This is a genomic window from Intrasporangium calvum DSM 43043 (genome assembly GCF_000184685.1).
Taxonomy (GTDB): domain Bacteria; phylum Actinomycetota; class Actinomycetes; order Actinomycetales; family Dermatophilaceae; genus Intrasporangium; species Intrasporangium calvum.
In genome coordinates, this window is the sequence record NC_014830.1 from 395,140 (window position 1) to 450,769 (window position 55,630).

Consider the following 55,630-nt stretch of genomic DNA (forward strand, 5'->3'; position numbering starts at 1 on the left):
TCCGACCTCGGCCACCACCCGATCACCGTCGCGGACGGATGGGGGCAGGTCGAGCTCGGCGGGATCTGCCACCTCAGCCGACCCCTGGACCCGGACCTGCTGCCGTCGGTCGCCCCTGAGATCATCGACGACACCGGCCGGCCGGTCCCGGAGGGCGAGGCCGGCGAGCTCGTGCTCACCGAGGCCTGGGCCGGCGCGATGCTCCCCGGCGCCGGGGACGTGGCAGCCGCGACCGACCACCACTGGACGACCCGCCCCGGGCTCTACACCACGGGCGACCGGGTCCGCAGGACGCCCGAGGGCAGCCTCGAGTTCCTCGGCCGCACCGACGAGGTGGTCTCGCTGTCCGGGCAGCTCGTCTCGATCAGTGAGGTGCGCCAGACGCTCCTAGACCATCCTTTCGTCCAGCGCGCCGACGTCATCGAGCGGCGTGACACGCAGGGCGGCCGATACCTCGCCGCCGCGGTGGTGCTCGACCCCGCCACGGCCGCCGCCCAGGACCTCTCGGCCGTCGCCCGGGACCTCAACGAGACGGTCCGCGACAACCTCGGTGGGGTGGCCCGGCCCCGGATGCTCGTCTTCGTCGACCGGTTCGGCGACGAGCTGCGCGGCGACGAGCGTCGGCGCGCGCTCGCCGGCCTGCCGCTGGGCGACACCCCGGAGCTCAAGCGCATCACCTGGGCCCAGGTCCTCGCCGCGGCCGACCTCAGCACCCCCTGAATCGAAAGAGCGGTTCGGCCCATGCGGATCGAAAGAGCGATTCGTGCGCCCGTCCGAGCATTCAATACGGGACGATCGCTCTTTCGATGCCGCGGGCTTGACCAGATCTTCAGCGAATCTTCCGCTGAAGCCATACGCTCGTTGCGTCCACTGGAGGCATACATCGAACGTCCCCTGAGGGATGCGTGGCTGGGGGACCGACACGAAGGAGTCGGGACATGGGAGCCAAGGACGGTGCACGGCCGGGTGTGAACAGACGCCTGCTCCTGCAGGGCGCAGTCGGCGCGGGGGGCCTGATCGCCCTCGGCGGGCTCGGCGCCGCGCGGTCGATGGTGTCCGCGGCTGCCCCGCCGGTCAAGGGTTCACTGAACAAGCTCTTCATCCCACTGCCCGCCCACGCGACCACTGAGCTCACAGCGGCGCCGGGCCTCACCGACCTCGGTGGGGGGTCGATGGGCATGGCTCTGCTCTACAACGGTCACCTGCCCGGGCCGACCTTCGTCGTGCCCAAGGGCCAGTTGGTCTCCGTTCCCTTCACCAACGGCCTCGACGCCCCGACCACGGTGCACTGGCACGGGCTCATCGTCCCGACCGCCGCGGACGGACAGCCGCACGACGCGATTGTGCCCAAGAGCTCCTACTTGTACCAGTTCACCGTCAACCAACGCGCGGGCATGAGCTGGTACCACCCACACCCCCACCTGGCCACGGCGAGCCAGGTCGCCTACGGACTGGCCGGCGGCTTCATCATCCGCGACGACGTCGAGGATGCGCTCAACCTGCCCTCCGATCCCTACGAGGTGCCGCTCGTCATCCGCGACGCCAACGTCGACAAGGCCGGCAACCTCAGCTACAACGGCAAGGCGTCCGGCTTCACCGGCAGCATCGCCCTCGTCAACGGGACCCGGGACGCCCAGCTCGAGGTCGACCGGACCTGGTACCGGTTCCGCATCCTCATCGGCTCGAACTCGAGACTCTTCAACCTGACGCTCTCCTCAGGAGCATCCTTCCGCCTCATCGGCAACGACGGCGGTCTGCTGCCGACGGCCGTGGACGTGCTCGCCATGGAGCTCAGCCCGGGCGAACGGGTCGACGTCCTCGTGGACTGCACCGGGATCGGCGCCGGGGAGACGGTGAACCTCGTCGACACCAACAGCGGCTGGACCCTGCTGCGGCTCACCGGGACGGGTGCCCTCAATGCACCCACCTCCGTCGGCCGGATTCCAGCGGATGGCGATGCGCTTTGCGTCGATATTCCGACGTTGGTCGCGCCGGCCGATGTCACGAGGCGCACGTTCTCCTTCGACGGGATGACGCGGATCAACGGCCTCGTCTACGACATGGACCGCATCTCCTTCGAGGTGCCAGAGAACACTGTGGAGGAGTGGGTCTTCCGCACGAACGGCAACGCGCCCCACCCGGTTCACATCCACGGCGCGTCGTTCCAGGTGGTCTCGCGGACGGGGGGCCGGCGCAAGCTCTTCGAGTGGGAGGCCGGGTGGAAGGACACGGTGCTCCTCCACGACCGCGAGACGGTCACCGTCCGCATCCGCTTCGACGGCGGTCATCGGGGTCGGTACCTCATGCACTGCCACAAGCTGGAGCACGAGGACGCCGGGATGATGCTCAACTTCATGGTCGTGGACCCGAACGCGCAGCTGGGAGCGAGCCCAGCGGCATACGACACGGCGGTGCCCGGGCCTCACGGAATGGCGGCACAGGGACACGTCAGCCACAAATAGACTGGCGGGCATGGTCTCCCCGCTCGTCGCGCTCACCCCGAAGGTCCAGTCCGCGATCGCCGCCGCCCTCGGTGACGACTTCCGCGAGGCGGACCCGGTGCTGCGCCCGTCGCAGTTCGCCGACGTGCAGGTCAACGCCGCCCTTGCCCTCGGCAAGAAGGTCGGCGCGGCACCCCGCGACGTGGCCGCGAGGATCGTCGCCGCCCTCGACCTCGACGGTGTCGCCGAGAAGGTCGAGGTGAGCGGGCCGGGCTTCGTCAACATCACGTTCAGCGACGCCTGGCTCGCGTCCCTCCTCGCCGACGTCGACCAGGACGACCGGCTCGGCGTGCCCGTCGAGGAGCCGCAGAACATCCCCATCGACTACTCCGCGCCCAACGTCGCCAAGGAGATGCACGTCGGCCACCTCCGCACGACCATCGTGGGCGACTCGCTCGCCCGGACCCTCGAGCACCTCGGCCACCACGTCATCCGGCAGAACCACATCGGCGACTGGGGCACGCCCTTCGGCATGCTCATCGAGCACCTCCTCGAGGTGGGGGAGGACTCACCCGAGGCGGAGCTGCTCGTCACCGACCCCAACGCCTTCTACCAGGCGGCCCGGGCCAAGTTCGACGCCGCCGAGCAGGCCGACCCCGACGGCAGCGCAGGCGACTTCGACATCCGGGCCCGCGCGCGGGTCGTCAAGCTCCAGGCCGGCGACCCCGAGACGCTCGAGCACTGGCACCGGCTCGTCGGGATGTCGAAGGTCTACTTCAACAAGGTCTACCAGGCGCTCGGGGTCACCCTCGGCGACGAGAACCTCGCCGGCGAGTCGACCTACAACCACCTGCTCGCCGACGTCTGCGGCGAGCTCGAGGCCAAGGGCCTGGCGACCGTCTCGGATGGTGCGCTGTGCGTCTTCCTCGACGGCTACACCGGGCGCGAGGGCAAGCCGGTGCCGCTCATCATTCGCAAGTCCGATGGCGGATATGGTTACCCCACAACGGATCTCGCGACGATCAAGTACCGGGTCGGCGACCTCGGAGCACACCGGGTGCTGTATGTCATCGGCGCCCCGCAGGCCCTGCACCTCAACATGGTGTGGGACACCGCACGGCTCGCCGGCTGGCTGCCCGACGACGTGACCCCGGTGCACATCCAGATCGGCAACGTCCTCGGCGAGGACCGCAAGATCCTCAAGACCCGTTCCGGCTCGTCGCTGCGGCTCATGGCGCTGCTCGACGAGGCCGTCGCCAAGGCGCGGGGACTCATCGACGAGACGCGGCCCGACCTGTCCGAGGAGGAGCGGGCGACGATCGCGCGGCAGGTCGGCATCGGCGCCGTGAAGTACGCCGACCTCTCGGTCGCCCACAACAGCGAGTACGTCTTCGACCTCGACCGGATGGTGTCGCTCACCGGCAACACCGGCCCGTACCTCCAGTACGTCGTCGCGCGGGTGCGGTCGATCTTCCGCCAGGCGGGTCTCGACCCGCTCACCCAGCACGCGCCGATCACCCTGGGGACGCCGCACGAGCGGGCCCTGGGTCAACAGCTGCTCGGCTTCGGGGACGTCGTCACCGAGGTGGGGGCGGAGTACGAGCCGCACCGGCTCTGCGGCTACCTCTTCGAGCTGGCCCAGGCGTTCTCGGCCTTCTACGAGAACTGCCCCGTCCTCAAGGCCGAGACGCCCGAGCTCCGCGAGTCGCGGCTGACGCTCAGTGCGCTCGTGCTGCGGACCATGGTGACCGGTCTCGACCTCCTCGGCTTGGAGTCGCCCGAGCAGATGTGAGCGTGGAAGCTGGCCCGTCCCCTGAGGCGGGCAAGCTTCCACAGTTCTCACGCTCATGCCGTATGCCGCTGGGCCGGCTTCCCAGCCGAAGCCGTCCCCTGCGTGGGGCCCGGTGGGATGATCGGCAGATGCGGTTCACGTTCGGGGACGTGGTTCTCGACACCGACCGGTTCCTCCTGGAGCGCGGCGGCGAGCCGGTGCACGTGCAGCCGCAGGTCTTCGACGTCCTCTCCCACCTGGTCCGCCACCGGGAGCGGGTCGTGCCGAAGACCGAGCTGCTCGATGCGGTGTGGGGCAACCGGTTCGTGACCGAGTCGACCCTGACGAGCCGGATCAAGACGGCCCGGCGCGTCGTCGGGGACGACGGAGCGCTCCAGCGAGTGATCCAGACCGTCCACGGCCGGGGGTACCGCTGGATCGCCGAGGTCGAGACGGAGGGGATCGGGCCGGGTGACGGACCGGACATCCCTCCCGACCCGCCGCTCCGCAGGGAGCAGCACATCCGCTTCTGTGAGGCGAGCGACGGTGTCCGGATCGCCTACGCAACGGTCGGGGAGGGTCCGCCGCTGGTTCGCGCAGCGCACTGGATCACCCACCTCGACTACGAGTGGCACAGCCCTGTGTGGCGCCACTGGATGGAGGGCCTCTCGCGCGGGCGGACGTTCATCCGGTACGACGAGCGCGGCTGCGGACTGTCTGACCACGACCCGGAGGACATCTCCTTCGAGTCGTTCGTCCGCGACCTCGAGACCGTCGTCGACGAGCTCGGGCTCGAGCGGTTCCCGCTCATGGGGCTCTCGCAGGGGGGACCCGTCGCGATCGAGTACGCCGTCCGCCACCCGGAGCGGGTCAGCCGTCTCATCCTCATCGGTGCGTTCGCCACCGGCCGCCTCGTCCGGGCCGGCACCGCGGCGGAGCTGCGCGAGGCCCAGATGCAGGGCGAGCTCATGCAGCTGGGCTGGGGGCGCGACGACCCGTCGTTCCGGCTCTACTTCTCGTCCACCTTCATGCCGGACGCCCCGCCGCAGATGTGGAGCGACTTCGCCGCCCTGATGCGGCGCACGACCTCAGCCGAGAACGCCCTGCGGCTCAACAACGTCTCCATCGCCATGGACGTCCGCGAGTCGGCGACGAAGGTCTCGGTCCCCACCCTGATCCTGCACGGCCGCCACGAGGTGCGGATCCCGTTCAGCCAGGGCCGGGAGCTCGCGGCCCGGATCCGGGGGAGTCGGCTCGTGCCGCTCGACACCCGCAACCACCTGCTCCAGGCGGACGAGCCCGCGTGGCGGCACCTCTTGCGGGAGATCGACGCCTTCCTCGCCGAGGACGAGTCCACGAGCCGTCCAGCAGAAGTCCACCGCTAGTCCGAGACCTTCGGGCCCATCCGGCGGATGGTTTCCCTCGAGCCGATCGAGAGGAACCACCGTGAACATCAGACGAGCAGGTGCGGAGGCCGGGAAGGAGCCCCGGACGGTCACCGCCGACGTCGTCGTCGTGGGGGCCCGCGTGGCCGGTGCCGCGACGGCCACGCACCTCGCCCGGGCCGGCCACGACGTCCTCATGCTCGACCGGGGGGCGTTCCCGAGCGACACGGTCTCGACCCACGTCATCGCGCGGTCCGGGATGGTCCTGCTCTCGCGGCTCGGCGTTCTCCAGCAGCTCGTGGAGGAGGGAGCGCCGCCGCTGCGCCGGGTGGAGTTCGCCAGCCGACTTGGCAGCGTGCAGCGCGACATCAAGGACCGCTACGGGACCGACTTCGTGCTGGCCCCGCGCCGCTACGCCCTCGACGACGTCCTGCAGCGAACGGCACTCGCGGCCGGGGCCCGGCTGCACGAGGGGTTCTCGGTCGACGTGGTGCTCACCGACGCGACCGGCAGGGCCATCGGGGTCCACGGGCACGATGAACGTGGGCCCGTCGAGGTGCGGGCGGCGCACGTCGTCGGGGCCGACGGGTTGAGCTCCCGGGTGGCCCGGTGTCTGGGGGCGCAGCCCACGGTCGTGCGACCGGCCTTCGGAGCGTGTCAGTACGCCTACTTCGCGGGCGCCTGGGACGCCGTCGAGTACCACCTCGGTGACGGCGTGTTCGCGGGTGTCTTCCCGACCCACGGCGGCGAGGCGTGTGTGTGGGCCATCACGCCGGAGGCCGTCGCACGGCGCTACCGGAATGGTCGCCGCGGAGGCCACGGCCATCCGACCCGTGGCGGCGCGGACGCCGCCTTGGCTCACCTGCTTCGGGACCGGCTCCCCGACCTCGCCGACCGCCTCGGGCCAGGTTCGCAGCAGGGTCCGGTGCGCGGAATGCTCCGGATGCCGAACCACTTCCGTCGGGCGCACGGACCGGGCTGGTCGCTCGTCGGCGACGCCGGCTACCACCGCGACGCCATCACCGGTCACGGGATCAGCGACGCCCTGTGCCAGGCGGAACTGGCAGCGGCAGCGATCGAGGCGAGTCTCCGCTGTCCTTCGCAGGAGGCCGAGGCCCTCGCCGACTACGAGGGCCACCGTGACCGGATGTCCCTGCCGATCTTCGAGACCACCGTCGCGCTGGCCGCCTTCCCCGACCAGTCGACGTTCATCGAGCTCCAACGTCGCCTAGCCGTCGAGATCGACGAGCTCGCCGAGGAGCTGTACGACCGCCCGCTCCCGGTCGGAGCACCAAACCACCCATCACCCGAGATGAAGGAAGCAGCTACCCATGTCCACTGAGACCGCACACCGCAACGGCGTCGACACGCCGACGCTCTTCGCCACCCTCGACGCCGTCAGGGAGACGCCTGCCGCGGCGCATTTCCAGTTCCGGGCACACAACGAGTGGATCGACGGGACGCACAGCCTGTCCCGGATCCACGACTTCTTCGGCGTCGGGGAGGAACGAACGCACGAGCGGGTGTTCACCTTCGATGCCGACCACCCGGCCGTCCTCGTCGGGAGGGACCGCGGGCCGACACCCGTCGAGCTCCTGCTTCACGCGATCGCCGCCTGCATCACCGCCGGGATCGCCAACATCGCGTCAGCGCGGAAGGTCACCCTGACCGAGGTCCGGTCGACGGTGCGCGGAGACATCGACCTCAACGGCATCCTCGGCCTGCAGGACGTCCGCAACGGCTTCCAGCACGTGACAGTGACGTTCCAGGTCAAGGGTGATGCCCCCGAGGCGGTGCTCCGCGAGATCGTGGAGCAGTCCCGACAGCGGTCCGCCGTCTACGACGTCATGGCGAACGGCGTCCCCGTCGACCTGCGAGTCGAGGTGGGCTGAGCGCAAAGGGGGGCCGAGCGCGTCAGGGGGGTACGCGCTCGGCCCCTCGGGCCTCACGTCCGGCTGGGACAGCGGGACGTGAGAGGCGGGGTCGGCGAGGGTCAGCCTCGGCCGAAGAGCCGGCCGAAGACGCCACCGGAGGAACCGGACGACTCCTTCGCGTGGCCCCCACACCGCTGTGCCTGGGGCACGTGGCGCATCACCTGGTCGACGTGCTGGCCGCAACCGGCCCAGGTGGTCTTGCCGCAGGTCCTGCAGTTGGCGGGTCGGCACATGTCATGTCCTCCTCGAGGTCTGTGTGACTCATCAGTCTATGTGAACGGAAATAGATACCCCAGGGGGTATGTTGGAAGCACTGTAGACCACGCCAACCGGGGCGCGCCAGTTGGCGCTGCCACACACCCTGAAGGAACCCATCCATGAGCACCCGAAACCTGACCTACGCCGACTTCGAGTCCGTCGTCTCCGCAGAGGGCATCGTCCTCGTCGACTTCTGGGCCTCGTGGTGCGGGCCGTGCCGCATGTTCGCGCCCGTCTATGAGGCCGCATCGGAGACCCATGCCGACATCACCTTCGGCAAGGTCGACACCGAAGCCGAGCAGCAGCTCGCCGCCGCGGCGCGGATCACCTCCATCCCGACCCTGATGGCCTTCCGCGACGGCATCCTCGTCTTCAGCCAGCCCGGGGCGCTGCCCGCCGCTGCCCTCGAACAGGTCGTCCAGGCCGTCCGTGACCTCGACATGGAGGACGTCCGGCGCCAGGTCGAAGCGCAGAGCGCAAAGGCTGACGCCTGACCCGACCGCGGACCAGACTGGGGTCGATGCCACCATCTGTGGCGCACCCCAACCAACCGAGCACGAGGAGCACAGCGATGGACCACGCGATCACCGTCACGACAGGCCTCCCCTTCGAGGCGGCCCTCCAGGCCACGCGCGAGCGGCTCTCCGAGGAGGGCTTCGGCATCCTCTCGGAGATCGACCTCGCCGGGACCCTCAAGGCCAAGATCGGCGCAGACCTTCCGCCGCAGGTCATCCTCGGAGCCTGCCGCCCGCCGCTGGCGCACGCGGCCATCCAGGCCGAGCCGTCGATCGGGGTCTTCCTGCCGTGCAACGTCGTCGTCCGCGTCGATGAAGCGGGCCGCACCGTCGTCCAGGCGATGAACCCCGACTTCATGACCCAGATCGCTTCCGGTGCGGCGCTGGCGGACGTCGCGGCGGACGCGAAGGCACGGATCACCAGGGCCCTGGACGCCGTCGCGGCAGCCCCGGTCAGCTGACCTGACGCACTACGTCACTGACCTGCCAGCTGAGTCAGTGGGTACCACTGACCCGCCAGCTGAGTCAGTGGGTACCACTGACCCGCGGGGCGGGTCAGTGACGTAGTCGCGCTGCCGGCACCCTCCGCTGCTCACGCCGGTCACCTTCCTCCACGGACGGCTCGCCCTGTGCCGTATGCCGCTCAGCGCGCTCCCGAGGTCAGGTGACCCTGGGAGCGCGCTCAGCGGCATACGGAAGGGCTTGTCGTCCCTCAGAGAAAGGCGCTGATTCCCGTCTCGGCTCGCCCGATGAGCAGCTTCTGAATCTGGCTGGTGCCTTCGTAGAGCGTCATGACCCGGGCGTCGCGCATGTACTTCTGGATGGGGTACTCGTCGACGTAGCCGTAGCCACCGAAGGCCTGCAGGGCGCCGTTGGCCGCCCGCACGGCAGCCTCTGACGCGAAGTACTTCGCCTTGGAGGCTTCGACGCCGAAGGGTTCGCCCCGTTCGATGAGGTCGGCTGCGCGCCAGGTGAGCAGGCGGGCGGCGTCCACGTCGACCGAGATCTCGGCGATGATCTCCTGGATCAGCTGGAAGGACGCGATGGGGCGGCCGAACTGCTTGCGCTCGGTCGTGTACTTCACGACTTCCTCGAGGCAGCCCTGGATGATGCCGGTGCAGCCCGCGCCGACGGACACGCGCCCCTTGTCGAGCGAGTGCATCGCGATCTTGAAGCCCTCACCCTCAGCACCCAAGCGGGCGGACTCGGGCACGCGGACGTCGGTGAGGAAGATCTCGGCGGTCGCCTGGCCGCGGAGGCCGAGCTTCCCGTGGATCTCCCGCGCCTCGAAGCCGGGCGAGTCGGTCGGCACGAGGAACGCCGAGACGCCCTTGGGGCCGTCGCCGCCGGTGCGGGCGAAGACGAGGCAGACGTCCGCCCAGGTGCCGTTGGTGATGAAGATCTTCTGCCCGTTGATGACGTAGTCCGAGCCGTCGCGCCGCGCTCGGGTCTTGAGGTTGCCCGGGTCCGAGCCGTTGTCCGGCTCGGTGAGTCCGAAGCAGCCGAGGAGCGTGCCGTTGGCGATGCCGGGAAGGTACTGGTGCTTCTGCTCCTCGGTGCCGTGCGACAGGATCACCTTGCCCACCAGGCCCATGGAGACGGAGACGATCCCGCGGACCGAGGAGTCGGCACGGCCGAGCTCCTCCATGCCGATGCAGTAGGTGATGTAGTCGCCGCCGAGCCCGCCGTACTCCTCGGGGATCGTCAGGCCGAAGAAGCCGATCTCGCCGAGCCTGGGGATGATCGCCGTGTCGACGGACTCGCGGCGGTCCCACTCGGCCCGGTGGGGGACGACCTCCTTGTCCAGGAACTCGCGCGCCAGCGCCTTGAAGCCGAGCTGGTCCTCGTTGAGGGACAGGTCCATGAGGGGGTCTCCTGATGACTGCGAAGGGATCGGGTCTGGCCGTGGTCAGCGGCCGTGGAAGGCGGCAGGGCGCTTGGACAGGAACGCGTCCGTGCCCTCGCGCTTGTCGTCGCTCTCGTAGAGGACCGCCTGGGCGAGCCGTTCGACGACCTGCCCGGTGCGTTGGTCGGCGTCCATGCCGGCCCGGATGACGAGCTTGGCCAGACGGGTGGCGAGCGGTCCACGGGCCGCGATGGTGGCGGCGACTGCCCGAGCGGCGTCCAGTAGCTGCTCTCCGGGTGCGACCTGCGTGACGAGCCCGATCCGCAGGGCCTCGTCGGCGTCGACCATGCGCCCGGTGAGGATGAGCTCGATGGCGCGGCCGGTGCCGACGAGTCTCGCGAGCCGCTGGGTGCCGCCAGCGCCCGGAAGCACTGAGAGCGCCGTCTCGGGGAGCCCGAAACGCGCTGTCTGCGAAGCGATTCGGATGTCGCAGGCCATGGCGACCTCGCACCCGCCCCCCAGTGCGTATCCGTTTACCGCAGCGATCGTGGGCTTCGGGAAGTCCTCGACGAGGTCGAAGAGGCGCTGGAGGTCGGAGTCGAGGGCTGTGGCCTTCGTGTAGCCGGCGACCTGGGAGATGTCGGCGCCGGCGATGAAGGCCTTCTCACCGGCGCCGGTGAGGACGACGCTGTGGACGTCGTCGTCACCCCTGGCCTGGTCGAGTACGGTCCGAAGGTCGTGCTGGACCTGGCGGTTGATCGCATTCCGCACGTCGGGGCGGTTGAAGGTGACGAGCAGGACGCCGTCGGTCACCTCCGTGAGGAGCGTCTCGAGGCTGGCGTATGCCGACCCAGGGGTTGCTCCGCCCCCCGTGCTCCCGACTACCCGCGTGGCTGGGTTCTGTGACTCCATGCTCACACCGCCTCCAGCAGGAGGGCGCCGCCCTGGCCGACCCCGACACACATGGTGGCGAGGGCCCGACGTACGCCCCGGTCGGCGAGCTCCACAGCCGCCGTGAGCGCCAGCCGGGCACCACTCATTCCGAGGGGGTGTCCGAGGGCGATGGCGCCACCGTTGGGGTTGACGTGCTCCGCGTCGTCCGGGAGGCCGAGCGCGCGGAGCACGGCGAGCGACTGCGAGGCGAATGCCTCGTTGAGCTCGAAGAGGTCGATGTCCCCGACCTCCAGCCCGGTCCGAGCCAGCAGGGCCTTGACCGCGGGGTCGGGTCCCATTCCCATCACGCGCGGCTCGACCCCGACCGAGAGCGAGGTGGTGATCCGGGCCAGCGGCGTGAGTCCGTAGCGCGACACCGCCGCCTCGGACGCGACGAGGAGCGCTGCTGCTCCGTCATTGACCCCCGACGCGTTGCCTGCGGTGACGCTGCCGCCGGGGAAGATCGGCCGCAGGTTGGCGAGGGCCTCGAGCGACGTGGTCCGGGGGTGCTCGTCGGTGTCCACGACGCTGACGGCACCCTTGCGGCCCTGGATCTCGACGGGAACGATCTCGCGCGCCAGCCGACCGGAGGCGATCGCTTTCGCCGCCCTCTCCTGGGACCGCAGCGCAAACGCGTCCTGGTCCTCGCGGGAGATGTCGTACTCGTCGGCGACGATCTGTGCGGTGCCCGGCATGGAGTCGGTGCCGTAGCGCTCATCCATGCGCGGGTTGACGAACCGCCAGCCGATCGTCGTGTCGTGTACCTCGGCCCGGCGCGACCATGCCGAGTCGGGCTTCGGCATGACCAGTGGGGCCCTCGTCATGCTCTCGACCCCGCCGGCGATGACGAGGTCGGCGTCACCGGCCCGAATCGCTCGTGCGGCGGCTCCGACGGCGTCCAGACCAGAAGCGCAGAGTCGGTTGACGGTCAGGCCAGGCACCTGGACGGGAAGTCCTGCGAGCAGCCCGGCCATGCGAGCGACGTTGCGGTTGTCCTCCCCCGCCTGGTTCGCGCAGCCGAGGATGACGTCGTCGACGCGGCCCCAGTCGATGGCCGGGAAGCGGTCGACGAGCGAAGAGACGGCGTGGGCAGCGAGGTCATCGGTGCGCACGGGAGCCAGCCCACCGGCATACCTGCCAATGGGGGTGCGGACACCCGCGACGAGATAGGCGGTGCTCACGACGTCTCCCCGAAGCGGTCACGGAGCTGGAACTTCTGGATCTTGCCGCTCGCGGTGCGGGGCAGGGCATCGATGACCTCCAGCCGCTCGGGCCAGTACTGCTTGGCGATCCCCTTCTCCTTGAGGAGGACCTGCATCTCCTCGAAGCTCAGCGTCGAGCCCGGGGTGAGCGTGACCACCGCAGCCGCGCGCTCCTGGAGCCGCGGGTCGGGCAGGCCGACGATGGCGACGGACTCGATCCGCGGGTCCTCGTACAGGGCGTTCTCCACGTAGGCGACCGGGATGTTCTCACCACCGCGGATGATGACGTCCTTGGTGCGGCCGGACAGCTTGACGTAGCCGTCCTCGTCGATGATCGCGAGGTCGCCGGTGTCGAACCAGTCCCCCTCGAAGCTGTCCTGCGTCATCTTCATCCGGTTCGCGTAGCCGACGAAGAGGAACGGTCCCTGGACCTGGAGGCGGCCCTCCGTGCCCGCGGGTACCGGCACGCCGTCGAAGTCGACGGTCCGGATCTGCATGCCGGGCCAGGGGTAGCCGTCGGTCTCGACGACCTTCTCCTCGGGGTCGCCCGGGATGCCGAGGGTGACGAGGGCGTTCTCGGTCTGGCCCCAGCCGCCGAGCACCGCCATGCTCGGGAGGAGCTCCTTGGCCCGCCTCACCAGGGCGCGGGGGATCGGGGCGCCCATGCAGCAGAACCGCGACAGCGTGCTCATCGGGTGCTGGTTGACGTCCGGCACGGACAGGACGTCGTGCAGGAACGGCGTCGCGGCCGACGTGTAGGTGATGCCGTGTCGCTCGACGAGGCCGATGAACTCCTTGGGGTCCCAGATGTCCTGGAGAATGCCCGTGGCGCCGTTCTGCACGGGCAGCCTTGCGCCGTAAAGGAATCCGGTCAGGTGGGCCAGCGTCGAAGCCATGTGGATGACGCTCTCGGTGGAGATGCCGAGGCGCTCTGGAAGGGGGTTGTTGGCAGCGACGACGGTGTTGTGCGAGTGCATGACGCCCTTGGGCTCACCGGTGGTCCCGGAGGTGAAGATGAGCAGCGTCACGTCGTTGGGGTCGGGCCGCAGCGCGGCCAACTCGGCGGGGTCGCGCCGCTCCTCCCATGGCGTCGACATGAACACCTCCCAGGAGGCGGGCGCCTCGGGGCCGCCGACGACCAGGATGTGGTCGAGGGCCGGCCAGTCGGGCTTGAGCGACTCCACCAGCGAGACGTGGTCGAAGCCCCTGAACTCGCGCGGGACGACGATGAGCTTCGAGCCGGCCAGCCCGACCATGAACGCGACCTCTCGCTCCCGGTAGATCGGGATGAGGGGGTTGCTGATCGCGCCGATCCGCGTGCAGGCGTAGTGCAGGACCACCCAATCGATCCAGTTGGGCAGCTGGAACGACACGACGTCACCCGGCTCGATGCCCAGCTCGAGAAGCCCGAGCGCGCAGCGGTCGACCTCGGCGCGGAGCTCCGCGTAGGTGACTTGACGACGGGAGTCGATGAAGGCCACCTTGTCCGGTGTGCGCTCGGCCCACTCGTCGAGGTAGTCGGTGATGAGGCGGTTCACCCAGAACCCGCCATCGGTGTACTTCGCGATCAGCTCGTCGTTGAGGCGTGTCTCGAAGGTCATGGTGGTCCGTTCAGCTCATGGTCAGGCCGCCGCTGATGCTCAGCGTCTGGCCCGTCACGTATACGGAGTCATCGGAGGCGAAGTAGGCGACTGCGCCCGCGACGTCGGAGGGCTGGCCGAGGCGGCGCAGCGGGATGGCCTTGGTCAGGGCGTCGCGCAGGCCCTGGTTGTCGCCGGCGAACTCGGCGAAGAGCTGCGTGTCGGACGGGCCGGGACAGATGACGTTGACGCGCACCTGCTTGCGGGCCATCTCCCGCGCCGTCGACTTCGTGAAGGCGATGACACCGCCCTTGGCCGCCGAGTAGACCGCCTCGCCGGACGAGCCGACCCGGCCGGCGTCGCTGCTGATGTTGACGACCGACCCGGAGCCCTGCTCCGCCATGATCGGCAGGACGGCCTTCATCGTGTTGAGCACGCCGTAGAGGTTGATCCCGATGATCTTCGGCCAGAGGTCCTGGTCGAGGTCGAGGAACGGCGCGGCCTTGTCCCAGCCGGCGTTGTTGACGAGCACGTCGACGCGGCCGAACCGGTCCTTCACGTCGGCGACCATCGCGGCGACGGAACCGTAGTCGGACACGTCGCAGCCGAGCCCCAGGGCGGAGCCGCCGAGCTCGGTGGCGGTCTGCTGGGCGCCGTCGGCGTTGACGTCGGTGACGACGACGACGGCGCCTTCGGCGGCGAGCCGCTCGGCGATGCCGCGGCCGAGTCCGCGGGCGGCGCCCGTGACGATGGCGATCTTGCCTTCGAGCCTGTTCATGGTGGTTCCTTCGTGACGTGGATGGGGTATGCCGCTGGGCTGGCTTCGCGTCAGGGCGCGTACTTCCGGCCCAGCAGGTTTCGTGAGATGACGAGCTTGGAGACCTGTGCCGTGCCGTCGCCGATCTCGAGGCCGATGACGTCGCGGAGCCGCTGGCCGACCTTGTGCTCCGAGGAGTAGCCGATGTGCCCGATGGTGAGCAGGCACTGGTGGATCACGTCGGCGGCGAGCTTGGGGGCCCAGAACTTCGCCATGGCCGCCTCGGCGCTGTGCTCCTGGTCGGTGTCCTTGCGCCAGAGCGCCTCGAAGCACACGTGGCGGGCGCCCTTGAGGTAGGTGGCCGCCTCGGCGAGCGGGAACGACACTCCCTGGAAGGTGCCGATCGGGGCGCCGAAGGCCTCGCGGTCCCGGGCCCACTGGATCGCCTCGTCGAGGCTGGCCTGCGCGGCCCCGATGCAGAGCAGCCCGATGATGGCCCGGGAGTAGTCGAAGCCCTGCATCACCGAGACGAAGCCGGCACCCTCCTCGCCGATGAGGTCCGCGCGGCTGACCGGGGTGCCGTCGAAGTGGAGGCTGGCCCGGCCGATGGCCCGGCTGCCGAGGTCGTCGAAGGCGCTGCGGCTCACCGAGGGGTGGTGCAGGTCGACCCAGAACGCGCTGACCCCGCGGGCGCCGGGTCCGCCGGTGCGGGCGAGGACGACCGCGCGGTCCGAGGCCATGCCCAGGGTGATGGACGTCTTCTCGCCGTGCAGCGTCCAGCCGGTCGCGTCGGCGCTCGGGGTGGCCTTGAGCTCGAGACTCGCGGCGTCGGTGCCGTGCCCGGGCTCGGTGATGCAGATGCACGGGATGGTCTCCCCGGAGGCGATGCCGGGCAGCCAGGCCGCCTTCTGCTCGTCCGTCGCGTTGCGCACGATGATGTCGCTGATCAGCGCGGTGTTGATGATGAGGTAGCCGGCGTTGAAGTCCTCGCGCCCCACCTCCTCCGCCGCGATGCCCGCGATGACCGCGGTCGCCTCCTGGCCGCCGTACTCCTCTGGAATGCGCAGCCCGGTCAGCCCCATGGCCGCCATGTCGAGGGCGAGCTGGCGCCGGAACTCCGCCGCCTTGTCGTCGGACTGGTAGTGCGGGGCGAGCGTCTTGACCGCGAACTTGCGCACCTCGTGGGCGTACGTGTCCTGGTCCTCGTCGAACGCGTAGTGCATATCGATCCTTCGTGACGGAGCGGCGGTGGGGGAGAGGAGGGGTCTCGGCACTCAGTGCCAGTTGACCTTGCTGCCGAAGTCGGGCTTGCGCTTCTCGGCGAAGGCCGCGGCGCCCTCCATGCCCTCCTCGGAGGCGACGAAGATGTCGAGCGCGGTCATCGCCATGTTGGAGAAGCCGGCCTGGTGGTCGGTGTCGGCGTTGAAGGACTGCTTGAGGAACTTGATCGCCGTCGGGCTCTTGTCGGAGATCTCTGCCGCCCAGGACTTGGCCTCGGCGAGCAGCTCGGCGGCGGGGACGACCTTGTTGACGAGGTTCATCGCCAGTGCCTCCTGGGCGTCGTAGATCCGGCACCAGTACCAGATCTCGCGCGCCTTCTTCTCCCCGACGACGCGGGCGAGGTAGGCCGAGCCGAAGCCGGCATCGAAGGAGCCGACCTTGGGGCCGGCCTGCCCGAAGCGGGCCGTGTCAGCGGCGATGGAGACGTCACAGAGGACGTGGAGGACGTGGCCGCCGCCGACGGCGACACCGTTGACGGCAGCGATGACCGGCTTGGGGATGTCGCGAATCAGCTTGTGGAGGTAGCCGATCTCGAACATGCCGGACTCGCTGGGGCCGTAGTCGCCGGTCTCGGCGCGCTGCTTGACGTCACCACCGGTGCAGAAGGCCTTCTCGCCGGCGCCGGTGAGGATGACCGAGCGCACCTGGTGGTCGGCCCAGGCGCTGCGGAAGGCCTTGATGAGCTCGTCGACCGTCTTGGCTCGGAAGGCGTTGTAGCGGTCGGGGCGGTTGATCGTGACGATCGCGGCACTGTCCTCGACGACGTAGGTGATGTCCTCGTAGTTGCTCATTCGCCTGCTCCGTTGCTTGTTGAATGGACGTTCATTCATTAATGTAGGAGGAGAGCGCTTCTTCGTCAATGGTCTGACGGGGTTCGGCGAAGGTGCCGGGCGGCTCCGTTCCCCAAGGAGGAGCAACGAGGTGGCAACCGCGGTCACGCGCCAGGAGCGCATGCAGCGCCGCCGGGTGGAGATCATCCAGGCCGCGGTCGAGCTCTTCCAGGAGCTCGGGTTCCACGCGGCCACCACTCATCAGGTGGCCGAGCGAGCCGGCCTGAGTGTCGGCCTGATCTACCAGTACTTCGGCAACAAGGAAGACCTGCTGCGCTCCGTCATCGTCGACATCCTCGGGCAGTTCCGGGACCGGATCCCGTCGGCCATAGCGGCGGCCGGTCCCGACCCCGTGGCTCGTCTCCGGGCGGGCTACCGGGCCTACGTCGACGTCATCGACGAGAACCGGGAGGGCGCGCTGCTCACCTACCGCGAGGGCCTCACCCTGTCGCCGGACGGCCGCGACGAGATCAAGAAGCTCGAGATCGAGACCGCCGCGCCGCTCCGGGACGTCATCCTCGAGGGGATCGCGTCAGGCGCCTTCACCGACGTGGACGCCGAGCTCGTGGTCCACAACCTCGTGCTCACTGCCCATGGCTGGGCACTGAAGCACTGGCGCCTCGCGAAGACCTACGACGTCGACGGCTACGCCGACCGTCAGCTCGATCTGCTGCTCCGCGCCATCCGCCCCTGACCAACTCGAGTGTGCAGTTCCTGCCGAAGTCGACGGCAGGAACTGCACACTCGAGCTGGGGTGGGCAGGGGGCCGCTACTGCACGCGTTCCCATCCGCGCTTCGGCGCCCGGGTGCCCACCGCGGTTCCCTCGCGCTCGTCCTTGCTGCGGTAGACGATGTAGGGCCGGGTGACGTAGCCGAGCGGGGCCGAGAAGACATGGACCAGGCGGGTGAACGGCCACAGCGCGAAGAGGAAGAACGCGACGAGCGCATGCAGCTGGAACCCGAGCGGGGCGTTGGCCATGAGCCCGGGATCGGGCTGGCCGTAGAAGATCTGCCGGAACCACAACGAGACGCTCTCGCGGTAGTTGAACGCGTGCCCCTCGCTGCCGCCGAGCCCGAAGATGCTCGAGGCGATGGTGTTCCACATGCCGAGGACGATGACGAGGGCGAGGAAGAAGTACATCGTCTTGTCCATGGGCGTCGTGGCGGAGAAGACCGGACCCACGGTGCGCCGGCGGTAGATGAGGATGACGAGTCCCGCAAGCACCATGAGGCCGGAGATCATCCCGCCGATGACGGCGACCCAGTGGTAGAGGGTCTCGCTCATCCCCACGGCCTCGGTCCACGACTGCGGGATGACCAGCCCGATGACATGGCCGCCGACGACGCCGAGCAGCCCGAAGTGGAAGAGCGGCGAACCCCACCGCAGCATGCGTGACTCGTAGAGCTGCGAGCTGCGGGTCGTCCAGCCGAACTTGTCGTAGCGGTAACGCCACCAGTGGCCGACGACGAAGACCGCCAGGCAGATGTACGGGAAGATCACCCAGAGAAAGGTGCTCATGACGGGGCTCCTACGCGGATCGTGCTGCCGAGGGAGACGGACTCGGTAACGCGGGTCGTCGGGGGGGACACCGGGGCCAGCGCCCCGGATGGGTTCGGATGCCGCTCGGCCGGGTTCTCGGTGAGGCGTGGGTCGAGCGCGTAACCGTCCAGACCGACCTCCTCCTGTGGTGGGCCTGCCTCGATGAGGCGGGCGACCGCAGTGAGGCCGTCGCCGTCGAGCTCGGGCAGCGTGGCGCGGAGGGCCTCGATGACCGCTGACCACGGTGAGGTCCGGTCGTCCAGGGCGACCTGGAGCATCTCGATGCCGGCCCGGTAGTCGCCGAGCAGCTTCCACGCCGCCTCACGGTCGGCGGTCGCGCCGAACTCCAGGACCACCCCGAGGTGGTCGGGCAGCTCGTCCGCGGACAGCTCGACCCCCGACTTCTGGAACGCCTGCTTGAACTGCACGAGCGCCACGCCACGACGTCGGGTGTCACCGAACGTGAAGTACGTGAGGTAGAGGCAGCACTTGCGGGTGTGGTCGAACGTCTCGACGTACTCGCGTTGGACAGCCTGGAGGGGCTGGGAGGCCACGTGGTCGAGGAAGGAGGTGAGCGGCATACGGACGGCGTCGGGAAGCGGAGCGATGGCGCGGCGGATGAGCGGGTGCCGGCCGACGGACTCCTCGCTCGGGTAGTCGAGCAGCAGGGAGACCGCCTGCCACGCGGCCTGCAGGTGGTCGTCGCGCAGCCGGGACGACTGGGACTTCGCGAGGCGCCGGAACGGGTTCATCGGTCCTGCTTCTTCCGGTGCGGGAACAGGCCCCGCGGGGCCCCCTTGCCATCCCAGTTGAGCAGGTTGACGCGGCCTCGCTTCGAGCCGCCGGCCACCAGCTCGTCGGACTTCTGGCGCTCCTCGAGCATCCGGAAGTTCTCGACCGCGACGGGCGTCAGGTCGCCAGATCCCTCCCCGAAGATCCCCGTCGTCGGCTCGTAGTCGAAGTCCACGGGACACTCGGTCGCGAGCTCCTCGAGGCCGTGGGCCTGCTCGACGTGGGCCGTCGGGATGACGTAGCGGTCGTCGTACTTCGCGATCGCGAGGAGGCGGAACATCTCGTACATCGACTCGGCGTCCATGCCGACCGCCTCGGCGATCGAGGCGTCCGGGTCCCCGCCGAGGTTGATGTCGCGCATGAAGGAGCGCATCGCGGCGAGCTTGCGCAGCACGTCGTTGACCGGCTCGACGTCGCCGGCCGTGAAGAGGTTGGCGAGGTACTCCACCGGGATGCGCAGCGCCTCGATGGCCGCGAAGAGGTTGCCCTTGTCCTCGGCGTCGAAGCCGGTGTCACGCACGACGTCCACGACGGGTGACAGCGGCGGGATGTACCAGACCATGGGCATGGTGCGGTACTCCGGGTGCAGCGGCAGGGCCACCTTGTAGTCCTGGATGAGTCGCCGCACCGGGGACTTCTTCGCCGCCTCGATCCAGTCGAGCGGGATGCCGGCCTGCTCGGCCGCGTGCGCCACCGCTGGATCGTTGGGATCGAGGAAGACGTCACGCTGGGCCTCGTAGAGGTCGTGGTCGTTCTCGACCGAGGCCGCCTCGAGCACCTTGTCGGCGTCGTAGAGCATGAGGCCGATGTAGCGCAGCCGGCCGACGCACGTCTCCGCGCAGACCGTCGGGATGCCGACCTCGATGCGCGGGTAGCAGAAGGTGCACTTCTCGGCCTTGCCGGTCTTGTGGTTGAAGTAGACCTTCTTGTAGGGGCAGCCGGACACGCACATCCGCCACCCGCGGCACTTGTCCTGGTCGACGAGGACGATGCCGTCCTCACTGCGCTTGTAGATGGCCCCGCTCGGGCAGCTCGCCGCACAGCTCGGGTTGAGGCAGTGCTCGCAGATCCGCGGCAGGTAGAACATGAAGGTCTGCTCGAACTCGAACTTCACCTTGTCCTCGATGCCCTTGAGCATCGGGTCCTTGGCGGCGTGCTCGAGGCTCCCGCCGAGGTCGTCGTCCCAGTTCGCCGACCACTGGATGTTCATCTGCTTGCCGCTGATGAGCGACTGCGGCCTCGCGACCGGGAACGTGCTCGACGCGGGCGAGCTGAGCAGGGTCGCGTAGTCGTAGGTCCACGGCTCGTAGTAGTCCTCGATCGAGGGCAGCTTGGGGTTGGAGAAGATCGTCGCGAGCTTCTTCCACCGTCCGCCGGCCCTGAGCGTCAGGCGCCCGTTGGCCTTGCGGACCCAGCCGCCCTCCCAGGTCTCCTGGTCCTCGTAGGTACGGGGGTAGCCGAGACCGGGACGCGTCTCGACGTTGTTGAACCAGACGTACTCGGTGCCGGCGCGGTTGGTCCACGCCTGTTTGCACGTGACGGAGCACGTGTGGCAGCCGATGCACTTGTCGAGGTTCATCACCATCGCCATCTGGGCCATGATCTTCATTGCTTGCGTCCTCCGGTGGAGATGGGTCAGTACTCGACGGGCGCCGTGCGGCGACGGATCATGGTGACTTCGTCCCGGTTGTTGCCGATGGGGCCGATGTAGTTGAAGAAGTAGGCCAGCTGGGCATATCCGCCGACGATGTGGTTGGGCTTCAACAGGATTCGCGTCAGGCTGTTGTGGATGCCACCGCGCTTGTGGTCCCGCTCGGTCAGCGGCACGTCGATGAGCCGGTCCTGCGCGTGGTGCATGTAGACCGTGCCCTCCGGCATCCGGTGGCTGACGATGGCCCGCGCCGCGACGACGCCGTTGCGGTTGACCATCTCGATCCAGTCGTTGTCCTTCACCCCGATCTTCGCCGCGTCGCGGTCGCTCATCCACACGGACTGGCCGCCGCGGGACAGCGAGAGCATGAAGAGGTTGTCCTGGTACTCCGAGTGGATCGACCACTTGTTGTGCGGCGTCAGGTAGCGCACCGACACCCCGAGCTCGTTCTGCTCGCCGATCGGGCTCTCCCCGAAGAGCGTCGTCATGTTCAGCGGCGGCCGGTAGACCGGGAGCATCTCGCCCATGCCGAGGAACCAGTCGTGGTCGACGTAGAACTGCTGCCGGCCGGTGAGCGTGTGGAACGGCTTGCTCCGCTCGATGTTGATCGTGAACGGGCTGTAGCGCCGACCACCGGACTCCGACCCGGACCACTCCGGCGACGTGATGACCGGGACGGGGGCGACCTGCGTGTCGGCGAAGGTGATCTGCTTGCCCTCGTGCTCGGCGGCGAGGTCGGCCAGCTGGGTGCCGGTCCGCTTCTCGAGGAACCGGAACCCCTGGGTCGCCAGGTGGCCGTTGGACACGCCGGCCAGGTGGAGCATCGCGTCGGCCATCTGGACGTCGGTCTCGACCTTCGGCTGGCCGTTCCCGACCCCGCCGTGCTGGACGCCGTTGCGGCCGCGCAGGATCTCGACCTCCCGTTTGACGTCGTAGGCGACGCCCTTGGTCAGCATGCCGACCTTCTCCAGCAGCGGGCCGATCGTGATCATCTTGTCGTAGATGGCCGTGTAGTCGCGCTCCGCGACGGCGAGGACCGGCATGGTCTTGCCGGGGACCGGCTCGCACTCGCCCGCCCGCCAGTCCTTGACCACACCGTGCACCGTCGCCATGGCCTCCGGGGTGTCGTGCCAGAGGGGCTTGGCGACGACGTCCTTCCGGGTGCCCAGGTGGTCGACCGCCAGCTCGCTGAACTTCTTCGCCACGGCCTTCCACGCGTCCCAGTCCGACTTCGTCTGCCACGGCGGGTTGATCGCCGGGTTGAACGAGTGGATGAAGGGGTGCATGTCGGTCGTGCTGAGGTCGTGCTTCTCGTACCACGTGGCCGCGGGCAGCACGACGTCGCTGAAGATCGTCGAGCTCGTCATGCGGAAGTCGATGGTCATGAGCAGGTCGAGCTTGCCCTCGCCCGCCTCGTCGGCCCACCGGATCGTGGCCGGGCGCTGGTCCGGCCCGGCCTCCTCGGCCGTTGCGGCGCTGTCGGTTCCGAGCAGGTGCCGGAGGAAGTACTCGTTGCCCTTCGCCGAGCTGCCGAGCAGGTTGGAGCGCCACAGCGAGAGAATGCGAGGGTAGTTGTTCTCGGCCTCGGGGTCCTCGACGGCGAAGTGCAGCTTGCCCTCCTTGAGCTGCTGCACGACGTAGGCCGGCGGCTCCATGCCGGCGGCCTCGGCGTCGTCGGCGAGGTCGAGCGAGCTGCGGTCGAACGTCGGGTAGCTGGGCGTCCAGCCGAGGCGCACCGACTGCGCGAGCAGGTCCATGACGCTCTTGCCGGCGAACACGCCGGTGCCGGAGTCGAGGTCGTCGGCGCTGAACGTGTCGTAGCGGTACTGGGACGTGTGGACATACCAGTAGGCCGTCTGGTTCATGTGCCGCGGCGGACGCTGCCAGTCGAGGGCGAAGGCCATGTGCTGGAAGCCCATGATGGGCCGGATCTTCTCCTGGCCGACGTAGTGCGCCCAACCGCCGCCGTTGCGGCCCTGGGTCCCGGTGATCGTCGTCAGCAACAGGATCGCGCGGTAGATCTGGTCGCTGTGGAACCAGTGGTTGGTCCCCGCCCCGAGCAGGATCATTCCGCGGCCGGTGGTGTCGATCGCGTTCTGCGCCCACTCCCGGGCCAGTCGCGTGACCTGCTCGGCCGGCACGGAGGTGTGCTGCTGCTGCCAGGCGGGCGTCGCCGGGACCGACGGGTCGTCGTAGCCGGTCGGCCACGCTCCGGGAAGGCCCTCCCGGGCCACGCCGTACTGGGCGAGCAGCAGGTCGAACACCGTGGTCACGACGTGGTCGCCGACGCGGCGCACGGGCACTCCGCGGCTCTCGTGGGCGACCCTGCCGTCCGCGGCGTCGAAGCGCGGGAGCGAGACCTCGACGGCCTCATCGTGGTGGCCGTACAGGCTCAGTGCGGGGTCGAGGTCACCGAGCTCGAGGTTCCAGCGGCCGAGCCCCTCGTCGCCGAAGCGGTCGCCGATCGAGCCGTTGGGGATCGCGACCTCTCCCGTGGCCGCGTCGAGGACGGCGGGCTTCCACATGGCGTTCTCGGAGTCGGACTTGGGGCCACCCTCGATGTCGCCGGCGACCAGGTACTTGCCGGGTCGGTACGTGCCGTCGTCGCCGCGGACGAGGCTGATCAGGTAGGGCAGGTCGGTGAACCGCTTGTTGTAGTCGGCGAAGAAGGGGACCTGCTGGTCGACGAAGTACTCCTTGAGGATGACGTGTCCCATCCCCATGGCGAGGGCGCCGTCGGTGCCCGGAGCCGTGGTGACCCACTCGTCGGCGAACTTGACGTTCTCGGCGTAGTCGGGCGCGACGGCGAGGACCTTCTGGCCCCGGTAACGCGCCTCGGTCATCCAGTGGGCGTCGGGCGTGCGGGTGAGCGGCACGTTGGAGCCCCACATGATGAGGTAGCCGGCGTCCCACCAGTCGCCCGACTCGGGCACGTCGGTCTGGTCACCGAACATCTGGGGCGACGCGTTGGGCAGGTCGGCATACCAGTCGTAGAAGGAGAGCATCGGCGCGCCGACGAGCTCGAGGAAGCGGGCGCCGGACGCATAGGACACGGGCGACATCGCCGGGATGGGGGAGAAGCCGGCGATCCGGTCGGGGCCGAACCGCTTGACGGTGTACACGTGCGCGGCGGCGACGAGCTCGGTCACCTCCTCCCAGGTGGCCCGCACGAGACCGCCCTTGCCGCGCGCCTTCTTGTAGCGCCGCGACTTGTCGGGGTCCTCGACGATGGACCCCCACGCCAGCACGGGGTCACCGCCGTGGGCCGACTTGGCGGCCCGGTACATCTCCAGCAGGACACCGCGCACGTACGGGTACCGGACCCGGGTGGGCGAGTAGGTGTACCAGCTGAAGGCAGCGCCGCGCGGGCAGCCGCGCGGCTCGTAGTCCGGTCGGTCCGCACCGGGGCTCGGGTAGTCGGTCTGCTGCGCCTCCCACGTGATGATGCCGTCCTTGACGTACACCTTCCACGAGCAGGAACCGGTGCAGTTGACGCCGTGCGTGGAGCGCACCACCTTGTCGTGGCTCCAGCGGTCACGGTAGAAGGCGTCGCCGGTGCGCCCGCCCTTGGCCTCCATGCTCCGCTTGTCCTCGGACACCTTCGCCTTGGTGAAGAACCGGCGAGTTCCGACGAGAGCCTCGCTCAAGGGGCCGTCGAGGCCCGTCTCGGTGAGGCCGGTCGGGGAGGCGTTCATGGGTGATCTCCTTGTCGAGGCGGGTGGTTGAGCGTGGTGGGGTGCTCGAAGCTCGAGTGGGTGGTCAGGGCGGCGATGCAGAGGCTGGGGGCGACGAAGGGGGTGAGGCCGACCTCGGTCGAGTCCTCGCCCAGGGCCTCCAGGACTCCCCGGATCAACCCGCGGTGGATCCCGCAGACGACGGCCGTGTTGTCCTTGGCGAGGGGCAGGAAGGGGCAGTCGTGGAGGGCGACCCGGGCGGTGCGACCGTCATTTGTCGTCGACACCTCGGGGCTGTACCCCCACTCCCGGAGCAGGTCGACCATCTGGCCGATCTTGCCGAGCCACCGGCCGGGGGACCGGGCCGCCTGCTGGCCGATGAGCCCGACGTGGCCGTCGAGGACGTGCCGACGACCCCAGCGGGCGCCGGCTTCCTCAGGCGTGTTGGGCATCGCATCGCTGCCCGAGCTGAGCGTCTCGACGAGCAGCTCGGTCAGCATCCGGTAGGACTGGTCGGAGGTGACGTGGCCGAGCGACCCCTGCTCGATCGCATAGAGCTTGCGCGGGCGTCCCGCCTCCTTCCGACGCTGGAAGGAGGTCCGCAGCAGCCCGGCGGCGACGAGCTGGTCGAGGTGGAACCGGACCGTCGTCACGTGAAGGCCGAGCCGGTTGGCCAGGTCCTGCGCCCGCAGCCCCGGGTGGGGGATGACGGCGCCGCTCTCGGGGTCGACGCCCGTCGGGAGGTTGGCGAGAGTGTCGACGATCGTCCTGCGAACGGGCGATCCCAGCAGGTCAGTGCCGGGACCGGCGCTCACACTCGCGGTTTGTGCCACAGCCTTGCCCTTCAATTAGCGAACATCTTCATGACGTAATTTAGAGGAACGCCGTTCCTCCATCTAAGCACGTTTGTCCCGCCAGGTCCCGTGACCATTGGGCGGACCGCGCTCCGGCGTTCCAACTCCGCACAATCCGCCACCGAATGGAGGATTTCCTCGTACTGTGAGGCGGATCCCACGGGCTCAACTTGCATGGCCGGCAACCTACTACGTACTGTAGTTGACCGTCGACCCCGGGTGCTGAATGATGGACCGAGGGATTGAGCGGGTCGACTGCCCCTCACCGGCTGCCCAAGTTAAACGGAATCGTTCCGCCAATTTAGACGGAGACAAGATGAGCGGCTCATCGGCAGGATCAACGGGTCGGACCCGCGTCCTCGTGATGTCCACGACGGCCTTCACCGTGATGTTCGCGGTGTGGATGATGTTCGGCATCCTCGGCATCCCGATCCAGAAGGAGCTCGGCCTCAGCAACGTCGAGCTTGCCTGGGTCTCGGCGGTCGCGATCCTCAACGGGTCCATGTGGCGCCTGCCCGCGGGGATGCTCACCGACCGGATCGGCGGCCGCAAGGTCACCGTGGCGATGCTCCTGGCCACCGCGGTCCCCGCGTACTTCGTGTCCCAGGCGACGAGCTACCTGATGCTCCTCGTGCTGGCCTTCCTCGTGGGCTTCGCGGGCAACCTCTTCTCGGTCGGCATCGCCTGGAACGCCGCCTGGTACCCCCGGGAGCGTCAGGGGTTCGCCCTCGGCGTCTTCGGCGCCGGCAACGTCGGAGCCTCGGTGACCAAGTTCATCGGACCGGCGATCATCACGGGGACGGCAGGCGCCACCTACCTCTTCGGAGTCGACGGCGGCTGGCGGCTCGTGCCGGCCATCTACGCCGTCCTCCTCGTCGCCATCGCCGTCCTGACCTGGGTCGTCACGCCCCACCACGACAGGATGCCGGGCCGGAGCCAGCCGGTCGCCACCATGCTGACGCCGCTCAAGGACGTTCGGGTGTGGCGGTTCGGCCTCTACTACGTCGCCGTCTTCGGCGCCTACGTCGCCCTCTCGGTGTCGCTGCCCAAGTACTACGTCGACAATTTCGGCGTCGACCTCTGGACCGCGGCGCTGCTCACGGCGACGTTCATCTTTCCTGCCTCGCTGCTCCGGCCCGTCGGTGGGTGGTTCAGCGACACGTTCGGTGCCCGGCGGGGGATGTACTTCACCTTCACGGCGATGCTCGTGACGAGCGGGATCCTCATGATGCCGAACGGCCACGTCGTCATCCAGCAGGCCGACGGGACCCTGACCGAGCACTGGAACTACAGCATCGGGCTCGTGCCCTTCGCGATCCTCGTCTTCCTCCTCGGCTGCGCGATGGGCATCGGCAAGGCCGCGGTGTACAAGCACATCCCGGAGTACTTCCCGAGGAGCGTCGGCCCGGTCGGCGGCCTCGTGGGGATGCTCGGTGGACTGGGCGGCTTCGCCCTCCCCCCGCTGTTCGCCTACTCCAACAGCTGGCTCGGGTTCGCCTCGAGCACCTTCCTGGTCATCTTCCTGCTGACGCTCGCGTGCGCCGTGTGGATGCACTGGACGGTGGTGCACATGCTGCACGAGGGCTCGCCGCACCTGTCCGACTGGTTCGAGCCGCCGCCGGCCCACAACCCGCTCATCGAGGCGGCCCACGCCGAGCCGCTCGACGCGAGCGAGCCGACCGGATCGCCTAGCCTGCACGTCGGCACCACCACCACGAGCGCCCCGACCACCACGACCGCCCCGACCACCACCCCAGAGACCGCCCACGCTCCTGCGACGGGCACCGAGAAGCAAACGACGGAGGCTCGCGCATGACGACCAAGACCGCACCCGCCACGGGGGAGTGGCTCGAGGCCTGGGATCCCGAGAACGAACAGACCTGGGACAAGTCCCTGGCCTGGCGCACCCTCTGGGTCACGACGTTCGTCCTGACCCTGGCGTTCATCGCCTGGTTCCTGCCGAGCGCCATCATCCCCAAGCTCAACCTGCTCGGCTACTCGTTCAGCAAGGGCCAGCTCTACTGGATGGCGGCCATGCCCGGCCTCGCTGCCGGTCTGCTGCGACTGGTCTGGATGGTGCTGCCGCCCATCATGGGCACCCGGAAGATGGTCTCGCTGACCTCGCTCCTGCTCATCGCCTCCACCCTCGGTTGGGGCGTCCGGGTCCAGAGCCCGACGGCACCGTACTGGGAACTCATGGTCCTCGCCTTCCTCGCCGGCATCGGTGGGGGTGCCTTCTCCGGTTTCATGCCGAGCACCTCCTACTTCTTCCCGCGGCGCATGCAGGGCACGGCGCTCGGGCTGCAGGCCGGCATCGGAAACTTCGGCGTCTCGATCGTCCAGCTCCTCACGCCATACCTCATCGCCATCGGCGCGCTCGGCATCTTCGGGGGCAGCCAGATGCTCGAGATGCCGGGCAAGCCGACCCAGCAGGTCTGGTACCAGAACGCCGCCTTCGTGTGGATCCCGCTCATGGTGGTCGGCGCGATCCTCGCGTGGACGATGCTCAAGTCGGTCCCGATCAAGGCGAACGTCCGACAGCAGTTCGACATCTTCAGCAACCAGGACACCTGGTGGATGACGCTGCTCTACATCATGACCTTCGGTACCTTCTCCGGCCTGTCGGCCCAGTTCGGTCTGCTCATGGCCAACCTGTACGGCATCGGCAACAGCGAGATCGTCAAGGGCGCGGGGGCCTCGGCCACCCTGCTCATCGACGGCTACGCCGTGCCCGACGTGGTCAAGTTCGTCTTCCTCGGCCCCCTCGTCGGTGCCGGCGCCCGCGTCCTGTTCTCGCCGCTCACCGACCGGATGGGCGGCGCCAAGTGGACGCTCGTCTCGGCGCTCGGCCTGATCGCCTCGATCGCCTACACGATCCCGGCGCTGACCCCCGACACGTCGTCGGCCGCTGCGCTGGACAGTGGCTTCACCAGGTTCCTCTGGGGGATGCTCGCGATCTTCCTCTTCGCCGGCATCGGCAACGCGTCGACGTTCAAGCAGATGCCGATGATCTTCGAGCGGCGCCAGGCCGGCGGTGTCATCGGGTGGACGGCGGCCATCGCCGCGTTCGGTCCGTTCCTCTTCGGTGTGGGCCTGACCATCATGTCGCCGACGATGTTCTACATCCTCGGCATCGCCTGGGCGGTCATGTGCACCGGGATCATCTGGTGGCGCTACGCCCGTCCGGGTGCCCCGAAGCCGGGCTGACCGAGCCCACCCACCCGGCCGTATGCCGCTGGGCTCGTCCCCCACGAGCCCAGCGGTGCCGCCCCTCCCGCCCCGAGCCATCGAAAGAGCAGTTCGCAACCCGTGCCCTTCCACGCCATGACCCCCCAGCCCGACGACGGAGTGTCGCGAGCTGGTCTGTCGCACCGGGCGTCAGCGCTTGTGCCGCGGGCCGAAGTGGGCCGTCTCGGTGCCGAGGGCCGCCCGTTGGGCGTGTCGGGTGTTGGGCGTCCGCAGCAGGAGGCGCAGCTGCTCGGCCCGCTCCCGGGCGAAGGTTCGTCGCGGGCCGGCGGACCAGGTGCCGTCGAAGAGGCGCTTGGCCGCCGCGACGGCATCGGGCGACCGGGTCATGATCTGAGCGACGAGCTCGTCCGCGGCGGCCCGAGGGTCGTCGGCGACGCCGGTGGCCAGCCCGATGGCGGCCGCCTCCTCCCCGGAGATCACCGCACCGGTCATGGTGAGGCGTTTCGCGACGTCGAGCCCGACCACCTCGGTGAGACTCTGGATCCCCGACATGTCCGGGATGAGTCCCCACTTGGCCTCGAGCACCGACCACTTGGCGTCCGGTGTGGTGAACCTGAAGTCGGCGCCCAGCGCGATCTGCACGCCGCCGCCGAAACAGTGGCCGTGCACGGCCGCGACGACAGGCACCGGCAGCCGGCGCCAAGCCCAGGAGGCCTCCTGGAAGGTGTTGGTCCCCAACCACGGCCTCGGCACGAAGGCGGTCGCGATCGCCCTCGGGTTCTTGAGGACGGTGGCGAAGTCCAGGCCGGCACAGAACGAGTCGCCGGCGCCGGAGAGGATGACGGCGCGCAGCGCCCGGTCGTCCCGAAGCCGCCTCGCGGTGGTCGCCAGGGCCTCGAGCATGTCCAGCGTGAGCCCGTTGAGCTTGTCGGGGCGGTTCAGCTCTACCCTTGCGATGCCGGCCTCGACGGTGCAGGAAAGATGGGCTGCGGACGCGTCGCTCGACATGTTACGCAGCGTAAGCCAACCCTGCGTCGCACCCGCCTGGGTGCCGCGCTCCTGGGGTTGTGATTTGAGTGGCACTGCCTGCTGGCCCGTGGACCCTGTGCCATAGGTTGCTTCAGGCAGTATCGCTCTTGGATAGAAGGAGCAGTTGTGCAAATCGGCGTTCCCCGTGAGACGCGGCCGCGTGAGACCCGCGTCGCCGCCACCCCCAAGACGGTCGGCCAGCTGATAGCGCTGGGGTACGACGTCGTCGTCGAGCGCGGAGCCGGTATCGGTGCGAGCTTCGACGACGCGGCGTACGTCGCGGCCGGCGCCCGTGTCGTCGACGGATCGGAGGCGTGGGCCTCCGACATCGTCCACAAGGTCAACGCGCCCTCTGACGCGGAGATCACGATGTTGCGGCCGGGTGCGGTCCTCGTCAGCCTGATGGCTCCGGCCCTGAGCCCCGACCTCGTCGAGAAGCTCCGTGCCGCGAACGTCACGGCGATGGCGATGGACGCGGTGCCCAGGATCAGTCGCGCCCAGTCCCTCGACGTGCTGTCCTCGATGGCCAACATCGCCGGCTATCGGGCCGTCGTCGAGGCGGCCCACCAGTTCGGCTCGTTCTTCACCGGGCAGGTGACTGCAGCCGGCAAGGTACCCCCCGCGAAGGTGCTGGTCGTCGGCGCCGGGGTCGCTGGACTTGCCGCAATCGGCACGGCTGGCAGCCTCGGCGCCATTGTTCGTGCCACCGATGCCAGGCCCGAGGTGGCCGAGCAGGTCGAGTCCATGGGCGGCGAGTTCCTCCGCGTCCAGGTCGGCGAGCTGCAGGCCAGCAGCGACGGGTATGCCCGCGAGATGGGCGAGGACTACAACCGCAAGGCCGCAGAGCTCTACGCCGAGCAGTGCAAGGACGTCGACATCATCATCACGACGGCCCTCATCCCCGGCAGGCCGGCACCGCTGCTGATCACTGATGAGATGGTCGCGACGATGCGCGCCGGCTCCGTCATCGTCGACATGGCAGCCGCCAACGGTGGCAACGTCGCGGGGTCGGTGGCCGACGAGCTGGTCGTCACCGACAACGGCGTGAAGATCATCGGCTACACCGACCTTGCGGGCCGGCTGCCGACGCAGGCCAGCCAGCTCTACGGGACCAACCTGGTCAACCTGATGAAGCTGGTCACGCCGGGCAAGGACGGTCAGCTCGTCGCCGACCTCGAGGACACTGTCGTGCGCGGGATGACGGTGGCCCGGGACGGTGAGCTGCTCTGGCCGCCCCCGCCGATCCAGGTCTCCGCGGTCCCTGCCCCGGTTGCTGCGGCACCGGTGGCCAAGGCGCCACCACCGCCACCGAACCCGAACCGGAAGTTCGTGATGATGGGAGTCGGCGCGGCCGCGTTCGCCCTCATCGCGGCGTTCTCACCGGCCAGCTTCCTCTCGCACTTCACGGTCTTCGCCCTGGCCGTGGTCGTCGGCTTCTACGTCATCGGCAACGTGCACCACGCCCTGCACACTCCGCTCATGTCCGTCACCAACGCGATCAGCGGCATCATCGTCGTCGGTGCGCTGATCCAGCTCGGGGTGTCCGAGTCCGCGGACGTCGCGATCCTCGCCCTGGCGTTCGTCGCGACCCTCGTCGCCAGCATCAACATCTTCGGCGGGTTCCTCGTGACCCGGCGCATGCTCACGATGTTCCGGAAGGGCTGACCCGTGGAACTCTCTCTCATCACCGCCGCCTACATCATCGCGGCGATCCTCTTCATCCTCAGTCTTGCCGGGCTGTCCAAGCACGAGACGGCGAAGGACGGCAACGTCCTCGGCATGGTGGGCATGGGCCTCGCCCTCCTCGCCACCCTGTGGCTGGCCGGTCGATCGGCCGAATGGCTCAACTGGGGTCTCATCGCCGTCGCGGTGGCCATCGGGGCCACGATCGGGGTCACCAAGGCACGCAAGGTCGAGATGACCGGCATGCCCGAGCTGATCGCGATGCTGCACAGCTTCGTCGGTCTCGCTGCGGTGCTCGTCGGCTACAACTCGTTCCTCACCGGGTCAACGGACTCGGTCCACAGCGTCGAGGTCTTCCTTGGCGTCTTCATCGGAGCAGTGACGTTCACCGGCTCGATCGTGGCGTACCTCAAGCTGTCGGCGAAGATCTCCGGCGCTCCGCTGATGCTTCCCGGCCGGCACTGGCTCAACCTCTTGGCAGGCGTCGTCTCCGTCGGACTCATGATTTGGTTCGTCGCGGCGCACTCGATCGTGCCGCTGCTGGTCATGACCGCGATCGCGCTCGCGTTCGGCTGGCATCTCGTGGCCTCGATCGGTGGCGGTGACATGCCGGTCGTCGTCTCGATGCTCAACTCGTACTCCGGGTGGGCCGCGGCCGCCGCGGGCTTCATGCTCGGCAACGACCTGCTCATCGTCACCGGCGCCCTCGTGGGCTCCTCCGGTGCGTACCTCTCGTACATCATGAGCAAGGCGATGAACCGCAAGTTCCTCAGCGTCATCGCCGGCGGCTTCGGCCAGGATGGCGGCAAGCCCGCAGGGGACGTCGACTACGGTGACCACCGCGAGACCAACCCGAGCGAGGTCGCGGACCTGCTCGTACACGCGAGGTCGGTCGTCATCACCCCCGGCTACGGCATGGCTGTCGCCCAGGCGCAGTACCCCGTTGCCGAGCTGACGTCTCGGCTGCGCGAGAAGGGCGTCAACGTCCGGTTCGGCATCCATCCGGTCGCCGGTCGCCTGCCCGGGCACATGAACGTCCTGCTCGCCGAGGCGAAGGTCCCCTACGACATCGTCCTCGAGATGGACGAGATCAACGGGGACCTCCCCGAGACGGACGTCGTGCTCGTCATCGGCGCCAACGACACGGTCAACCCGTCCGCCGAGGAGGACCCGAACAGCCCCATCGCGGGGATGCCGGTCCTGGAGGTGTGGAAGGCCAAGGACGTCGTCGTGTTCAAGCGGTCGATGGCCGCGGGTTACGCGGGAGTCCAGAACCCCCTCTTCTTCCGGGACAACAGCGCCATGCTCTTCGGTGACGCCAAGGACCGCGTCGAGGACATCATCAAGGCACTCTGACCGACCACCGCACCTGAGGCCCGACCCCACGGGGGTCGGGCCTCTGGTCGTGTCCCGGGTCGCCGTCCCCGGCCACGACCAGTCCCCCCGACTACCCCACTGACCCCCTCCGCGAGTCAGTGGGTACCACTGACCCAGCCCGCGAGTCAGTGGGTACCACTGACCCAGCCATCGAGTCAGTGGGTACCACTGACTCGTCGGGCGGGTCAGTGACGTAGTGGCCCGAGGCGCACTGTCGGTGCCGTGCGTCAGGCTGCTCCCGGGGCGGGAGGAGAGGACATGTCACATGAACCCAGCCTTTGACGCATCGGCGCACGTGACGCGGGCCCGACGTCGGGCAGACCTGAGCCAGCGCGAGCTGGCCGCTCGACTGGGGGTTTCGCAGTCAGTGGTGAACCGCTGGGAAGGGGGCTCTCCGATGAGCGTCAACCGTCTGGTGACGATCCTCGCCCTCGCGGGACTGCGGCTCTGCGTCGTCGACGGGTCCGGGCGGCAGGTTGACCCGACGCCCTCCGACGTGGTGCGAGACAACGCGGGCCGTCGGTTTCCCAGTCACCTCGATGTGGACCCGCCAGAGCGCGTGCCGGCGGAGCGAGTGTTGATGCCCCGACGCGACCGGCCGGACCCGCGAGGCTGGTACCGACTTCGCGACAAGCGGGATGCGCGGCGGCTGAGCGAGGGCGCTCCCACGGACCACCCCACTGTCAGCGGTGAGCTGTCTCGAAGGCTCGACGAGGTGCGTCGTCAACGCCTCCGCGCCCGTGCTCGCGCCAGGGAGGAAGCCCTGCCCGAGTGCGAGTGCCTCGATGGCTGCTTCGAGCTCGCCTGCCTCCCAGGATGTTCCTGCCAGTGCGAGCCGGACCGGTCGAGCGGAAGAGTCTCGTGAGCGAGGCGCAGGGACCAGCTCAGTCGCTCCGCGGCTCGTGCCGCGGACGGCGGTCCTGCTGACGGATGGGGACGGGTCCGGTGTCGGCCGACCTCCGTCTGCGGCGGATGTCATCACTCTCGTAGAGCGGCTCACCGCCGCGGACGCGCCGGATGGGTATCGCCCGCGAGTACTGGTCGAGCCGGTCCTGGATCGGGTTGTGGATCGGTGGCACGTCGGGGTAGGACGGCGTTCCGTACGCGCGCGTTCCCGGGTTCCCCTCAGCTCCTTGACCGCCCGGGTCAGTCGGGCCTCCTCGACCGCCCGTGCCTCCAGGGCCGCCGGAACCGCCTTCGGGCCCGGCTCCCTCGGGCGGAGTCTGCTCCGGGCCGTCATCGACCTCGACGACGGTCGCGGTCCCGGGCGGCGGTCCGATGTTGAAGATGACGGCGCAGATGGCCCGGTAGGTCTCATCCGGCCGGGGGACCCACTCGACGGTCCGCAGGGCCTGGTCCTGCCCGGCGCTCTCCATGATGAACCGGCCGTAACCGAACAGGAGGCCCGATATCGACCTGACATAGCTCATGTCGGTCACCTTGATCAGGGGCATCATGGCGACCTTGTGAGTGATGATCCCGTAGCGCAGCAGGAGGCGCTTGTCGGTCGCGACGAACCAGTCGTTACGCCATTCGAGGATCCGCCAGAGCAACCACACCACGGTGATGAAGAAGAGCAGCCAGAGCGCGTTGCCCACCGGCTGGGTGGCCGGGGTGAGGTTGGCGTCGACGACGATCGCGATCGTCAGGGCGAGGGCGCTGATCGAGACCGGTTTGACCAGTCGGGCCCAGTGCGAGTGCACTGCTGTGACGAGCTGCTCTCCGGGCAGGAGGATCGGTGAGAGACCTGAGGGGATCTCGTCGCTGCGCCGCAGGATCGCCATCAGGCCGCCGCCATCGGCCCGTCAGTTGCTGTTCAGCAGGGTGTCGAAGAAGCGGAGGATGGCATTGAAACCGTCGACGAGAACGCCCCAGGCGTTCGTGACGATGCCGGCTGCCTTGTCGGGGGACGTGAAGATCGCATAGATGAAGAACGCGCCAACAAGGATGAGGATGATCTTCTTGGCCTTGGGGCCCATGGCGTTCGCTCCTCAGCGTGACAGACGGCCGCGGCGACCCACGGCACACGTGTGCGACCAGTGTGCCCGATGTGACGCGTGGGGACGTGGAGGTGGGGGGTGTGTCGGCACCCACAGTAGTCTCCTGCCGTGCATCAGTCTCTGCGGGCTCCGGGGGGCGGCGCGTGAAGCCGCCTGAAGGGGAGCTGCGCCACGCTCTCGCTGATGCCCTGAGGGGGTTCTCCCAGCCTGAGCTCGCCGCGGCCACCGCCGAGCTCGTCGCCCGGTACCGACAGCCACGCGCCGCGGCCCGCGCGATCCTCTCGACTCCGGAACGCGTCGCGGCCTATGCGGCCTACCGCATGCCGGCCACGCATGCGGCGATGCAGCGCATCCTCGAGGAGCTCGCCGAAGGCGGCTTCGGGCCCCGGACCATGATCGACCTGGGCGGTGGCACCGGAGCTGCCGCCTGGGCGGCAGCGGGAGCCTTCGACACCCTCGAGTCGATCCTGGTCCTCGACCAGGTGCCTGAGGCCCTGGCACTCGGGAAGGACCTCGTTGCGCGGGCCAGCACCCCCGCGCTGCGGTCAGCGCGGTTCGAGCGGGCCCTCGTGGGCGGCGGACCGGCCGGCACCGCCGACCTCGTCACCGCGTCCTACGTCCTGAGCGAGCTCTCAGGGGCCCAGACGACCATGCTCCTCGACGAGATGATGGCTCGCGGGCGGGTCGCCGTCCTCGCCGAACCGGGCACTCCGGACGGCTACGCGCGAATCATCGAGGCGAGACGTCGGTTCCTGGCCGACGGGTGGCGCCTCCTCGGCCCGTGTCCACACGAGGTCGACTGCCCGCTCGGCGTGGGGGACTGGTGCCATTTCGCAGCCCGCGTCAACCGTTCGGCGGAGCATCGCCGCATCAAGGGCGCTGACCTGTCCTACGAGGACGAGAAGTTCTCGTGGGTGGCCGCAGCCGCCCCGGGCGTGATGGAGCCCCGGGCTCGGGACAGCAGGATCCTGCGGCACCCGTCGAAGCGAAAGGGGCTCGTCGAGTTCCGGGTCTGCCGGCCCGACGGCTCGGCCGGTCCTGCGGTGGTGAGCAAGCGCGAGGGCGAGCGCTATCGGGCGGCCCGGGACCGCGACTGGGGTGACACTCTGCCGGGTTGACCGACGTGACGCCCCCTGGTGCGCAGACGAACCCGACCCGGCGCCGCGCACGCCGCGCCCGGGAGCGGCGGCGAGCCCAGCGGCATACGGAATCAACGCCGGTCGAGATCACCGGGTGTTGCTCAGTCCACGGTCCCGTAGAGCCGGTCGCCCGCGTCGCCGAGGCCCGGCACGATGTAGCCCTTCTCGTTGAGGCGCTCGTCAACGGCGCCGGTGACGACCCTGACCGGCACGTTGGTCGACGCGAGCGACTCCTCGAGGTGCGCGATGCCCTCGGGGGCCGCGAGCAGGCAGACCGCGGTGATGTCGTCGGCGCCCCGGTCGATGAGGAAGTGGATCGCGTCGGACATCGAACCGCCCGTCGCGAGCATCGGGTCGAGCACGAAGACCTGACGTCCGGTGAGGTCGTCGGGCAGCCGGTTGGCGTAGGTGACCGCCTCGAGCGTCACCTCGTTGCGCTGCATGCCGAGGAACCCGACCTCTGCACTCGGGAGCAGGCGCACCATGCCCTCGAGCATGCCGAGGCCGGCCCGGAGGATCGGGACGACCAACGGCTTGGGGTTGGAGAGCTTGATCCCCGTGGTCGCGGTGACGGGCGTCTCGATCTGGAACGGCTCGACGCGGACCTCACGCGTCGCCTCGTAGGCGAGCAGCGTCATCAGCTCCTCGGCCAGACGCCGGAAGGTCGGGCTGTCCGTCCGCTTGTCGCGCAGGTAGGTGAGTTTGTGGGCGATGAGGGGGTGGTCTGCGACGTGGACGTCCATGGGTGGAAACTTAGCGCGTGGGCAGGGAATCGGAGAGACCTGGGACCGATGCCGCGGCGACCGGCGAGACGTATGCCGCTTGGCTCGGTGAGGCGCTCGAGCTCGCCGCTGCGACGGCGGGGTCGGACGACGTGCCAGTCGGGGCCGTCGTCATCGGCTCGGACGGACTGGTCATCGGGCGGGGGCGCAACGTGCGCGAGGAGCTCGGCGACCCCACCGGGCACGCCGAGGTCATCGCCCTGCGCTCCGCCGCGGCGGCCGTGGGGACCTGGCGGCTGGACGGGGCGACGCTCGCAGTGACCCTGGAACCGTGCGTCATGTGCGCCGGAGCCGCGATCGCTGCCCGGGTGGAGCGGATCGTCTTCGGCGCCTGGGACCCGAAGGCCGGCGCGTGCGGCTCCGTCTGGGACCTGACCCGCGACCCGCTCGCGACGCATCGGGCCGACGTCGTCGGAGGCGTGCGGGCGGAGGAGGCGGCCACCCTGCTCGTCGACTTCTTCGAGCGGAGGCGACTGCCCGGGGCCGACGAACCTGACTGGACGGGCACCGTGAACGGTGTGCGGCGTCAAGAAGGAGGAGACGGACCATGACGAGGATCGGCGTGCTCGGACCGGGGGGCGTGGGAGGTGTCATGGCGGCGCGGCTGGCGCGAGCCGGTGGGGACGTCGTGGTCGTGGCCGGGGAGCGGACCGCTGCCGCGATCGCGGCCGGCGGCCTGCACTACACGGGTCCGGAGGGGACCTGGGACGGGTTCGTCGAGGCGAGAAGCCTGCTCGTCGCCCCTGTCGACGTCCTCATCGTCGCGACCAAGGCAATGGACCTCGCCGCAGCGCTCCAACGCGTCCCGGCCAGCCTGCTCGGTGGCTCCGTGGTCGTTCCCCTGCTCAACGGGGTGGACCACCTGCCCTACCTCCGGGCCGAGCTTCCTGGAGCCCAGGTCGTGGCGTCCAGCGTCTCCGTCGAAGCCACCCGGCACCGACCCGGTGTCGTCGAGCAGGTGAGCGGCTTCTGCGACGTCGGGGTGTCGGTCGTCAACGCCGAGGGTCATGGCTGGGCCCAGCTCGCCGAGGAAGCCGGGTGCACGGTGACCACGGCCCCGGACGACGCGACGGTCCTGTGGCGCAAGCTGTCCTTCCTCGCTCCCCTCGCCCTGCTCACCACCGCCGCGGCGGCGCCGATCGGCCCGGCGCTCCGACGCCAGCCTCAGCTGGTGCGGCCGATCGTGGCCGAGGCGGCTGCGGCCGCTGAGGCGTTCGGGGTCACGATCGACCCCGACGGCATCGAGGAGCGGCTGCGGTCCCTCCCGGAGACGATGCAGTCGTCGATGCTCAAGGACCTGCTCGGCGGCCGGGCCGTGGAGCTTGATGCGATCGCGGGCCCGGTGATCCGCGCGCTCGGTCACGAGGGCGCACCGGCCACCGTTGCCGCCGCCACGGAGATCCTCGCGCGTCAGGGGGCAACCTGAGCCGCGCGGGGCGCCTCGGCGATTTCGCCGCCGTCCCGGGGCTCCGGTAAGGTTCTCGGCGGTGGCGTGTCCGAGCGGCCTAAGGAGCACGCCTCGAAAGCGTGTGTGGGGGTAACTCCACCGTGGGTTCAAATCCCACCGCCACCGCCAAATGAGAAGGACCGCCCCGGAGCGCAGCGGAGGGGGCGGTCCTTCTCATTTCGTTGTGTTGCAGCGGGATTTGGGAGGAGGCCGGAGCGAAGCGGAGGCCGACGGCTCCCACCGCCACCGCCAATCACCTGCGGAAACGCCGGTCAGCCCCTGAGGGGGCCGGCCGGCGTTTCCCAGGCTTAGACCGTATGAAGCGGTCACTTCATACGGTCTAAGGGGTTGGGCCCGGACATCTAAGGGGTGAGGCCCGATGTCGACCAGGACCGCAGGGGCGGACCATGAAGGGGTCCTGAATGACCGTTGCCTAGTCAAGGGAGAAGCCATGAAGCAGGCAATCGGAGCAGCAGCAGTGATCTCACTCGCCGCCGTGTTACACGTTTCGGCCAGCATCGGCGCATCTGCACACAACCGGGCGCACATCATCCTGCCCTCGGGCGAGTGCCTGATCGTTGGTTCCGAGAAGTCCGTGACCCTCCCGGACGGATCTCTGCACGACCTGCGCCCGGAAACCTATCCGGCCGATGAGATCGGCACTGCGTATGCGGCCGATGAGGGCAACTCCTTCCTCCTCAAGGGCGCGTGCCCGTAAGCGGCGGTCACCGCGTCCCTCAAGGGGAGAAGAGGGGGTCTGCCGCTGGACGAGTTCAGCGGCAGACCCCATCGTTCGCGCCTCGAGCGGGAGAGCGCGTGCGAAGTGTGTGTGTGGAGACACCAAAGTGCCGCCTGTCCGCCGATGACAAAACTGCCGTTTCCCCATCGACCCGGACATCATGCAACCGATCTCCTCGCCCGGCCGACGGTGAGTGCGTCTTAGCGGGCGGAACGACGCTTGCTCGCCTACCGGAGCCCTGTGTGCCCCGGGGCGGCTCCGTCAGTTCCGGCAACGCTGACGGTTCGCGCCAGCGGGGAGGGGCCTCGCCTTCTCATGGCGAGGGCCCTGTCTCCTCGGGGTGCTCAGTTCTGGTCCGACGCCGTCGGCGACCCATCCGTCGTCGATGCCCGGGATCGCACTCGGAGCCGGCACGGCCCGAGGCCCTGATTCGGCGTGGGGCGCGCTGGTTCGCGGGCCGTTCGCCGGGCCGTGGGCCTGGTGGCGGTGGACGTGGGAGGAGCGGGGAACGAGCGACCGCCACCACCGCGGGGGGCAGTGTGGACGCCCTCAGTCAGTGCCCTTGACCGCGGTGGCCAGGAAGACCGAGTAGGTGACGCCGTCCCGCTCGATGTGGGTGCAGTCCGTGATGGTGACGTCGACGAGCCCGGCCTGCTCGAGGCCGGTCCTGAGCTCGCCCCGGTCGAACCCGTGGTGCCCATCGAAGTCGTGGGTGTGGAACGTGCCGTCCTCCCGGTCCAGGTCGGCGATGCAGACGCGGCCACCGTCGACGAGCAGCTCGGCGAACGCGGAGAGCACCACCGGCAGCCTCCGCACGTGGTGCATGAACATCGACGACACGATCAGGTCGAAGCGGTCGGGCGGCGCCGACTGGTCCTCCAGGTCCAGGTCGAGGATGGCGGTGTCGGCGGGGAGGGCGCCGGAGAGGGCCTTCTCGCGCAGCACGGCCCGCATTCCGGGGGAGTTGTCCGCCAGCGTGACCCGGCTGACCGGGCCGACCGAGGCGAGCAGCTCCTCCGTCACGAGAGCCGTTCCGGCGCCGTACTCGAGCAGCCGGGTCCCCTCGCCCACCGGCACCGCCGCTGCGACCGCCCGGGCGACGTCCCGCGCCTGCCTGCGCTTCCCGGGATCGTCGTCCCACGTCGCGGCCTTCTCGTCGAAGTGTTCGGTGTCCATGTGGCCAGCCTGCCACGGCGGTGGTCCGGTCGGCAGGGTCCCCCTCGCGGTGGGTCTGGAGCGCTGGGTGAGGCCCGACGACGAGCAGGCGATGGGGCCGGCGCTACGTTGTGCTCGTGACTGTTGGACTGCCCGATCGGGCGCGCGTCGTCGTCATCGGTGGTGGGGTCATCGGCTCCTCCGTGGCCTACCACCTGGCCCACGCAGGCTGGACGGATGTCGTCGTGCTGGAGCGGGACCGGCTGACGTCCGGCACGACCTGGCACGCGGCCGGGCTGATGACCTGCTTCGGGTCGACGTCAGAGACGAGCACGGCGATCCGCCTCTACTCCCGGGACCTCTACGCGAGGCTGGAGGCCGAGACCGGCCAGTCGACCGGCTTCCGCCCCGTCGGCCTCATCGAGGCGGCGGCTGACCGGGACCGCCTGGAGGAGTACCGCCGCGTTGCCGCGTTCCAGCGCCACCTCGGGCTGGAGGTGCACGAGATCTCGCCGACCGAGATGGCCGAGCGGTTCCCATGGGCGAGGACGGACGACCTGCTCGGGGGCTTCTTCGTCCCCGGCGATGGCCGGGTCAACCCGGTCGATCTGACGATGGCCCTGGCCAAGGGGGCGCGGGCACTCGGGGTCCGGGTGGTCGAGGGCGTCGCCGTGACCGACGTGCTGACCTCGGGGGGCGCCGTCACGGGTGTGCGTGCGGCGGGCCAGACGATCGAGTGCGAGTACGTCGTCAACTGCACCGGCATGTGGGCGCGCGAGCTCGGGGAGCGCAACGGTGTCGTGATCCCCAACCAGGCAGCGGAGCACTACTACCTCATCACCGACACGATCGAGGGGCTCGACCCCAACGCGCCCGTCTTCGAGGACCCTTCGTCCTACGGCTACTACCGCGAGGAGGGCGGCGGCATGATGGTCGGCCTCTTCGAGCCCGAGGCCGCGGCCTGGCGCGTTGAGGGCATCCCGTCCGACTTCTCCTTCGGGACGCTGCCTGCCGACTGGGACCGGATGGCGCCCTTCCTCGAGAAGGCGATGGCGCGGGTGCCGATCACCCAGGAGGTGGGCATCCGCACCTTCTTCTGCGGTCCGGAGTCCTTCACTCCCGACCTCGCACCCGCCGTCGGCGAGGCACCGGGCATCCGCGGTTACTTCGTCGCGGCCGGGATGAACTCGGTCGGCATCCTGTCCGCCGGTGGCCTCGGCCGCGTCCTCGCCCACTGGATCACGACGGGGCGGCCCGACGTCGACGTGACGGGCTTCAACGTCGACCGGTTCCGGGTCGACCAGCTCGAGCCGGCCTATCGGGCCGCCCGCACGGCCGAGGTCCTCGGGACGGTGTATGCCGCTCACACCCCGGGCACGCAGCTGACCTCCGCGCGGGGTCGGCTCCTCTCGCCGGTCCACGACCGGCTCGTCGCGCAGGGCGGCTTGCTCCGCGAGGTGTCCGGCTGGGAAGGCGCCGACTGGTTCGCGGGAGCGGGGCGGACACCGGAAGCCGAGCCGACCTGGGGTCGAGCGCCGTGGTTCGAGCAGTGGGAGCAGGAGCACCGGGCGGTCCGGGAGGCGGTCGGGCTGATGGACCTGTCCTTCATGGCGAAGTTCCGGGTGCAGGGCCAGGGGGCCGGCTCCCTGCTGGATCGCCTGTCGGCGGCAGCCGTCAACGGGGACCCGGGAGTGATCACCTACACCCAGTGGCTCAACGACGACGGACGGATCGAGGCCGACCTCACCGTGACCAAGCTCGACGACGACGACTTCTGGGTCGTCGCGTCGGACACGGCACACGGCCACGTCCGGGCCTGGCTGCACCGGTTCGTCGACGCGACCGTCTCGATCACCGACGTGACGGTCGACTACGCACAGCTCAATGTGCAGGGGCCGCGGTCTCGTGACGTCCTCTCGGAGCTCACCGACGCCGACCTGACCACCGAGGCATTCGGCTTCCGCAGCGCCGGCTGGGTCGAGCTGGCTGGCACCCGCGTGCTCCTCGCCCGGATCACCTACCTCGGCGAGCTCGGCTACGAGCTCTACGTGCCGGCGGGTGACGCGCTCCGGGTCCACGACGCGATCCAGTCCGCCGGCACCACTCACGGCCTGCGCCCAGTGGGGCTCAAGGCGCTCGCCTCCCTCCGGATGGAGAAGGCTTACCGGGACTACGGCCACGACATCGACAACACGGACTGCCCCCTCGAGGCCGGGCTGGGCTTCGCCCTCGCTCTGGACAAGCCCGCGGACTTCATCGGTCGGGAGGCGGTGCTGGCCCGGCAGGCAGCCAACGCCGCGGCTGGTGGGATGGCGCGGCGGATGGTCCAGGTCCGCCTGCTGGACCCGGGGCCGCTCCTCTTCCACGCCGAGATCGTGCTGCGGGACGGTCAGCCGGTCGGGTACGTGCGGGCCGGTTCCTACGGGTGGACCCTCGGCTCGGCCGTGGGGCTGGCCATGGTCGAAGGTGGGGGCCAGCCGGTGACCTCCGAGTGGCTCGCAAGCGGCAGGTGGGAGATCGACGTCGCAGGGACCCGGTGTGCGGCAGCGGTCTCCGTGCGCCCGATGTATGACCCCACCAGCGCCCGCGTCCGACTCTGACGCGTCCGACTCTGACGCGTCCGACTCCGGGGCGTCCGACTCCGGGGCATCCCGCTTGGACACACATCACTGAGACGCCGGCACCTCGTGGGGTGCCGGCGCCTCAGCTGTGTCAGCCGGGCGGTCAGCTGCAACCGGAGACATCGACGGCGCGCCACATGCCGGCGTTGCCCTGGGGGGCGTCGACGGTCATGGCGTGTCCCATGCCGGCGCCTGAAGGCAGGATCGCCTGCAGCATGTTGCACGCGCCGGTCAGTCCGGTGCCCGGCGCAGGTCCGGTTGCCGCCGAAGCGGGGATGGCGAGAGCCAGGGGTGCAGCCCCGAGGGTGATGATCAGCGCGGTCCTGGCGAGCCAGTTCTTCCTCATGGTCGTTGTCCTTTCGTCGTGTTGCGTCTTAGTGCGGGTGGACGGCACTCGGGGGCGCGCCGTCCGGGTCGAGGACTCCTTGCCGGACACCGGTCCTCGTGCCGGCGCGGTCGGATGTCTCCTCACGGTGGGCTCCGGGCCGCCCTTCCGGGGTGATCAGGACCTGCAAAACGGGTTGCAGGGTCTGGGTCGCGGCTCCCCCCCCGACCAAGTCGCTGGCTTCAGCTGCGTGGGTGATGGCGTCGAAGGCCCAGCCGTCGAGGACCACCGCTTCGGTCCGTTGGTCGCGGGCAATGGTCACGTGGGTGACCCCGAGAGCCGCGAGACGGTCGGCTGTCGTCACGCCCAGGGCGGTGACCTCGCGCTGCCCATCGACCAGCGCGACCAACACGATCAGCATCGGCATCCCGCTCGCCTCCTGTCGGTCGCCTTGATCGGTACCACCGACGCTAGGGACGGACACGTCCGAAAGGTATCCGGGGATATCCCTACTTCTCGGTGCCGTCGGCTGCGACGTCGAGGTCGTCGGCGTACCGCGACCCGAGCTCCGCTCGGTTGTGCACCCCGAGCTTGGCCAGCACGCGCGAGATGTGCTGCTCGACGGTCTTCGGCGAGATGAACAGCGTGTGGGCGATGTCGACGTTGCGGGCGCCCGTGACGGCGAGACACGCGACATCGAGCTCGCGACGGGTCAGGGTCGCAACGGGTGAGGCGTCCGCAGCTGACCGCCGGCTCGGGGCAACTCGTCGCACGCCGATCGCCCGGAGCCGTTGGTCGACGAGCCGCTGCTCGGAGACGGCGCCCAGCTCCGCGGCCAGTCGTGATGCGGTCGACCACGCCTCGCTCGCCGCGGCCCGGTCCGCTCCGGCGAGCACGCTGCCGAGGTCGATCAGGCCCCACAGCTCTTCCAGTCTCGTGCCCGCCGCTGTCGCGGAGGCGATGACCTGACGGAGCAGCTCGGGCGCCCTGCTCTCCTCTGCGGCCGCGGCCAGCGCCGCGTCGGCCCGGAGGCGGTGGAACGCCGCGCGGGCGTTGGGGTCTGGCCACTGGGCGTCCCAGGCCCGAAGCAGGCGTCGGGTCGAGTCCACCTCGCCGACGCGAGCCAGCGCCTCGGCCCCGATCACGTGGAGGTCGGCGGCGCATCGGACACAACCGGCGGCCCGCGCGTCCGTGTCAGCGGAGTCGAGGAGCCCCACGACGAGCTCTCGCGAGTCGGCGGGCGCGAACCGTGCGGACCACAGTGCTGCCCGCTGCCGCAGGATGATCCGGTAGTGGGGGTTCTGGTGTCGGTCCGCCTGCTGGCGGAGCGAGTCGACGGCCGTCCGCCAGTTGGCCGCGGACGCCTCGATCACCTCCCGCAGGCCGCACAGCCAGGTGTCTGCGGCGTCGAACGAGGCGCCGATGCGCTCGCACAACCGACGCGCGTCCTCGTGCAGCTTCCGAGCCTCAGCCACCCGGCCCAGGTGGTAGACGACGAGAGCCAGCTCGAATCCGGCGTAGGCCTCCATCCCGGGATGGACCTGCTGGCGAGCGGCCCGCCTGACCTCGACGGCTCGGCTCTCCGCCTCGGGCCACCGGTTGAGGAGCCGCAGGGCCACACTGAGGAACAACCGCGCGTCGAGGTGCTGCTCGCCCAGCCCCCTGGTGGCCTCGACGAACTCGTCCGCGACGTCCAGCATCCCCGTCATGTCTCCGGCCATCAGGTACGAGACACGTTCTGCGTTGATCGCCTCGACGTAGGCCTGGCGGGCGGCCAGAGGGAGGGACTCGATGGGGCCCGCCCGTGCGAGGAGGTCTCGGGCGGCGTCGATCGCTGCTGTCCGGTAGGGCTGCGCCGCGGGGGCGTCGTGCTCCAGCCAGGCCAACCGAGCGAAGTCGAGGGCATCCGCTCCCACGTGGGTCCACGGGTCGTCCCAGCCGTCGCGTCGGGCCCGTGCCAGCAGGGCAACGGTCTCCGGGACCAGACCGAGCTCGACCGCGTGCCGGGCCGCAGCGAGCGCAGCCGATGCCCGTTCGGCGCGGCGCGGCAGGGTCTCGCTCAGCTGCTTCAGCCGCCGCAGGGCGAACTCGCTGTCGCCGATCTCCTCAGCGAGGTCAGCCAGCAACCGGTCGACGGCCAGCCGTTCGGTGCCATCGGGGTTCGGCAGCTCCGCGATGGCTGCCAGCCGGTGCAGTCCGGACTGTCCGAGGACTCGACGCTGGGGTGAACTGGCGATCTCCGATGCGAGCTCGGTGGACACCGCACCGGCCGCACCTTCGTGCTCGAGGGCCTCCATGAGGACCTGGAGGTCCCCTTCTGCCCGACGTCGAAGGACTGCTGCGAACTGGCGATGGAGGCGTCGGCTGTGCTCGTGGGGAAGCTGGTTCAGCGCTGCTTCGCGCACCAGGTCGTGGGCGACTCCGAACCACCCCGCCTCGGCGCTGACGACCCCTCTGTTGACGAGCTCGCTCAACGCAGCGGCCACGCGCGCCTCGGGCCACGCCAGCACCTCTCCGAGCAAGGCGGACTCGGCGGGCCGCCCGCCGATGACGGCAGCGGCCAAGCACTGGACCGCGTCCGAGCCCAACGCCCGGAGCAACGCGGGAATGGCGGTGGAGCGCACACCCGGGTCACCGCCGGCACGGATCGCCAGCTCGATCCAGAAGGGTGAACCGGCTGCTGCAGAGGAGATCCGCTGTGCGCTGGCGGAGGAGAGCCCCGGACGCAGAGCCTGCGCCAGCTCAGCCCCCTCGGCGCCGGCCAACGGCCCCAGCGTGAGCTCCACATAGTGTCCGGAATCGCCGAGCAGGTCCTGGAGGGAGGAGGCGAAGGCGGCAGACTCCGGTCCGGGTCGCGTCGCGCAGACCATCAGCACGCCGACGCCTTCGTCGAGAGCGGCTCGCACCAGGTAGTGGGCCAGCGCCCGGGACAGGCCGTCGAGCCACTGCAGGTCGTCGATGACGAGCGCCGGGTCGGCCACCTCGCAGAGGGCGCGGTGGGCGGCCTCGAACAGCCGGGCCGGCTCCACGCTGCCCAGCTCTGGGTCGGCAGGGGACAAGAGCGCTTGGAGCTGGCGGCCGGCGCGTCCCAGCGCGCCGATCCGGCGCAGGAACGGGAGGGCCGCGCCCAAGGGAACCTGCCGCTCCGGCTCGAAGCCGGTCATCCGAAAGACGCGATGGTTGCGCAGCAGGTCCGCGGAGGCCGCGAGCAGACGCGTCTTCCCCATGCCGGGTTCACCGACCAGGACCGCGGCCGCTGCGCCGCCGGCCTGGGCGCGCACGAGCGCTTGCAGCGTCGACAGCTCTTCGGTCCGACCCACCAGCGCGCCGGCCCGGGCAACTGGTCCCATGGCACTCCCGGTCCGATCGGCAGCGCCGATCCATCCCAGACTAGGCCGAGGTGGCGACCGCGTCCCGGGTATGCCGTCAGCCTTCGCCGGTGGGTGCGAACGAGGTCAACGCTCGACCGTCTGTCACGGTAGGTGCCGAATGCCGGAAAGGTCAGGGCCACGCCTTCGCCAAAAGGGTGGCACTCGGAGGTCTGCGGTTCTACCGTTGAATGAAATCGTTTCTCCGCGTGGGGATTTGGCCGGGATGCGATGAAGTGGGGGGAATGTGACGGGTGCGATCGCGCCCTGCGCTCCGTCCATCTTGACGTGCCACGGCGGGGAGATCAGCACCATCCGTTCGGGAGGGGGGAGGTGGGGTTCGCGCCTGCGTGGAGCAGGCCTGACAGTCGTCAGGGGGGAGTGCGTCCATCCGTGGCGCACCGATTCATCACGATCAAGGAAGTGGTCTTATGCGCAGACTGCTCGCGTTCATCGCGGTCTTCACCGCCTCGCTGCTCTTCGCCGCCCCGGCGGCGCTGGCAACGAGTCCGCACTTCGTCCGGGCGGCCGGGTCCATCAACGCGGACGGCTCGCTCACGGTGTCGTTCAAGGAAGCCGGCCTCGGCACCAACCAGAACATCGACTACACGCTCAGCGCGGACGCCTCGGTCACCTACGTCTGTGTCAACAGGGGCGGCGCCAACCCGTCCGCCTCGAACAAGACGACCGTCGCCGGTCCGGTGAGCGCCTCCGGCACCTTCGCGTCCGGAAAGAACGGCCAGGTCACTGCCTCACTGACCGTCAGCCCGCCCTCGCCGGGAGACTTCTCGTGCCCGAAGGGCCAGAGCCTGCAGATCGCCTCGGTCTCCTACACGAACGTCGTCCTCTCCGACACGACGAACAACGTCATCGAGCCGCTCGGCACGTTCGACTCGGGCTGCCTGCTCCCGCGCGTGCGCGGGGCCTGCTGACCGTCCTCCACGGAGGTGGTCCCCGGACCCCTTCGGGGACCACCTCGCGTCACACGGGCACGCACCAACGAGGTGGACCAGGGATCAGCCGCGCCGGGCGCGGACGATGGCGGCCCAGGCGTGCCTGTGGACCGAATGGGTGCGCGTGATCTCGATGTCCTCGAAACCGGCACCCGCCAGAGCTGCCCGGTAGTCCGCCTCGGTCAACGCGCCGGCGATGCAGCCGGTGAACGCCGCCATGTCGCTTCGGGTCGCCTCGTCCATGTCCTCGTCCGCGACGACGTCCGAGACGGCGAACCGGCCACCCGGCCGGAGGACGCGCGCCGCTTCCGCGAGGACCACCGCCTTGTCGGCGGCGAGGTTGATGACGCAGTTGGAGATCACGACGTCGACGGAGTCCTCGTCGAGCGGGATGTGCTCGAGGTAGCCCTCGACGAACTCGGCGTTGTCGATGCCGGCCTCTCGCGCGTTCGCGCGGGCGAGCTCGAGCATCTCGGGCGTCATGTCGATCCCGATCGCCTTCCCGCCCGGGGCGACCCGCTTGGCGGAGATGAGGACGTCGCCCCCGGCTCCGGAGCCGAGGTCGAGGACGGTCTCTCCGGGGTGCAGGTCGGCCACGGCGGTCGGGACCCCGCAGCCGAGCGAGGCCTCGACCGCCTTCTCCGCTCCCTCGATCTGCTCCGTGTCATAGAGGGCGGCGCCGAACACGACCCGGCCCCTGTCGTCGGTGTTCAGCTCGACGAAGGTCGTCGTGCCGCAACACGCACCGCTCGAAGCCGAAGCCTCCTTGGCGGCTGCGGCGTACGTTGCGCGAACGGTCTCACGCAGGCTCTCGGTCATGGCTCTTCCTTCTTCTGGGCCTGGTTCTGTGCGACGGATGTCGTGGCGTCGCTGCTGGTCTGGCTGGTGCAGCACGTGACCACCGGGCCGTTCATGATCGCGGCGGCGGCCCCGGGCAGAGCGGTCATGCAGGCCGCGTTGACTGAGTAGTAGGTGCTCGTCCCCCGCGGCTCGGCGATGACGACGAACAGCGTCACGGGTTCGCTCCGATGAGCGGCTCCACGACCGCTCTCTCCCCGGGCAGACCGGTCGCTCGGAGGACGGGCTCACCTCGCCCGCGGGGCCATTCGCGGAAGTCCCGGAACGCGATCGGCAGGCCCCGGGCCACGGACAGGTCCGCGCTGTCCATCACCTGCAGATGCACGTGCGGTTCGGTTGAGTTGCCGGAGTTGCCGCAGCCGGCGAGGTGCTGACCCTCCGTCACCCGATCTCCCACGGCCACTCGGAGCGAGCCCGCCCGGAGGTGCACCATGGCGAGGTATGCCCGGTGCTCCCGCAGCTCGATGATGACGTGGTTGCCGGCGACGGCGCCGACCCCGGCCCGCAGTCGGGCCCGCTGCGTGAGCGCATAGGGCACGAGCGCCAGCTGGGACCGTCGCGCGACGTGGTCGGTCTCGCCGTCATGGACCGCGACGACGACGCCGTCCGCGGGTGCCAGGAGGGGTGTGCCGAAGCCGACGAACCGGTCGGGCGGTTCCGTCGCGAGCCACGTCCGCCAGTCCCGCCGCGACGCGGTTCGACCCCGCTCGTCGACCGCGACGAAGTCGATGGCGTACGTCTCGCCGAAGACATCGACGCCGTGGCTCGGCACCCTGCGAGCCGGGCTGTTCTGGGCCAGCCACCGGCCCTCGAAGGGCAGCCGGAGGACGATCGCCTCGCCGGCGGTCAGGGGTGGACAGGTTCCGTCAGCCATGTGGCCACCGTAGGCCGAGCCGCCCGCTAGCCTGCGAGCAGACGCACGCCGAGCCGATGCGGAGCCGCCATGGAGACCGGCCGGACCCCGGAGGAGTTCTTCACGGGGCACCCCTTCGCGCTCGCTGTCTTCGAGCGGGTCCTCGAGATCTCCCGCGGCGCGGCGCCGGTCGCCGTCAGGGTCTCCACGAGCCAGGTCGCGCTCCGCGTCCGCCACGGCTTCGCCTCCGTGTGGTTGCCGGGGCAGTACCTCCGCCACCCCGACGCGGAGGTCGTCGTGTCCATCGCCCTCGGCCGGCACGTGGACTCACCCCGCTTCAAGGAGGTTGTCCACCCCTCCTCGAAGCACTGGATCCACCACCTCGAGGTCCGCGCGCTCGCCGACCTCGACGACGAGGTCGCCGGGTGGCTGCGCGAGGCCGCCGAACGGGCGGGCTGAGCCCACCGGTCGCGACCCATGCGTGGGCGCGGACCCAGCTCAGCGGCATACGACATCGTCCGTATGCCGCTGGGCTCGCTCCCGGGCGCGCGCTCGGTGGTTGGGGGGCGGGGTCAGGCGCGGGGGAGGGCCTCGAGCGGGACGTCGTGGTCGCGGGCCCACTCGACCCACTCGCCCGCGGTCCGGGTGCCGAAGGCGGCCGCCAGGCCCTCGTGGTCGCGAGCCCCGAGCAGCTCCTCGAGCCGGGCGAGGAAGTGCGGCTCGAGCGCGGCACACGCGACGAAACCGTCCCGCGCCGCGTAGATCGCATACCCCGGCAGGGCTCCCCCGAGGAGGCCGCCCGGTGCGGTGAGCCCGTGCCGCAAGGGATCGGCCATCGCCTCAGCCGCGGCCGACAGCGCGACCTCATGGTGGGTCGCGGTCCCCGTCCGTTCCCGGGCGAAGAGCGCGGTCACCGCTGCGGTCGCCGCCCGCTCCGCGCCGGCGAGGTCGGCGATGAGGGTGGCGGGCAGTCGCGGGGTCCCGTCGTCGGCGAAGATCAGGCCGTTGACGGCCTGGTAGGTCAGGTCATGGCCGGGGACCTCCGCCCCCGCGCCGGGATCGCCGACGATCGCGACGTGGCAGAGCCTGGGGTGCCGGGCGTGGACCGCCTCCCAGTCGAGACCGAGGCGGGCGAGGGCGGACGGTCGGTGCGAGGTGATGAAGACGTCCGCGGCGGCGAGGAGTGCCTCCAGCGCAATGGTGCCCTCCGGCGTCTTGAGATCGAGGGTGACGACCTCCTGGCCCGCGGTGAGCTCTGCGTAGTATCCCGGGGCGACGCGGGTGATGAGGTCGCCCGACGGGGGTTCGACCTTCGTCACCGTCGCCCCGAGCGACGTGAGCCGGGCCGCGGCGACGGGCCCCGGGACGTTGGTCGCGATGCTGACGACGGCGATCCCGTCCAGCGGAGGAGTGGCTTCGCGCATGACGGCTCAGCGCCGCCGACGCGAGGTGCCGAAGATGCTGCGGGTGATCTCGCGGCCGATGACCGTCCCCGCCGAGCGGAGCATCGAGCGGAACACGCCGGACGACACGACCTGCTCGACGACTCCCGGCTCCTCCTTCGGGGGCCGAGCCGGCTGGGCCCGGGTCGGCTCGGGGTCGGGCTCCTCCGCCGGCGTCGGAGCCGACTCGAGCCGCTTGGCGAGCAGCTCGTAGGCCGACTCGCGGTCCGCGACCTCGGCGTACTTCGCCGTCAGCGAGGAGCGGGCGATGATCTCGTCGACGGTGGCCTGCGGGGCCGGGTCCATCAGGGAGTTCGGCGCCTTCATGCGGGTCCAGGCCACCGGCGTCGGGACCCCCTTCTCGGACAGGACGGTGACGACCGCCTCGCCGATGCCGAGCGATGTGAGCAGCTTGGCCATGTCGTACTGCGTGTGCGGATACGTCGCGATGGCCTGCTTGAGGGCCTTGGCGTCGTCGGGGGTGAAGGCGCGCAGCGCGTGCTGGACCCGGTTGCCGAGCTGGGCGAGGACGTCCGCCGGGACGTCCTTCGGCGACTGCGTGACGAAGAAGACGCCGACTCCCTTGGAGCGGATGAGGCGGACCGTCTGCTCGATGGCGTTCATGAACGGTTTGCTCGCGTCGTCGAAGAGCAGATGCGCCTCGTCGAAGAAGAAGACGAGCTTCGGCTGGTCGAGGTCGCCCTCCTCGGGCAGGTCGTGGAAGAGGTCGGCGAGCAGCCACATGAGGAAGGTCGAGAAGAGCTGCGGGCGGTCCTGCAGCTGGGGCAGCTCGAGGCAGGAGATGATCCCCTTGCCCTCGGCCGTCGTCCGGAGGAAGTCGCTGGTGTCGAACTCCGGCTCGCCGAAGAAGCGGTCGGCGCCCTGGTCCTCGAAGGTGACGAGGTTGCGCAGGATGACCCCGGCCGTCGCGGAGGACAGCCCGCCGAGCGACTTGAGGTCCGCCTTGCCCTCGTCGGAGGTGAGGTACGTGATGACCGCCCGGAGGTCCTTGAGGTCGAGCAGGGCCAGGCCGTTCTTGTCGGCGTAGTGGAAGATCAGCCCCAGGCTGCTCTCCTGGGTCGCGTTGAGCGCGAGCACCTTGGACAGCAGGACCGGGCCGAACGAGGTGATCGTGGCCCGCACCGGGACCCCGCTGCCCTGGCCGCCGAGCGAGTAGAACTCGGCCGGGTAGCCCCGGCCCTCCCACGGCATGCCGACCGAGGCTGCCCGCTGGGTGATCTTGTCCCCGCCCTCGCCCGGGCTGGCCAGCCCGGACAGGTCGCCCTTGACGTCGGCGAGGAAGACCGGCACACCGGCGTCGGAGAGCTGCTCGGCCATGAGCTGGAGCGTCTTCGTCTTGCCGGTGCCGGTGGCCCCTGCGACGAGGCCGTGCCGGTTGAGGACGTTGAGCGGGATCTGGACCGGGGCGTCGGGATGCGCCTCCCCGTCGAGCACCGCCGCGCCGAGCTTGATGACACCTCCCTCGAAGCTGTATCCGGAGACGATCTCGTCGAGCTGGGTCGCTGCAGCGGCTGGGTCGGTCACGACTCGCACTCTAGCCACGGGACGGGCGGCGTGAAGCCTGCCTATAGTGTCGAAGTGATTTTCAAGGCCGTCGGCGACACCCGTCCCTATCCCGACCACGGCCTCGTGACGGCCAAGGACTGGTCCAACGTCCCGCCCCGCGTGGTCCAGCTCGGTGAGCTCATCACCACCAAGAGCACCCTCGACCTTCGGGGGCTGCTCGCCGATGACTCCACCTTCTTCGGCGACCTCTTCCCGCACTGCGTCGAGTGGGAGGGGCAGCTCTACCTCGAGGACGGCCTGCACCGGGCCCTGCGCGCCGCTCTGCAGCAGAGGCCTGTTCTCCACGCCCGAGTCCTCGTACTCTCCTGACACGGGCTCTCCCGACCAGTCGGGGGAGCGTGCTTGTGAGGTGAGTTCGGTGGGAGGAGTGTCATGAGCCTGGTCGAGGACGCCGAGGCCCTGGAGTTCCGGGCGCGCCGGCGGCGGCGCGCCACCGTGACCCTGGCCGTCCTGCTCCTCGGCCTGGCCGGTGCCTTCTACTACGCCTCGACCTACTTCCGCGACACGGCTCCGAAGCCGGGACCGTGCACGACCGAGGTGGCCGAGGTCCCCCTGACCCCTGCCGACGTGACGATCAACGTCTACAACGCCACGAGCCGTTCGGGTCTGGCGCTGACGACGTCGAGACGCGCCGTCGATCGAGGTTTCAGGATCGCCAAGGTCGCCAACGACCCCCTGAAGAAGACGATCAAGGAGTCGGCGAACATCCGTTACGGCGCTGATGGCGAGGAGTCCGCGAGGCTGCTGGCGCAGCACATCAAGGGCGCCAAGCTCGTCAAGGACAAGCGCAAGGGTGACACGGTCGACCTCGTCCTCGGCAATGCCTGGAAGGGGTTCGGTCCGGCACCGACGCCGACCGCGACCGGGCCGACCCTTCCACCGTGTCCCACCGTGACCGTCGCGGGCTGAGCCGACCGGCGGCTGGCCGTCAGTCGCGGACCGCGCCCTCGAGCATCCCGGCGATGAAGTGCCTCTGGAGAAAAAGGTAGAGCACGACCACGGGCAGGGCGACGATGACGGCACCTGCGGCGAGCAGCGCGAAACCCTGGGTGTACTGGCCCGAGAAGAACCCGAGGCCGAGCGGTGCGGTGCGCAGCGACTCGTTGGTCGGCACCATGACGAGGGGGATGAGGAACTCGTTCCACGTCCACATGAAGGTGAGGACGACGAGGGTGACGAGGGCCGGCCGGGCGAGCGGCACGAGCACCTGCCAGAGGATCCGCCACGTCGAGGCGCCGTCGAGGCGGGCGGCCTCGATGATCGACCGGTTGCTCGACCGGAAGAAGGCCCGCAACCAGAAGGTCCCGAACGCGACGGACTGGGCGACCTGCGGGAGGGCGAGCGCCCAGAAGGTGTCCGTCAGGCCGATCGCCCGGAGGTCGAAGAAGAGCGGCACGACGATCGCCTCGGCGGGCACCATGATGCCGACGAGCATGACGTAGAACAGGGCCTCGCTGCCGCGGAACCGCATGGTGCCGAAGGCGAAGCCGGCGAGGATCGACAGGACGGTGCTCACGCCCACGACGAAGATCGACACGAGGGCGCTGGCCCGGAGGTAGGAGCCGAACCGCCCGATGTCCCACGCCTGCTGGAAGTTGGGCAGCCCACCCGGAGCCTGGGTGTCAGGCTGCAGGGCAGCGGTGACGATGCCGATCAACGGGTAGAGCGCGAAGACGGCGAAGGCCATCAGGATCGCGTAGTTGGCGAGGCGCTCGGGGCGGGAGACCTGCATCAGTCCGTCACCCGGTCGCCGATGCGGGTGATGACGAAGGAGATCGCGAAGATGATCACCGTGAGGATCACGCCGATGGTGCTCGCCAGGCCCACCTGCCCGATCTCGAACGCCTGCCGGTAGACCTCGTACGAGGGGACGGTCGTCGAGTGGCCGGGGCCGCCGGCGGTCGTGAGGTAGATGAGGTCGAACGTCTTGAGGGCGGCGATGACGGTCAGGGTCAGGGCCACGGCGATCTCGGCGCGGATGGACGGCAGGGTCACCCCGAGGAACTCCCGGATCGGGCCGGCCCCGTCGAGTCGGGCCGCCTCGTAGAGCTCCTTGGGGATGCGGGACATCCCGGCGAGGAGCAGGACGGTGACGAGCCCGCTCTCGAGCCACGTCCCGACGACGCCCACGGCGGGCAGGGCGAAGGTGTAGTCGCCGAGCCAGCCCCGCGTCCATGACTCGAGTCCCACCGCGCCGAGCAGGCTGTTGAGCGACCCGCCGGGAGCGTAGATTCGCCGCCAGGCGACGGCGATGACCACCATCGCCACGACTTGGGGAAGGAAGACGACGGTGCGGAAGAACCCCAGCCCGCGGACCTGAGACCGGTGGAGGACCGCGGCGAGCACCAGCCCGACGAGGAGCGGCAGGACCGCGAAGAACACCATGAGGACGAGGGCGTGCCCGAAGGCACCTCGGAGCCGGTCGTCGCCGAGCACGTCCGCATAGTTGGAGAGGCCGGCCCAGGTCGCCAGGGTCAGCCCGTCCCAGTTCCACAGCGAGAGGTAGACGGCCTTGAGCAGCGGGTACAGGGCGAAGGCCGCGTACACCGCGAAGGCGGGCAGCACGAAGAGGTAGCCGATCCGCCGCGGCTCGCCCGGCGGACCGACCTGCCTCCTCGCGCGACCCGGGGCCGGGCTCACTTCGACGTGAACTCCGAGTAGTCCTCCTGGAGTCGAGCCAGGGCGTCAGCGGGACTCAGCTTCTTGGCGAGCAGGTCCTGGAGCGTAGCCCCGAGCGTGTCACCCATGGTGGGGGTCGCCCAGTCGAGGTAGGGGACGAGCCCGTCCGCGCGGGAGACCGCGTCGAACGCCGCGAAGACGTCCTTGCCGAGCGCGTCCGGTGCGGCCTGCTGTGAGGTCTCGACGACGGGCAGGTTGCCGTTCTCGGCGAGCACCTTCATCGCCTCCGGGCTGGTGATGAAGTTGATGTAGGCCGCGGCCGCGTCCTTGTTCACGGCCTTGTCCGTGATGGCGAAGGGCAGCCCGGTGCCTCCGGTGGTGACGGCGGTGCCGCCTGCCTCGGAGGGCGGGGGAAGCATGAAGCCGACATCGTCCTTCATCGCGGCTGACAGGTCGGCCTGCAGCCACGAGCCGGCGATGAGGAAGACGCCCTCGCCCTTGGTGAAGGACTGCCAGGCGGGGTCGTAGTCCTGGCCGTTGAAACCGGAGTTGAAGTAGCCCCGGTCGACCCAGTCGACCAACGTCTGTGCGGCCTTGACGTTCTCGGGCGAGGTCCAGTCGCCGCCCGGCTGGCCGAAGCCGAGGGCCCGGATCTGGTCGGCTGGGACATAACGGCCCTGGACGACCCCGAACACGTGACCGGCCGGCCACTTCTCGAGGTTCCCGAGCACGAGCGGGACCTCGCCCTTGTCCTTGGCGGCGGCCAGGGCCGCGTCGAGCTCCGCCCACGTCGTGGGCGGCTGGAGCCCGAGGGACTCGAGCTTGCTGCGGCTGTAGTAGATCCCCACGACCTCACCGACCTGGGGGAGTCCGAAGAGGCTTCCGGAGCCGAACGTCTTGCCGTCCGGGGAGTACGACGACACCGCTCGCACGGAGGCGGGGTAGCGCTGGTCCCAGCCGTACGCCTTGGCCCAGGGGTCGAGGTTGACCAGCTCCCCGGCCGTGACGAACGCGCCCATCTGGGAACGCGTGTTGTTCGCCTGGACGACGTCGGGGGCGTCCTTGCCGCTCAGGGCGAGGCGGAGGGTCTTGGTGAGGTCGTCGAAGGACCGCGAGACCCGGTCGACCTTGATGTTGGGGTACTTCTGCTGGAACTGGGAGACCAGCGTCGACATCTGCTTCTCCTGGCCGCCGCGGACCTCCTGGTCCCACACGGTGAG

At 69.6% G+C, this 55,630-nt stretch carries 52 protein-coding genes and 1 tRNA gene (2 of these 53 running past the window's edge); 24 read left to right on the plus strand and 29 right to left on the minus strand.

Features of this window, described 5'->3' with window-relative positions; all coding sequences use genetic code 11:
- The 6 genes from INTCA_RS01875 to INTCA_RS01900 form a co-directional block, all read left to right on the plus strand.
- Window positions 1-720 carry the 3' portion of an AMP-binding protein gene (locus INTCA_RS01875; protein ID WP_013491236.1) on the plus strand. It extends 1,179 nt beyond the left edge of the window, so the window shows 720 of its 1,899 coding nt (coding positions 1,180-1,899); the start codon falls outside the window, past its left edge; the stop codon is at window positions 718-720.
- 218 nt (window positions 721-938) lie between these two features.
- Window positions 939-2,462: a multicopper oxidase family protein gene (locus tag INTCA_RS01880; RefSeq protein WP_013491237.1), complete on the plus strand. Its 1,524-nt coding sequence runs from the start codon at window positions 939-941 to the stop codon at window positions 2,460-2,462.
- A 10-nt stretch (window positions 2,463-2,472) separates the two neighbouring features.
- On the plus strand, window positions 2,473-4,233 hold the full coding sequence (gene argS / locus INTCA_RS01885; RefSeq protein ID WP_013491238.1) for an arginine--tRNA ligase: 1,761 nt from the start codon (window positions 2,473-2,475) through the stop codon (window positions 4,231-4,233).
- Window positions 4,234-4,361: 128 nt separating this feature from the next.
- Window positions 4,362-5,597 (plus strand): alpha/beta hydrolase, encoded by a 1,236-nt coding sequence (locus INTCA_RS01890; protein WP_013491239.1) that lies wholly within the window; start codon window positions 4,362-4,364, stop codon window positions 5,595-5,597.
- A 61-nt stretch (window positions 5,598-5,658) separates the two neighbouring features.
- Entirely contained in the window at window positions 5,659-6,939 is a 1,281-nt protein-coding gene (locus tag INTCA_RS01895) for an NAD(P)/FAD-dependent oxidoreductase (RefSeq protein ID WP_013491240.1), read from the plus strand.
- The gene (locus tag INTCA_RS01900) at window positions 6,929-7,489 is read left to right on the plus strand and encodes an OsmC family protein (protein WP_013491241.1); all 561 of its coding nucleotides are present in this window, start codon (window positions 6,929-6,931) and stop codon (window positions 7,487-7,489) included. Before INTCA_RS01895 ends, INTCA_RS01900 begins: the two co-directional genes overlap by 11 nt.
- A 101-nt stretch (window positions 7,490-7,590) precedes the next feature.
- Here the strand turns inward: INTCA_RS01900 and INTCA_RS19740 are convergent, their stop codons facing one another.
- Complete coding sequence (locus INTCA_RS19740; protein ID WP_013491242.1) at window positions 7,591-7,764, minus strand: hypothetical protein; 174 nt, start codon at window positions 7,762-7,764, stop codon at window positions 7,591-7,593.
- Window positions 7,765-7,908: 144 nt separating this feature from the next.
- Between INTCA_RS19740 and trxA the strand changes: the two genes are divergently transcribed.
- Window positions 7,909-8,283, plus strand: coding sequence for a thioredoxin (gene trxA / locus INTCA_RS01905; protein ID WP_013491243.1), 375 nt, complete (start codon window positions 7,909-7,911; stop codon window positions 8,281-8,283).
- A gap of 77 nt (window positions 8,284-8,360) precedes the next feature.
- The gene (locus INTCA_RS01910) at window positions 8,361-8,765 is read left to right on the plus strand and encodes a DUF302 domain-containing protein (protein WP_013491244.1); all 405 of its coding nucleotides are present in this window, start codon (window positions 8,361-8,363) and stop codon (window positions 8,763-8,765) included.
- 251 nt (window positions 8,766-9,016) lie between these two features.
- Here the strand turns inward: INTCA_RS01910 and INTCA_RS01915 are convergent, their stop codons facing one another.
- From INTCA_RS01915 to INTCA_RS01945, 7 genes are read right to left on the minus strand one after another with little or no spacing between them, the layout of a single operon-like run.
- Window positions 9,017-10,168: an acyl-CoA dehydrogenase family protein gene (locus INTCA_RS01915; protein WP_013491245.1), complete on the minus strand. Its 1,152-nt coding sequence runs from the start codon at window positions 10,166-10,168 to the stop codon at window positions 9,017-9,019.
- A gap of 45 nt (window positions 10,169-10,213) precedes the next feature.
- Complete coding sequence (locus INTCA_RS01920; protein ID WP_013491246.1) at window positions 10,214-11,062, minus strand: enoyl-CoA hydratase/isomerase family protein; 849 nt, start codon at window positions 11,060-11,062, stop codon at window positions 10,214-10,216.
- A 2-nt stretch (window positions 11,063-11,064) separates the two neighbouring features.
- Window positions 11,065-12,264 carry a 3-oxoadipyl-CoA thiolase gene (gene pcaF, locus INTCA_RS01925; RefSeq protein WP_013491247.1) on the minus strand — a complete coding sequence of 400 codons (1,200 nt, stop codon included), beginning with the start codon at window positions 12,262-12,264 and terminating at the stop codon, window positions 11,065-11,067.
- Window positions 12,261-13,886 carry an AMP-binding protein gene (locus INTCA_RS01930; protein ID WP_013491248.1) on the minus strand — a complete coding sequence of 542 codons (1,626 nt, stop codon included), beginning with the start codon at window positions 13,884-13,886 and terminating at the stop codon, window positions 12,261-12,263. The genes pcaF and INTCA_RS01930 overlap by 4 nt, the downstream gene beginning before the upstream one ends.
- 10 nt (window positions 13,887-13,896) lie before the next feature.
- A complete protein-coding gene (locus INTCA_RS01935) occupies window positions 13,897-14,643 on the minus strand; it encodes an SDR family NAD(P)-dependent oxidoreductase (RefSeq protein ID WP_013491249.1) in 747 nt (248 codons plus the stop codon).
- A gap of 50 nt (window positions 14,644-14,693) precedes the next feature.
- Window positions 14,694-15,845, minus strand: a complete 1,152-nt coding sequence (locus INTCA_RS01940; protein ID WP_013491250.1) for an acyl-CoA dehydrogenase family protein — start codon at window positions 15,843-15,845, stop codon at window positions 14,694-14,696.
- Window positions 15,846-15,896: 51 nt separating this feature from the next.
- A complete protein-coding gene (locus INTCA_RS01945) occupies window positions 15,897-16,694 on the minus strand; it encodes an enoyl-CoA hydratase-related protein (protein WP_013491251.1) in 798 nt (265 codons plus the stop codon).
- 130 nt (window positions 16,695-16,824) lie between these two features.
- On the opposite strand from INTCA_RS01945, the gene INTCA_RS01950 reads away from it, so the two are divergent.
- The gene (locus INTCA_RS01950) at window positions 16,825-17,427 is read left to right on the plus strand and encodes a TetR/AcrR family transcriptional regulator (RefSeq protein WP_013491252.1); all 603 of its coding nucleotides are present in this window, start codon (window positions 16,825-16,827) and stop codon (window positions 17,425-17,427) included.
- Between the two features lie 75 nt (window positions 17,428-17,502).
- On the opposite strand, the gene narI is transcribed toward INTCA_RS01950, so the two are convergent.
- Genes narI through INTCA_RS01975 form a run of 5 tightly spaced genes read right to left on the minus strand, consistent with a single transcriptional unit; the run spans window position 17,503 to window position 25,205 of the window.
- Window positions 17,503-18,252 (minus strand): respiratory nitrate reductase subunit gamma, encoded by a 750-nt coding sequence (narI, locus tag INTCA_RS01955; protein ID WP_013491253.1) that lies wholly within the window; start codon window positions 18,250-18,252, stop codon window positions 17,503-17,505.
- Window positions 18,249-19,025, minus strand: a complete 777-nt coding sequence (narJ, locus tag INTCA_RS01960; RefSeq protein WP_013491254.1) for a nitrate reductase molybdenum cofactor assembly chaperone — start codon at window positions 19,023-19,025, stop codon at window positions 18,249-18,251. Before narJ ends, narI begins: the two co-directional genes overlap by 4 nt.
- Entirely contained in the window at window positions 19,022-20,674 is a 1,653-nt protein-coding gene (narH, locus tag INTCA_RS01965; protein WP_013491255.1) for a nitrate reductase subunit beta, read from the minus strand. Before narH ends, narJ begins: the two co-directional genes overlap by 4 nt.
- Window positions 20,675-20,700: 26 nt before the next feature.
- Window positions 20,701-24,411: a nitrate reductase subunit alpha gene (locus INTCA_RS01970; RefSeq protein ID WP_013491256.1), complete on the minus strand. Its 3,711-nt coding sequence runs from the start codon at window positions 24,409-24,411 to the stop codon at window positions 20,701-20,703.
- On the minus strand, window positions 24,408-25,205 hold the full coding sequence (locus INTCA_RS01975; RefSeq protein WP_148236453.1) for a helix-turn-helix transcriptional regulator: 798 nt from the start codon (window positions 25,203-25,205) through the stop codon (window positions 24,408-24,410). The genes INTCA_RS01970 and INTCA_RS01975 overlap by 4 nt, the downstream gene beginning before the upstream one ends.
- 355 nt (window positions 25,206-25,560) lie before the next feature.
- Between INTCA_RS01975 and INTCA_RS01980 the strand changes: the two genes are divergently transcribed.
- Window positions 25,561-27,060: an MFS transporter gene (locus tag INTCA_RS01980; protein ID WP_013491258.1), complete on the plus strand. Its 1,500-nt coding sequence runs from the start codon at window positions 25,561-25,563 to the stop codon at window positions 27,058-27,060.
- On the plus strand, window positions 27,057-28,451 hold the full coding sequence (locus INTCA_RS01985) for an MFS transporter (RefSeq protein ID WP_013491259.1): 1,395 nt from the start codon (window positions 27,057-27,059) through the stop codon (window positions 28,449-28,451). Before INTCA_RS01980 ends, INTCA_RS01985 begins: the two co-directional genes overlap by 4 nt.
- A gap of 171 nt (window positions 28,452-28,622) precedes the next feature.
- Here INTCA_RS01985 and INTCA_RS01990 read toward each other — a convergent pair whose 3' ends face one another.
- Entirely contained in the window at window positions 28,623-29,441 is an 819-nt protein-coding gene (locus tag INTCA_RS01990) for a crotonase/enoyl-CoA hydratase family protein (RefSeq protein ID WP_013491260.1), read from the minus strand.
- A gap of 147 nt (window positions 29,442-29,588) precedes the next feature.
- Here INTCA_RS01990 and INTCA_RS01995 point away from each other — a divergent pair, with 147 nt between their 5' ends.
- From INTCA_RS01995 to INTCA_RS20620, 3 genes are all read left to right on the plus strand, one after another.
- Entirely contained in the window at window positions 29,589-31,127 is a 1,539-nt protein-coding gene (locus INTCA_RS01995; RefSeq protein ID WP_013491261.1) for a Re/Si-specific NAD(P)(+) transhydrogenase subunit alpha, read from the plus strand.
- Window positions 31,128-31,130: 3 nt separating this feature from the next.
- Entirely contained in the window at window positions 31,131-32,501 is a 1,371-nt protein-coding gene (gene pntB, locus INTCA_RS02000; RefSeq protein ID WP_013491262.1) for a Re/Si-specific NAD(P)(+) transhydrogenase subunit beta, read from the plus strand.
- A gap of 286 nt (window positions 32,502-32,787) precedes the next feature.
- The gene (locus tag INTCA_RS20620; RefSeq protein ID WP_013491263.1) at window positions 32,788-33,387 is read left to right on the plus strand and encodes a helix-turn-helix domain-containing protein; all 600 of its coding nucleotides are present in this window, start codon (window positions 32,788-32,790) and stop codon (window positions 33,385-33,387) included.
- A gap of 19 nt (window positions 33,388-33,406) precedes the next feature.
- Here the strand turns inward: INTCA_RS20620 and INTCA_RS02010 are convergent, their stop codons facing one another.
- Complete coding sequence (locus INTCA_RS02010) at window positions 33,407-34,306, minus strand: PH domain-containing protein (RefSeq protein ID WP_013491264.1); 900 nt, start codon at window positions 34,304-34,306, stop codon at window positions 33,407-33,409.
- A gap of 21 nt (window positions 34,307-34,327) precedes the next feature.
- Window positions 34,328-34,501 carry a hypothetical protein gene (locus tag INTCA_RS19745; RefSeq protein WP_013491265.1) on the minus strand — a complete coding sequence of 58 codons (174 nt, stop codon included), beginning with the start codon at window positions 34,499-34,501 and terminating at the stop codon, window positions 34,328-34,330.
- Between the two features lie 164 nt (window positions 34,502-34,665).
- Between INTCA_RS19745 and INTCA_RS02015 the strand changes: the two genes are divergently transcribed.
- Window positions 34,666-35,640: a small ribosomal subunit Rsm22 family protein gene (locus INTCA_RS02015; RefSeq protein WP_013491266.1), complete on the plus strand. Its 975-nt coding sequence runs from the start codon at window positions 34,666-34,668 to the stop codon at window positions 35,638-35,640.
- A gap of 122 nt (window positions 35,641-35,762) precedes the next feature.
- Here the strand turns inward: INTCA_RS02015 and upp are convergent, their stop codons facing one another.
- The gene (gene upp / locus INTCA_RS02020; protein WP_013491267.1) at window positions 35,763-36,404 is read right to left on the minus strand and encodes a uracil phosphoribosyltransferase; all 642 of its coding nucleotides are present in this window, start codon (window positions 36,402-36,404) and stop codon (window positions 35,763-35,765) included.
- Window positions 36,405-36,421: 17 nt separating this feature from the next.
- On the opposite strand from upp, the gene INTCA_RS02025 reads away from it, so the two are divergent.
- From INTCA_RS02025 to INTCA_RS02040, 4 genes are all read left to right on the plus strand, one after another.
- Window positions 36,422-36,994, plus strand: coding sequence for a nucleoside deaminase (locus tag INTCA_RS02025; protein ID WP_013491268.1), 573 nt, complete (start codon window positions 36,422-36,424; stop codon window positions 36,992-36,994).
- On the plus strand, window positions 36,991-37,869 hold the full coding sequence (locus INTCA_RS02030) for a ketopantoate reductase family protein (RefSeq protein ID WP_013491269.1): 879 nt from the start codon (window positions 36,991-36,993) through the stop codon (window positions 37,867-37,869). The genes INTCA_RS02025 and INTCA_RS02030 overlap by 4 nt, the downstream gene beginning before the upstream one ends.
- Before the next feature lie 60 nt (window positions 37,870-37,929).
- Window positions 37,930-38,019: transfer RNA gene (locus INTCA_RS02035), tRNA-Ser, on the plus strand.
- A 322-nt stretch (window positions 38,020-38,341) separates the two neighbouring features.
- Window positions 38,342-38,608 (plus strand): hypothetical protein, encoded by a 267-nt coding sequence (locus INTCA_RS02040; protein WP_013491270.1) that lies wholly within the window; start codon window positions 38,342-38,344, stop codon window positions 38,606-38,608.
- A 570-nt stretch (window positions 38,609-39,178) separates the two neighbouring features.
- Here the strand turns inward: INTCA_RS02040 and INTCA_RS02045 are convergent.
- Entirely contained in the window at window positions 39,179-39,805 is a 627-nt protein-coding gene (locus INTCA_RS02045; protein ID WP_013491271.1) for a class I SAM-dependent DNA methyltransferase, read from the minus strand.
- 116 nt (window positions 39,806-39,921) lie between these two features.
- On the opposite strand from INTCA_RS02045, the gene INTCA_RS02050 reads away from it, so the two are divergent.
- The gene (locus INTCA_RS02050) at window positions 39,922-42,384 is read left to right on the plus strand and encodes a GcvT family protein (protein ID WP_148236454.1); all 2,463 of its coding nucleotides are present in this window, start codon (window positions 39,922-39,924) and stop codon (window positions 42,382-42,384) included.
- 124 nt (window positions 42,385-42,508) lie between these two features.
- Here INTCA_RS02050 and INTCA_RS02055 read toward each other — a convergent pair whose 3' ends face one another.
- From INTCA_RS02055 to INTCA_RS02065, 3 genes are all read right to left on the minus strand, one after another.
- Window positions 42,509-42,751 carry a hypothetical protein gene (locus INTCA_RS02055; RefSeq protein ID WP_013491273.1) on the minus strand — a complete coding sequence of 81 codons (243 nt, stop codon included), beginning with the start codon at window positions 42,749-42,751 and terminating at the stop codon, window positions 42,509-42,511.
- Between the two features lie 28 nt (window positions 42,752-42,779).
- A complete protein-coding gene (locus INTCA_RS02060; RefSeq protein ID WP_013491274.1) occupies window positions 42,780-43,157 on the minus strand; it encodes a hypothetical protein in 378 nt (125 codons plus the stop codon).
- An 82-nt stretch (window positions 43,158-43,239) separates the two neighbouring features.
- Complete coding sequence (locus INTCA_RS02065; RefSeq protein WP_013491275.1) at window positions 43,240-46,080, minus strand: helix-turn-helix transcriptional regulator; 2,841 nt, start codon at window positions 46,078-46,080, stop codon at window positions 43,240-43,242.
- Between the two features lie 449 nt (window positions 46,081-46,529).
- Here INTCA_RS02065 and INTCA_RS02070 point away from each other — a divergent pair, with 449 nt between their 5' ends.
- A complete protein-coding gene (locus tag INTCA_RS02070; protein ID WP_013491276.1) occupies window positions 46,530-47,030 on the plus strand; it encodes a hypothetical protein in 501 nt (166 codons plus the stop codon).
- 84 nt (window positions 47,031-47,114) lie between these two features.
- On the opposite strand, the gene arsM is transcribed toward INTCA_RS02070, so the two are convergent.
- Genes arsM through INTCA_RS02085 form a run of 3 tightly spaced genes read right to left on the minus strand, consistent with a single transcriptional unit; the run spans window position 47,115 to window position 48,783 of the window.
- The gene (gene arsM / locus INTCA_RS02075) at window positions 47,115-47,870 is read right to left on the minus strand and encodes an arsenite methyltransferase (RefSeq protein ID WP_013491277.1); all 756 of its coding nucleotides are present in this window, start codon (window positions 47,868-47,870) and stop codon (window positions 47,115-47,117) included.
- A complete protein-coding gene (locus tag INTCA_RS02080) occupies window positions 47,867-48,067 on the minus strand; it encodes a hypothetical protein (RefSeq protein WP_041307153.1) in 201 nt (66 codons plus the stop codon). The genes arsM and INTCA_RS02080 overlap by 4 nt, the downstream gene beginning before the upstream one ends.
- A complete protein-coding gene (locus tag INTCA_RS02085) occupies window positions 48,064-48,783 on the minus strand; it encodes a M23 family metallopeptidase (protein ID WP_013491278.1) in 720 nt (239 codons plus the stop codon). Before INTCA_RS02085 ends, INTCA_RS02080 begins: the two co-directional genes overlap by 4 nt.
- Window positions 48,784-48,852: 69 nt before the next feature.
- Between INTCA_RS02085 and INTCA_RS02090 the strand changes: the two genes are divergently transcribed.
- Window positions 48,853-49,221, plus strand: a complete 369-nt coding sequence (locus INTCA_RS02090; protein ID WP_013491279.1) for a DUF5655 domain-containing protein — start codon at window positions 48,853-48,855, stop codon at window positions 49,219-49,221.
- Between the two features lie 113 nt (window positions 49,222-49,334).
- On the opposite strand, the gene INTCA_RS02095 is transcribed toward INTCA_RS02090, so the two are convergent.
- Window positions 49,335-50,186, minus strand: coding sequence for a CoA transferase (locus INTCA_RS02095; RefSeq protein ID WP_013491280.1), 852 nt, complete (start codon window positions 50,184-50,186; stop codon window positions 49,335-49,337).
- Between the two features lie 6 nt (window positions 50,187-50,192).
- A complete protein-coding gene (locus tag INTCA_RS02100; RefSeq protein ID WP_013491281.1) occupies window positions 50,193-51,749 on the minus strand; it encodes a helicase HerA-like domain-containing protein in 1,557 nt (518 codons plus the stop codon).
- Window positions 51,750-51,803: 54 nt separating this feature from the next.
- Between INTCA_RS02100 and INTCA_RS02105 the strand changes: the two genes are divergently transcribed.
- Both INTCA_RS02105 and INTCA_RS02110 read left to right on the plus strand, forming a co-directional pair.
- Window positions 51,804-52,100: a type II toxin-antitoxin system VapB family antitoxin gene (locus tag INTCA_RS02105; RefSeq protein WP_041307157.1), complete on the plus strand. Its 297-nt coding sequence runs from the start codon at window positions 51,804-51,806 to the stop codon at window positions 52,098-52,100.
- A gap of 63 nt (window positions 52,101-52,163) precedes the next feature.
- Window positions 52,164-52,700 carry a LytR C-terminal domain-containing protein gene (locus tag INTCA_RS02110; protein ID WP_013491283.1) on the plus strand — a complete coding sequence of 179 codons (537 nt, stop codon included), beginning with the start codon at window positions 52,164-52,166 and terminating at the stop codon, window positions 52,698-52,700.
- A 19-nt stretch (window positions 52,701-52,719) separates the two neighbouring features.
- Here the strand turns inward: INTCA_RS02110 and INTCA_RS02115 are convergent, their stop codons facing one another.
- The 3 genes in view from INTCA_RS02115 to INTCA_RS02125 are tightly spaced (each overlapping or abutting the next) and all read right to left on the minus strand, a layout consistent with a single transcriptional unit that may run on beyond the window.
- Window positions 52,720-53,523: a carbohydrate ABC transporter permease gene (locus INTCA_RS02115; RefSeq protein WP_013491284.1), complete on the minus strand. Its 804-nt coding sequence runs from the start codon at window positions 53,521-53,523 to the stop codon at window positions 52,720-52,722.
- Window positions 53,523-54,431 (minus strand): carbohydrate ABC transporter permease, encoded by a 909-nt coding sequence (locus INTCA_RS02120; protein ID WP_013491285.1) that lies wholly within the window; start codon window positions 54,429-54,431, stop codon window positions 53,523-53,525. Before INTCA_RS02120 ends, INTCA_RS02115 begins: the two co-directional genes overlap by 1 nt.
- Window positions 54,428-55,630, minus strand: partial view of an extracellular solute-binding protein gene (locus INTCA_RS02125; RefSeq protein ID WP_041308234.1) — the 3' portion only. It continues 159 nt past the right edge of the window; only the last 1,203 of its 1,362 coding nucleotides appear in the window; its start codon lies beyond the right edge, outside the window; its stop codon occupies window positions 54,428-54,430. The genes INTCA_RS02120 and INTCA_RS02125 overlap by 4 nt, the downstream gene beginning before the upstream one ends.

What these genes read in the sequence shown, in the direction of transcription:
- INTCA_RS02070 (WP_013491276.1), top strand. Translation starts at nt 46,530, where the DNA reads ATGCGCAGACTGCTCGCGTTCATCGCGGTCTTCACCGCCTCGCTGCTC.
- trxA (WP_013491243.1), top strand. Translation starts at nt 7,909, where the DNA reads ATGAGCACCCGAAACCTGACCTACGCCGACTTCGAGTCCGTCGTCTCC.
- INTCA_RS01920 (WP_013491246.1), bottom strand. Translation starts at nt 11,062, where the DNA reads ATGGAGTCACAGAACCCAGCCACGCGGGTAGTCGGGAGCACGGGGGGC.
- INTCA_RS02065 (WP_013491275.1), bottom strand. Translation starts at nt 46,080, where the DNA reads ATGGGACCAGTTGCCCGGGCCGGCGCGCTGGTGGGTCGGACCGAAGAG.
- INTCA_RS01900 (WP_013491241.1), top strand. Translation starts at nt 6,929, where the DNA reads ATGTCCACTGAGACCGCACACCGCAACGGCGTCGACACGCCGACGCTC.
- INTCA_RS02095 (WP_013491280.1), bottom strand. Translation starts at nt 50,186, where the DNA reads ATGCGCGAAGCCACTCCTCCGCTGGACGGGATCGCCGTCGTCAGCATC.
- arsM (WP_013491277.1), bottom strand. Translation starts at nt 47,870, where the DNA reads ATGACCGAGAGCCTGCGTGAGACCGTTCGCGCAACGTACGCCGCAGCC.
- INTCA_RS02110 (WP_013491283.1), top strand. Translation starts at nt 52,164, where the DNA reads ATGAGCCTGGTCGAGGACGCCGAGGCCCTGGAGTTCCGGGCGCGCCGG.
- INTCA_RS01945 (WP_013491251.1), bottom strand. Translation starts at nt 16,694, where the DNA reads ATGAGCAACTACGAGGACATCACCTACGTCGTCGAGGACAGTGCCGCG.
- narH (WP_013491255.1), bottom strand. Translation starts at nt 20,674, where the DNA reads ATGAAGATCATGGCCCAGATGGCGATGGTGATGAACCTCGACAAGTGC.
- INTCA_RS01930 (WP_013491248.1), bottom strand. Translation starts at nt 13,886, where the DNA reads ATGACCTTCGAGACACGCCTCAACGACGAGCTGATCGCGAAGTACACC.
- INTCA_RS19745 (WP_013491265.1), bottom strand. Translation starts at nt 34,501, where the DNA reads ATGGGCCCCAAGGCCAAGAAGATCATCCTCATCCTTGTTGGCGCGTTC.
- narI (WP_013491253.1), bottom strand. Translation starts at nt 18,252, where the DNA reads ATGAGCACCTTTCTCTGGGTGATCTTCCCGTACATCTGCCTGGCGGTC.
- INTCA_RS01985 (WP_013491259.1), top strand. Translation starts at nt 27,057, where the DNA reads ATGACGACCAAGACCGCACCCGCCACGGGGGAGTGGCTCGAGGCCTGG.
- INTCA_RS01890 (WP_013491239.1), top strand. Translation starts at nt 4,362, where the DNA reads ATGCGGTTCACGTTCGGGGACGTGGTTCTCGACACCGACCGGTTCCTC.
- INTCA_RS02115 (WP_013491284.1), bottom strand. Translation starts at nt 53,523, where the DNA reads ATGCAGGTCTCCCGCCCCGAGCGCCTCGCCAACTACGCGATCCTGATG.
- INTCA_RS02045 (WP_013491271.1), bottom strand. Translation starts at nt 39,805, where the DNA reads ATGGACACCGAACACTTCGACGAGAAGGCCGCGACGTGGGACGACGAT.
- INTCA_RS01880 (WP_013491237.1), top strand. Translation starts at nt 939, where the DNA reads ATGGGAGCCAAGGACGGTGCACGGCCGGGTGTGAACAGACGCCTGCTC.
- argS (WP_013491238.1), top strand. Translation starts at nt 2,473, where the DNA reads ATGGTCTCCCCGCTCGTCGCGCTCACCCCGAAGGTCCAGTCCGCGATC.
- INTCA_RS01970 (WP_013491256.1), bottom strand. Translation starts at nt 24,411, where the DNA reads ATGAACGCCTCCCCGACCGGCCTCACCGAGACGGGCCTCGACGGCCCC.
- INTCA_RS02055 (WP_013491273.1), bottom strand. Translation starts at nt 42,751, where the DNA reads ATGAGGAAGAACTGGCTCGCCAGGACCGCGCTGATCATCACCCTCGGG.
- INTCA_RS19740 (WP_013491242.1), bottom strand. Translation starts at nt 7,764, where the DNA reads ATGTGCCGACCCGCCAACTGCAGGACCTGCGGCAAGACCACCTGGGCC.
- INTCA_RS02030 (WP_013491269.1), top strand. Translation starts at nt 36,991, where the DNA reads ATGACGAGGATCGGCGTGCTCGGACCGGGGGGCGTGGGAGGTGTCATG.
- INTCA_RS02060 (WP_013491274.1), bottom strand. Translation starts at nt 43,157, where the DNA reads ATGCCGATGCTGATCGTGTTGGTCGCGCTGGTCGATGGGCAGCGCGAG.
- INTCA_RS02085 (WP_013491278.1), bottom strand. Translation starts at nt 48,783, where the DNA reads ATGGCTGACGGAACCTGTCCACCCCTGACCGCCGGCGAGGCGATCGTC.
- INTCA_RS01935 (WP_013491249.1), bottom strand. Translation starts at nt 14,643, where the DNA reads ATGAACAGGCTCGAAGGCAAGATCGCCATCGTCACGGGCGCCGCCCGC.
- narJ (WP_013491254.1), bottom strand. Translation starts at nt 19,025, where the DNA reads ATGAACCCGTTCCGGCGCCTCGCGAAGTCCCAGTCGTCCCGGCTGCGC.
- INTCA_RS01910 (WP_013491244.1), top strand. Translation starts at nt 8,361, where the DNA reads ATGGACCACGCGATCACCGTCACGACAGGCCTCCCCTTCGAGGCGGCC.
- INTCA_RS01980 (WP_013491258.1), top strand. Translation starts at nt 25,561, where the DNA reads ATGAGCGGCTCATCGGCAGGATCAACGGGTCGGACCCGCGTCCTCGTG.
- INTCA_RS02010 (WP_013491264.1), bottom strand. Translation starts at nt 34,306, where the DNA reads ATGGCGATCCTGCGGCGCAGCGACGAGATCCCCTCAGGTCTCTCACCG.
- INTCA_RS01990 (WP_013491260.1), bottom strand. Translation starts at nt 29,441, where the DNA reads ATGTCGAGCGACGCGTCCGCAGCCCATCTTTCCTGCACCGTCGAGGCC.
- INTCA_RS02040 (WP_013491270.1), top strand. Translation starts at nt 38,342, where the DNA reads ATGAAGCAGGCAATCGGAGCAGCAGCAGTGATCTCACTCGCCGCCGTG.
- upp (WP_013491267.1), bottom strand. Translation starts at nt 36,404, where the DNA reads ATGGACGTCCACGTCGCAGACCACCCCCTCATCGCCCACAAACTCACC.
- INTCA_RS20620 (WP_013491263.1), top strand. Translation starts at nt 32,788, where the DNA reads ATGAACCCAGCCTTTGACGCATCGGCGCACGTGACGCGGGCCCGACGT.
- INTCA_RS02090 (WP_013491279.1), top strand. Translation starts at nt 48,853, where the DNA reads ATGGAGACCGGCCGGACCCCGGAGGAGTTCTTCACGGGGCACCCCTTC.
- INTCA_RS01915 (WP_013491245.1), bottom strand. Translation starts at nt 10,168, where the DNA reads ATGGACCTGTCCCTCAACGAGGACCAGCTCGGCTTCAAGGCGCTGGCG.
- INTCA_RS01940 (WP_013491250.1), bottom strand. Translation starts at nt 15,845, where the DNA reads ATGCACTACGCGTTCGACGAGGACCAGGACACGTACGCCCACGAGGTG.